Raw genomic sequence first — 57671 nt, 5'->3', positions numbered from 1 at the left:
CAGCGGTGTATTCTGTGGAGGGGATTTCCCCATACTTTTTGCTCTCAGTATTGAAAGCCAAGTTTCTTCGTTAATTCTATTTTCTTCAAGCGCGCGTTTTGCGGTATCCAGATTCGGGTAATTAAGACCATAAAAACGATAGTAGCGGCTTTTCTCATTGATCCAGCCAATCCTGAAACTGCCCAATGGCGTTTTGTCATCTTTTGTCACTTTTGACCAAGTGGTACCGTAACGCCCAATCGCCACATTTTTAAATACCGCTTGGACAGCTTCTCCCCGCATCACCAACAGCATATGCTCCGAAGTATCCACATCAATCCACACACCGTCTTCATAAGCCTGCGCAGAACGATGCATAACCGGGAAGCATGCTAATCCCATCAAAAAAATTACTAAGTTATGAATAAATGAGCTTCGCTTAATCACTTTTCAGGCTATTGATAATAAGGATAATTAATTATGTCATAATTTCCTTATCTGGAAACCCCTATTAAGTGGCTATGTGCCTTGCTATTCCTGCTTTTGTAGAACAATTGACCGCCGAAAATCACGCCATCGTCAATCTGAGCGGCATCCGCAAAGAAATTTCACTGGCTCTGGTTGAAGATATTGCTCCGGGAGATTACGTCATCGTACATGTTGGATTTGCGCTACAGAAGCTGGATCCACTGGAAGCGGAACGCACGCTGGCGATGTTTGCCGAAATTTCCTCACACGATCAAGAATGAACCCATCGTCATGAAGTACGTCGATGAATTTCGCGCAGGCGACCTAGCACGGCAAATTGCCACCAAGATCGCATGCGAAGCGGATCCTTTGCGTCACTACCATTTTATGGAGTTTTGCGGCGGACATACTCATGCCATCTCGCGTTTTGGCATCGTCGACCTGCTTCCAGCCAATGTGCACATGATTCACGGCCCCGGTTGTCCGGTATGCGTCTTGCCTATCGGCCGCGTGCAAAATGCGATTCAGTTGGCGCAAATACCGGGATTGATACTCTGCAGTTACGGCGACATGCTGCGCATTCCGGCCAGTAATGGCATGAGTTTGCTGAAAGCAAAAGCGCAGGGTGCGGACATCCGTATGGTATACAGTAGCGCGGATGCTCTGAGAATCGCGCAAGAAAACCCGCAACGCCAGGTGGTTTTCTTCGCTATCGGATTTGAAACCACAACACCGCCCACTGCTGTCGTAATCCAACAAGCGCTGGCGCTCGGTCTGAAAAATTTCACGGTGTTCTGCAACCACGTCCTGACACCCTCCGCAATCTCTCATATCCTACAATCGCCCGAAGTGCGCGCATTCGGCTTGGTTCCGCTAGATGGTTTTATTGGTCCGGCGCATGTTTCCGTTGTCATCGGCAGCCAGCCTTATGAATATTTTGCCGAAGAATTTCAGAAACCGGTGGTAATCGCTGGCTTTGAACCGCTCGACGTCATGCAAGCGATTTTGATGCTGATACGCCAAATCAATACCGGCCGGGCTGAAGTAGAAAACGAATTTACCCGCGCGGTTTTACCGGCTGGCAATATCAAAGCGCAAGCGCTGGTCGCCGAAGTTTTTGAATTACGCCGCACGTTTGAATGGCGTGGCCTGGGATGGGTACCTTATAGCGCACTCAAAATCAAATCACGCTACGCCGCTTTCGATGCCGAGCAACGCTTCCCAATCCCAGCGCTTTCCATTGCCGACAACAAAGCTTGCGAATGCGGTGCCATTTTACGCGGCGTCAAGCGGCCACAGGATTGCAAAATATTCGGCACCGTCTGCACTCCCGAAAATCCGATCGGCTCCTGTATGGTATCCGCGGAAGGCGCCTGCGCTGCGCATTACCGCTATGGCCGGTTCCGTGAAAAAAAAAATGATGTCGTGGCAAAGGAAAACTAATGGCGCAAAAAGGACTTGTGAAACCCGGATACTCACGCGCGCTCGATCTAAAAAACGGCTGCATCGAAATGGCGCACGGCAGCGGCGGACGCGCCATGGCGCAATTGATACAGCAATTGTTTGTAACCGCTTTTGATAATGAATTTTTGCGTCAGATGAATGATCAAGCGTGCTTTCCAAGCTCCAGTGGCCGCATGGTAATGTCTACCGACTGCCATGTCGTCACCCCCCTATTCTTCCCCGGCGGGGACATCGGCAGTTTGGCAGTGCACGGCACCATCAACGACATCGCCATGGCCGGCGCAAAACCCTGCTATCTGGCCGCCGGTTTCATTCTGGAAGAAGGATTTCCGCTATCCGACCTCAAACGCATTGTCGACTCCATGGCGCAAGCGGCGCGAACGGCGCAGGTACCGATCATTACCGGTGACACCAAAGTGGTGGAAAAAGGCAGCGGTGACGGCGTGTTTATCACCACGACCGGAGTCGGCATGGTACCGGAAGGCATTCACATTTCCGCGGAAAATGCGCGCCCGGGTGACAAGATACTGGTATCCGGCACGCTCGGAGATCATGGCGTTGCCGTCATGGCACAGCGCGAGAACTTGTCGTTCGAAACCAGCATCGAATCGGACACCACAGCCCTGCACGAACTGGTCGCTCACATGATTGCCGCCACTCCTAACATCCGCGTATTGCGCGACCCCACACGCGGTGGAATTGCCGCCGCCCTGAACGAGATCGCCCAGCAATCGTCAGTCGGCATGATGATTCACGAAAGCAGTCTACCGATTCAGGAACAAGTCCAAGCAGCGTGTGAGTTTCTCGGTTTGGATCCCTTGTATATCGCCAATGAAGGCAAACTCATTGCAATCTGCCCCGCACAAGATGCCGGGCACTTACTGCGCGCGATGCGCGTCCACCCATTAGGTAAAAATGCCGCGATCATCGGTGAAATCATCGAGGATTCGCATTGTTTCGTGCAAATGCAAACCGGCTTCGGTGGCGCACGCGTTGTCGACTGGCTCAGCGGCGAACAACTGCCGCGCATTTGTTAAGTTCCGCAAATTGAAAATCCTGTTTCTCACGCACAGCTTCAACTGCCTGACGCAACGATTGTTTGTTGAATTAACGCAGAGTGAACATGAATTATCCATCGAATTTGATATCAACGACTCCGTCACTTGCGAAGCCGTCGGATTGTTCCAACCCGACCTGATTATCGCGCCGTTCCTGAAACGTGCCATCCCGGAAACGGTTTGGCGCAACCATACCTGCTTGATCGTGCACCCTGGAATCATCGGAGATCGCGGCCCTTCTGCACTGGACTGGGCGATTATGAACGATCTGCCTGAATGGGGCGTAACAGTGCTGCAAGCCAATGCAGAAATGGACGCCGGTGACATCTGGGCAGCGGAAGTTTTTCCGATGCGATTTGCCAAAAAAAGCAGCCTGTACCGCCACGAAGTGGTCGAAGCGGCAACCCGCGCCGTTTTAGCAGCAGTCATACGCTTTGAATCAGGTGTTTATCAACCGGTGCCGCTGGATTATTCCCGCGCCGATGTTCGAGGGCGCTTGCATACCCCCATCCGGCAAAGCGACCGTAGCATCGATTGGCAACATGACAATACGCGTACGATTCTAAGAAAAATCCATGCCGCCGATGGATTTCCCGGTGTTCTCGATACCTTATTCGGTGAAACCTATTATCTGTTCGACGCCTGCTATGAAGAAAGCTTGAGGGGTAAACCCGGAACTATCATAGCCAAGCGCAACAATGCCATATGCCGCGCCACAACCGATAGCGCAGTCTGGCTTGGTCACTTGAAACACAAACAAGATGCCGAACCGGCTTTCAAGCTGGCGACCACGACCGCCTTACAAAACCATTTAGTCGATGTGCCGGAAATACTGGCCGATCCCTTCGCGCAATCAGGCACCGGTACTTACCGGGACATTTGGTTCGAGCAAAAAAAGGACATCGGCTATCTGTATTTTGATTTTTATAACGGCGCAATGGATACCGCACAATGCGAACGTTTGCGTGATGTTTATCTTGAAGCCGCCAGCCGTGATATTCGCGTTATTGTGCTGATGGGTGGCGCGGATTTCTGGAGCAACGGTATTCATTTGAATCACATCGAACACGCCGCCAGCCCTGCCGATGAATCGTGGCTTAACATCAACGCCATGAACGATCTGGTGCATGCCATCATCACCACTGACCGCCAACTCACGATTGCCGCGCTGCAAGGTAATGCCGGTGCGGGTGGTGTGTTCCTATCGCTGGCAACCGATTATATTTTTGCCCGCACCAGCGTAATTCTGAATCCGCATTACAAAAGCATGGGAAATCTCTACGGCTCGGAATATTGGACGTATCTGCTACCCCGGCGAGTCAACGCAGCGCAAGTAAATTCATTGATAGAGAACCGCTTGCCGGTCAGTGCGCAAAAAGCCCGGGAGATCGGATTGATCGATGATTGTTTTGCATTAAATCCAGAAGAATTCAAGAAAAAAATAGCTGGTATCGCTGAAGCTTTGGCTGCGGATTCCGGTCTTTTTTCGCTGTTGCAGCAAAAACAACAGCAACGCCTGTGCGATGAGCGGAAAAAACCTTTACAAAACTATAGAGACGAAGAGCTGCGTCACATGCAACTCAATTTCTACGGCTTTGACCCGAGTTATCATGTAGCGCGCTATCATTTCGTGCACAAAATACCGCATGGCTGGACACCGCGTTACCTAGCGCGGCATCGCCGCCTTTAAAGGAATTCGAGAAAGGTATAGTGAGAAGGCCCCGGCAAAGAGGAACCAGGCAAAAAATGCAATTTATGAGTGAGCAATGAGCATTTTGGACCTGATTTAAACGCAACATGACCAAGCACAGTAGTTTCTCAGGGTCCCCTCAAGGAAATCCCATCAATAACAAAAACATTATCACAGCTGGTTTGATATCTTATCCAGATTGTGAGTATCCACCAGATTGGGGTCAAATTCCGGCGGTTTTTCAGCTGGCGGAATCACGCCAGGACATTGTTTGATCGCCGCCCATTGCTGAATCGCATCATATTCACTCTTCAGCTGCGCGTACTCGGCTTCCTGCTCCTTGGTTCCTCCCAGCGCAAATAAAGTCGCCCAGGAAAGCGACAAATCCGTACCCAGAACCCATTTATCTTTAGCCTGTGTTTTATCGTCCGGTTTACCCGTCAATTGACTGACTCTGTTTTGGATCCGCACAATCTCCGCCAATAATTCATCGCAATTATAAGTTTGAAATTGCGCTGGTGAGATATAAGGCGCTTGATGATTTCCCGATGATGCCACGCAACCGGATAGCGAAATAGCAACAATAAAAAAAATAGTAGCAATGAGTCTCTTCATAACAACCGCTTTCCTCTTAAGTTATTTCACTGGCAGATACCTATTCATTTTGATGAATTGTACACCGTTATCCGCTTGCTCAAGATTGCATTATGAAATTGATTGAAGCAGCCCATATTTGATCGACTTCGCTCACAAAACCAAGCAGTCAATCAAATTGAAAAGTAAGTTTCCCATCCGAATAGATTATTGATTCCCTATGACATCGGTAGAGAAACCATTCATCGATAGCGCTCATCGTAACTGTTAACTGGAGTTTTTTCACTACCGCCGCGGGTATGAACATTGCCAGGCTATAAATGCAAAAAAGCCACAGAGAAAATTGCATCTCTGTGACTATTAACTAAAATTTGCTTCTAATTACACTGCTACACGGCGGCGTGCTGAGAAGCCGATCAGACCAAGACCTGCCAGCAACATAGCATAGGTTTCTGGTTCTGGAACGGCCATGATATATTCATAACCGATTTTAACTGAATCATTATTAGCGATAGTGCCGAGATTGTAAGCCAGGTTGATTGAATTATCGCCAAATCCGTAACTACCAGCTGCTTGCGCCGTAGCTAACATTAAACCAGGACTGACAGGGCTGCAGCAGCCAAGTGGATCAACGTAAGGCCGAATCTCAAATGCCCCTGCGCTTGTATTATTTGCTAATGTGATGATTGCTCCATCGGAAGTTGATGCCGAAACCGAGGAATCACTCGTGCCTGTCGCGTTAATGACATTGAACGTGCCATTTCCCAGACCAGCTCCCCTTCCTTGATCCGGATCAAAGCCAACGCCCCAATGCACGTCTGTAGCAACTGAACCGGTCAAGTTCGTCAACTGAACCATAACGGAAACATGGCCAGGCGCAGTAATGCTGACTGTTTCAAGAAAACCCCAACCGCCAACAACACCACCTAAATTCGTAGTGACTGATATCGGGCCGCCGATAGGCCCAAAGGTTGTTGAAGTAAATGGATTGCTGAGTGTTACTTCATCGCCTACTGCGACAGTTACTCCATTGGCCTCAAGCGTATAGTTGGAGGCTAAAGTATCCCAGTTAACGAATTCCCTTCCCAAGTAACTCAGACCGACACCACCTGGTTGAAAATAACCGGCATCAGCAATCGTAGTAGCGGTACCGGCGCCGTCTGAAAGAAAAGCTGGCGCAGCTTGCGCGCTCGTAACAAATGTACCGCATATGGCCAGCGCTACTACTGATGCAATGTGGCTTTTTTTCATTTCGAATTTCATAATTCACTCCTTGAATTTATAGTTGCAACACAAAATAGTTGTTAGAATCTTCGCTCTTTACAACCAACTTAAATTTCAAACTACCCATTAACCAATTAAACTTTGTATATTTCCAATGCAAAATTTATTTAACGAATACAGCGTGTTCCATTATAGGTTTGGAATTTCTTAAGTACATAGAACATTCCTCCTCTTTTGTTAGTACACTTGTACCGCAATTGTCCCGTCGCAATATTCATTACTTAGCGCTGTCCAACTTACGTTGCATTTAATTTCGTTTTAGCTGACACCGTGATAATCTCCGGTGTTGCTGTGATTTCTATTTCCGATGTTTTTAACCGTCACATATGATCAATACAAAAGAACAAACAACCGCCTTAACTCAGAAAAATGACGCACAAGCGGAGCCGATCAAAACAGTCAAAATCGATAGCAGCAGCATCACCTTACTGGGCACCGCGCATGTCTCAAAAGCCAGCGCAGACAAAGTTCAAGAGCTCATCGCCACCGGGCAGTACGATGCCGTGGCGGTGGAATTATGTCCAAGCCGACATAGAGCGATCGTGAATCCCGATGCCATGGCCAAGATGGATTTATTCCAGGTGATCAAAAACGGTCAAGCCAGCATGGTTGCCGCCAGTCTTGCGCTAGGCGCCTTTCAGCAACGCATGGCGGAACAATTCGGCATCGAACCGGGCGCAGAAATGCGCGTTGCCATCAAAGATGCGCAAGCGGTCCAGTTACCGGTGTTGTTGATCGATCGTGAAATTGGCACAACCATGAAACGGATTTATCACAGCGTGCCTTGGTGGAAACGCATCAACATTTTTGCCGGCCTGATCGCCAGCGTCATCAGTCAGGAAAAATTCAGCGCCGCGGAAATCGAAAGATTGAAGGAAGGCGATGTATTGGAAAGTTCTTTCTCACAATTTGCGGAAGATGAAAAAGACTTGTTCCGTCCGCTCATCAGTGAACGGGATGAATACATGACCGCGCGGCTCATCAAAGAATGCCGCGAGAGCAATTACCGGCATGTTTTGGCAGTAGTCGGCGCCGGTCACTTGAACGGCATGGCGCGGCAGTTCGAAGAACACGCCATCAACAATCCGGAGGAGCGCATTGCGCAATTGGATGCCATTCCGCCGCCGTCACCGTGGCTCAAGCTTATCCCTTGGCTGATCGTGGTGTTCGTTCTGGCCGGCTTCGGCATCGGCTTCATGCAAAGTCCGGAGATCGGCGTCAGCATGATTATGGATTGGGTGCTGATAACCGGTGGACTGTCGGCGGTGGGAACAGCAATCGCTTTCGCACACCCGCTGTCCATTCTGAGCGCTTTTCTGGCGGCTCCCATCACGACATTGCATCCCGCCATCGGCGCCGGGATGGTCGTGGCCGCGGTTGAAGCCTATTTGCGCAAGCCCAAGATCAGCGATTTCAACCGGCTCAGAACCGACACGACCAGCTTAAAAGGCTGGTGGAATAATCAAGTCACGCGTGTTTTATTGATTTTCATTTTATCGTCGCTCGGCGCCGCCATCGGCACTTACGTCGCCGGATTCCGGATTTTCGAGCAACTCAGCAGCAGTTGAACTTAGAACAGGGAGCATCCTGAAATATGTTTGGCTTCTTCGAACGCCTGATCGACCCGTATCCGCCGGAGCACCCGGTTGAACCGCCCAAGGGGCTGTATCAATTTTGCCGCCATTACATTCGCGGCATCGAGCGTTATCTTGCCATACTGGCGCTGCTGACCACGCTGTTGGCCATCAGCGAAGCGATGCTCTACAGCTTGGTCGGGCAAATGGTCGATTGGCTGGCGGAGCAAAAAACCGAACACTTCTTTGAGAGCGAATGGCCGACACTGCTGGGCATGTCGGTTTTCATTCTGTTCTGGATTCCCTTGCTGGTGCTGATGCACGCGATGGTGATCAACCAGATGCTGATGGGCAACTTCCCGATGCGGGTACGCTGGTTGTCGCACCGTTATCTGCTCAACCAAAGCTATGCGTTTTTTCAGTATGAATTCAGCGGACGGATCGCCACCAAAGTCATGCAAACCGCGCTGGCGGTGCGTGAAACAGTATTGAAGCTGCTCGACGTCATTTTGTTCGTCATCATTTATCTGACTACTACCCTGCTGCTGGTGCTCAACGCCGACCCTTATCTCTGTTTACCGCTACTGGTGTGGCTGATTTTTTACATTGGTATCCTGCGGTACTTCGTGCCGCGCTTAAAACGCATTTCCACGCTGCAAGCCGATGCGCGCGCCTTGATGACTGGCCGCATCGTCGACAGTTACACCAATATCCTGACGCTGAAATTGTTTTCCCGCAGTCAGCGGGAATCGGCTTACGCCCAAGCCGGCATGCAGGAATTCATGGCCACGGTCTATCCGCAAATGCGTCTGGCAACCGGTTTGAATTTCAGCGTCTGGACCATCAACATGCTGATGGTGTTCGCAACCGGCGCATTGGGGCTTGCGCTATGGCTGCAAGGCAATATCGGCCCCGGCGCGATCGCCATCGTCATGAGCCTGGCGATCCGCATGACCGGCATGTCGCATTGGATCATGTGGGAAGTCAATATGTTATTCGAAAATATGGGCACCGTGCAGGACGGCATCAACACCATTTCCAGCCCGCAACTCGTTACCGATGTTCCCGATGCCAAAGAACTGGTCGTGCAGCGAGGCGCGATTCACTTCAGTCACGTCGTTTTCTCCTACCACCCGGAACAACACGAGTCGCTGCGCATTTTTTCCGATCTCAATCTGCATATCGCCGCCGGTGAGAAAGTCGGCATCGTCGGCCGCTCGGGCGCGGGCAAATCGACTTTCGTCAACCTGTTGTTACGCTTTTACGACATTCAGCACGGCAGCATCACCATCGACGGGCAAGATATCCATAGGGTCACGCAAGACAGCCTGCGCGCCAATATCGCCATGGTGACGCAAGACACTTCATTGCTGCATCGCTCGGTGCGCGACAACATTCTGTTCGGCCGGCCGGATGCCACCGACGATCAAATGATCGCGGCCGCCAAACAAGCGCAAGCGCATGAATTCATCTTGGCGTTGCGCGACATCAAAGGCCGCACCGGTTATGATGCGCATGTCGGCGAGCGCGGTGTCACGCTCTCCGGCGGCCAGCGGCAACGCATCGCCATCGCGCGCGTGCTGCTCAAGAATGCGCCTATCTTGGTACTGGATGAAGCCACCTCGGCGCTGGATTCCGAAGTCGAAGCGGGCATTCAGCAAAGCCTGTATCAATTGATGCAAGGCAAAACGGTCATTGCCATCGCGCATCGCTTATCCACCATCGCGGCGATGGACCGGCTCATCGTATTCGATAAAGGCAAGATCGTCGAGCAGGGCAGCCACGCAAAACTCATCGCTAACAACCAGCTCTACGCGCAATTGTGGAACCATCAATCGGGCGGATTTCTGGGGTTACTGGATAATCCGTAAATCCGCTGCAACCGGCCATTTAACCGGCGTCATCCCTCCCGGAAAGACAAGCAGGCCTTAGCCGCAATCGGCGGCCCAGATTCTAAGGAAACGCTGATTAATTCGGCGAACGAGATGAAGCGATAAGCGCACGGAACGCAGCGACCGAGACATATCAACAAGATAGGCGAGGGAGTGAGTACCGCGCAACGAAGCGATTCGCTCGTGCAGTCAATTAATCAGCGTTTCCCTAAAGTTCAATTAAGATAGGAAAAATCCTACTTCTCGGCGCTTTGATCTTTTATCTTGCATGTTTAAATCGCAAAATTTAAGAAGCAAATTTGCCAATCGTGTCTGCACTACAAAGAAAATCACTCCCCGCTGCGGGAACTCTGAAAAAGGTAGCGAGCGACAGCCAGGCAAAGCGAAATCGGGTGCAAAAGCGCAGTTTACGAACAGGCAATGCGTATTCGGAACCTGATTGCCTTGTCGCATGGTCTGGCGCAGCCATTTTTACAGGCTTACTAAAGAGTTTTCCCGTAAGAAAAAACCTATGGTGTTGTTTGTTTTGCATGCAATCGCTGCTGGTTTTTGCCGCAGCGGATCTGGAACAGATGAGCTTAGAGCAACTGATGAATATCAACGTTGTCGGTGCATCAAAATATGAGCAGAAACAGCAGCAAGTAGCGGCTGCCGTCAGCGTCATTACGCGCAAGGACATCCGAACCTATGGCTGGCGCACGCTGAATCAAGCTTTAGCCAGCCTGCCGGGCATTCACCCCACCTACGATTATCAATACGAATACCTGGGAACGCGCGGTTTTGGATTGCCGGGGGATTTCAATACGCGCGTGCTGATCACTATCAACGGCAACCGCATCAACGATGCCACCTACGATCAAGGGCCGACTGGACGGGATTTTCCGCTCGACATCGATCTGATCGAGCGCATCGAATTTATCCCCGGCCCCGGCAGCGCGGTGTACGGCCAGAACGCCATGCTCGGCGTGGTCAATATCGTGACCCGCAAAGGCGCTGACATAAACGGCGCCGAGCTATCGGCGTCGTACCAGACGGCGGAAACCATGCCGCAAGAGCGTGTCACGCTGGGCAAGCAATTCGCCAACGGTACCGATGCGTTACTTTCCTTCTCTGGCTTACAGTCGCGCGGCGCCGATCATTTCCTTGAATTCGGCGATTCCGGTATTGCCGGTATCGCACACCGCATGGACGGTGAAAACGTCAAACAAATGTTCGCGCGCGCTTCGCACGGTCCGCTGTCGTTCGATTTCATCTACGGCAACCGGCGCAAGGATGATCCTACCGGCATGTTCTTCTCCGATCCGCTGGTAACCGGCCAGTTTCAGCGAGACCGCCGGTTGAATACACAAATTCAGTACAACGATTATTTTCTCAATGACACCCTCAATGTCATGGGACGGCTGTTTCTTGGTCAATACCGTTACGATAATCCGATGATATACGGCGGAGAAAAAACCCTTTCCACCGGCCCGAGTGACTGGCACGGCGCCGAATTGCGTTTGCTGTCGACTGCCCTAACCGATCACAAATTGATGTTGGGATTTGAGTATCAGAACAACACCAGCATCACGCAAACCTTCCAGAATTTCGCTAATCCCGATGAAAATGCGCGTGTCAAAAGCTCCGTGATGCGGCTGGGCGTATACCTGCAGGACGAATGGCGCATCACCGATACGCTGTCCGCCACCGTCGGTTTGCGTTATGACCACAACCACTGGATCGGCAGCCGTTTGAGTCCGCGCGGCGCATTGATCTGGCAAGCCACGCCCAAAACCACATTCAAGGCGCTCTACGGCCGCGCGCACCGTTCACCGAATTCGTACGAACGCGATTACACCGATGGCGTGGCGCAGATTGCCAACCCGGGATTACGCAGCGAATATATCGACACCGCCGAGCTGGTCGCGGATTATCTGGCGCAACCGACTTTGAACTTGCGCGCCAGCGTCTATGCCTGGGATATGTATAACCTGATCGCGCTCGGCGTCGATCCGCTGAGCGGGCTTTCCCAATATCAGCAAACATCGAAAAAAATACTGGCTCGGGGAGCGGAATTATCGCTGGATAAAACCTGGGATTGGGGCGCGCGGTTACGCGGCAGTTTCGGTATCCAAAATGCCGATCAGCATCACGACCATTTGCCCAATTCACCTTACTATCTCGGCAAACTGAACGCTTCCATGCCGATTCCATTGATTACCGGTTTGCGCGCCGGTTATGAGTTGCAATACTACGGCAAGCGCAAAACCCTGGATGGCTCCAACACCGACGATTCCGTCATTTCCAATCTCAATTTGGTCACCAACATTCCGCAAGTAAAAGAATTGGAAGCTTCACTCAGTATTTATAATCTGTTCGACGAACATTATCTGCATCCGGCCGCAGATACCAACTGGCAGAATACGTTCCTGCAACCTGGCCGTACCGTACGGTTCAGACTGGATTACCGTTTCTAAGCGCGTACTGCTATGATGATCTTGGCAAAGAATTTTCACCCGCTCGCACAATGCATGGCCAAAACTACAGCCATGCTTGGCCGCGTGCCAGGAATGCAGGGTTAGGAATGCCGGAGGCTGTCATTCACGGCAGGAATCGATCAATATTGCGCCATTTTGCGATTCGATTACTGTGTTGCGTTTCATTACTGATCCCTGCACCCTTGATACAAGCGGAACAACCGTCCGAATACCGACTGAAAGTCGCTTTCCTTTATAATTTCATTGCTTACACGGAGTGGCCGGAGCAGCATAGCGTTAATCTGAATTTTTGCATTTACGGCGACGATCCATTTGGTGAACATTTGCAACATTTACGCGGCAAAAAAACCAACGAGCGGGAAATCGTGATCCGGCACATAAAAAATATCGAAGATCTCACCGCTTGCCAGGTTGTTTTTATTTCCCGTTCCGTGGTTCACAATTTGCATGCCATCCTCAATCAATTGAACGATAAGCCGATACTAACCGTCAGTGATAGCCCGAATGCCAGCCAGCAGGGTGTCGTAATCAATATGTCTATCAAAGAAGGTAAGGTAGCCTTTGAAGCCAATATCGCCAGCGCCAAAAGAAATGGCTTAAAACTCAGCTCTCAATTACTACGTTTCGCCAGTGAGGTATATCAATAATGAAGAGTTCATCGTCGCCCGCCGTGACATTGCGCGCCAAATTGCAGCAAATCAGCTTTGCCACTCAGGGCACGGCGATGCTGCTGGTTGCCACTTTGGTCATTCTGAGCAGCTTCTTCATCAGTTTTTATTCTTTATTAAAAACCAGTCAATCAACCGCGAAACTGCTGGCTGAAAATGCCGTGGCGACCCTGATGTTTCAGGACACGAATACGGCTAAAACGCTGTTACATTCGCTGAACAATACCCGCGAAGTCCGAGCCGCGGCTATTTACACGGAAGAAAAAAAACAATTCGTGCAATATTCGGTAGAAGATAAATTACTCCCCGAAACCGTGCCGTCCCTGAGCGAAAGCTATACGACGAATATCGATTCGCTAACGATTACCCAGCCCATTTACTTCAATGATCAACTGCTGGGGAGTCTCTATCTGGAAATAACCTTATCGCCGCTTTACTGGCAGATATTGGGTTATGTCGTCATCACCCTCGCCGCTGCCGTGATCGCCTTATTTATCGCCAATCTGATGTTGCAGCGGCTGAACCGTTCCGTGCTTGATCCACTCAACGATCTCTCCACGGTCATGGAGCATGTCACAAGTAAGGCGGATTATACGAACCGGTTAAAGCGGGGTGCCATTGCCGAGTTGAATACCCTGTCAAAGGGATTCAATAGCATGCTGGAGATGATTCAAGAACGTGATGTAAAACTGGCGAACCATCTCGACCATCTTGAAGACGAAGTCACCAAAAGAACCGCAGAACTGGTGCTCGCCAAGGAGTCGGCTGAAGCCGCAAGTAAAGCCAAGAGTGAATTTCTGGCCACGATGAGTCACGAGATCCGCACCCCGATGAACGGTATTCTGGGTATGACCGAATTACTGCTGGACACGCACTTGGACAAGGATCAACGCCGTTTTGCGGAAACCGTGCAGAGTTCCGGCCAGCACCTTCTGGGTATCATCAATGACATTCTTGATTTTTCCAAGATCGAATCAGATCACATGGAGCTAGAGGTTATCGATTTCGACTTGGTCAAGATGATCGAAGATACATTGGTCATGTTCGCGCAGCCTGCCGATAAAAAAGGGCTGGAACTGGCGGCGCAATTTTCCCCTCCCAATATCGCTTTCATGGTGCGCGGCGATTCTTTCCGGTTGCGTCAAGTCATTGCAAATCTGCTTAATAATGCCATTAAATTCACCGCGGAAGGCGAAGTCGTGATTCGCACAAAACTGACCGATGAATCCGAAACTATGGCCGGTATCAGCATCTGCGTGGAAGATACCGGCATCGGTATCCCAGCGGAACATCACGAAAAGATTTTTCAGCATTTTTCTCAGGCGGACGGCTCAACGACCCGCCAATACGGCGGCACCGGACTTGGACTTACCATTTGCAAACGATTGCTGGAATTGATGGGAGGCAGCATTCATGTCGACAGCTCGCCGGGACAAGGCTCTAAATTCTGGGTTCACCTGCAGCTGGAAAAATCGAAACTGGAATACAGCCATTCTCCCTATATGGCCGATTTGGCAGGCATCCGGGTATTAATTGTCGACGACAATCAAACAAACCGGGAAATTCTTAAAATTCAATTGCAGAATCAGAAAATTAATGTTGTGTGCGCCAATGGCGCCGAGCAGGCGCTCATGTTCATGACGCAATCCCTGAATGACAATCAGCCCTTTCACTTGGCTATACTCGACATGCATATGCCGAAAATGAACGGATTGGAGCTGGCGGATAAAATCCACGCGCATCCCGGCATGCGCAAAACCCGCATGATGATGCTGACTTCAACGCATGGCGATGCCAGTCAACTGGAAAGGCAAAGTATCGGTATTCTGCGGTGCGTCAACAAACCCATCCGGCAAAGAGAACTTTTTGAAATTATCCATGAAGTCATGGAACGCAACCTTGCCGATACCGACATAGAACCGGCGCATACAGAAGGCCTGCCGTCTTTGTCCACAACCGTCATCAACGGTAAAATTCTGGTAGCCGAAGACAATCCGGTCAATCAGGAGGTGGCCAAAGCAATGCTGGCCCGGCTCGGCATGGAAACGACCATCGCGAACGACGGCAAGCACGCCATAGAACTCGTTTATAACAATCCGTACGATATCATCTTAATGGATTGTCAAATGCCGGTGATGGACGGTTTCGAAGCGACATCGCAAATCCGCAAGCAATTTGGCGATATTCCGATCATCGCGCTGACCGCGAATGCAACCGAAGAGGATCGCAATCATTGCTTAGGCGCCGGCATGAATGACTTCCTGTCGAAACCGTACTCGATTGAACAATTACAACAAAAAATCATGGATTGGTTATCGAAAGAAAAACGTAGCCAGCTGAATGCGGTAAAATCAGAAGCCATTGGAATAAAACACGAAACTATCGCTATGCCCGCACTGAATCCGTCACGACTTAATCAGATCCGCGAACTTGACACATCCGGCGGCGATGGTTTGCTGCATAAGATCCTGCAAGCTTTTCTCGAATCGGCTGAAACGAATGTACATCAGCTTGAGCAGGCCATCATCAATAGCGATGCCGATGGCCTGCGTCAAACGGCTCATGCATTAAAATCCAGTTCCGGAAATATCGGAGCCGAAAACCTATCCGCTATTTTCAAACAACTGGAAGCGGATGGACGATCGGGAGAATTCGCCCATGCTAAATCCCTGCAAGCTGACATGCAGCAGCAGTATCAAAGTGTAATCGCCGAGATTGGAAAAATACTCAACCCATCGTGACAACAGAATCTTTTAGAATTTTACTGGCTGATGACGACGCAACGGTCAGACTACTCATGCAAGCCGCTTTGGAAAAAGCAGGCTTCGATGTGATGGTGGCGTGCGATGGCAATGAAGCCGTCCGCCTGTTTGAAAATGCGCCCGCAGATATGGTCATGTTGGATGTTGAAATGCCCGGCATGGACGGTTACCAGGTTTGCTCGTACTTGCGAAAAAAAATCGGCGACGAGTTGCCCATCATGATGGTAACCGGCATGGATGATATGCAGTCGATCAACCATGCCTTCGAAGCCGGCGCAACCGACTTTATCGCCAAACCCATTAACTGGAATTTGATCGCTTACCGCATCTTGTATTTACGGCGCGGTTATTTGAACATGCTTGCGCTTAAAGTGGCCAACGCACGCAGCAAAGCGATTTTTAGCGCCATCCCGGATACGATGTTTATTCTGAACGATAAAGGCATGGTGATCGATATTTGCAGCCACCCGGATAACACCCCCTGGCTGACCACCGGTGCGGAGAACACCTTAAGCCGGAGTTTGCCGGAAGAAATCGTCAACCTTTATCAGGGCGCCGCCGATCGGGCACGCAGTCAAGGCACGGTGGAACTTTTCGAGTACCCGCTCAAACTGGCCGGTGAAAAAACCCGATACTACGAAAACCGCATTGTAGTGATCGATCCGCAGGAAACACTGTGTTTGGTTCGCGATATTACGGAACGCAAAGACTCCGAAAGCAAGATTTTTCACCTCGCTTATTTCGATAATCTGACCGGGTTGCCTAATCGTCAGTCTTTTATGGAACGTCTGGAAGGTGAAATCAAGCGCGCCAGATATACCGGCAACAAACTAGCGGTGCTTTTTCTGGATCTGGATGGATTCAAAAGCATCAACGACACTATGGGACACAATACCGGAGATATCGTTCTGCAATGGGCGGCTGAACGGTTGCAAAGCAGCACACGTCCTTCCGATTTTGTATCGCGCAACAATGCGGGCCAGTCGGAGGTTAAACTGGCTCGTCTTGGCGGTGACGAATTCACCGTCGTCATTCCTAATCTCTCCCGCACGGAAGATGCGCTGATTCTGGCGCACCGGATCCGCGAAGCCATGCGCCGTCCTTTTCATCTCGAAAGCCGCGATGTCGTTCTAACCGCAAGTATCGGCATCGCCCTCTACCCGGATGATGGCGCGGATGCGGAAACCTTACTCAAACATGCGGATACGGCCATGTATCACGCTAAAAACGAAGGCCGGGATAATTGCCAGTTCTATAACATCGACCTGACATCTCAAGCCGAGAAGCGCATGCACTTGGAAAATGATTTGCGCAATGCCTTGCAGCAAAATGAATTTTACCTCGTCTATCAGCCGCAGCTGGATGTCATCAAAGAAAGTTTTCTATCGGCGGAAGCGCTTATCCGCTGGCAGCATCCCAAACAAGGACTGATTGCCCCCGCCGATTTTATCCCGCTGGCGGAAGAAAACGGTTTAATCATCCCGATTGGCGAATGGGTGCTGCGCACGGCCTGCACCGAAGCCGCGCAGTGGCACCAGAACGGCCAACCCTTGCAGGTTGCCGTCAACCTTTCACCGTTGCAAATCAAAAACCCCTGCTTTGTTCAAAATGTGCTCGACATTCTGGATGAAACCGGTTTTCCACCCGATAAGCTGGTGCTGGAAATTACCGAAGGCGCCTTGATGGAGCATAGCGAAAATACGTTAGCCACACTGCTGGCACTGCGTGAACATCGCATTCAAATCGCACTGGATGATTTCGGCACAGGTTATTCGTCGATGAATTATCTAAAACGATTGCCCATCAATCACATCAAAGTGGATCAGAGCTTCGTGCGCGGCCTGCAGGACAATAAAGAAAATCTCGCGATTGTCCGCGCCATTATTTCCTTAGCGAAAAATCTGGGTTTCTCGGTTACCGCCGAAGGCATCGAATCATTGAATCAAGCCCAGATTCTGAAATATTTCGGCTGTGAAACCTTGCAGGGCTACTACTTCAGCGAACCGATCACGATGCCAGAAATGCTCGCGCTCACCGACAAGCAATGGTCCATCCAGGCGCTCAAGCCTCAGGGAGTCAATCATGAAAGTAGCTGACCTCAACCAGTTAAACATCACCACCGCGTTGCCAAGCCCCAAAGGCGTGGCGCTCGCACTGCTGGAAGCCTGCCGGCAGGAAGATGTCACCATCGCCGAAATCACCAAACTGATCCAGACCGACCCGGCGCTCTCAGGCCGCCTGATTCAACGCGCCAACGCCGCCAAACAAAACAGCCGCGCCGTTTCATCGATTTCCGACGCAGTTTCCCGTGTCGGTCTGACGGCCGTCAAGCAACTGGCCATGGGGTTCTCGTTGATCGATCAATATCAGCACGGCTCAAGCCCGGGATTCGACTACCAGCAGTTCTGGTCGCATTCACTGTTGATGGCGATCGCCATGCAGGAGCTGGGCAAAGTAACGCGGATAGGCGCTCCCGATGAGCTGTTTGCGTGTGGGTTGATGATGCGGATCGGTTGCTTGGCATTAGCCTCAATTTACCCGGAAAAGTATTCCGAGCTGCTGCAAAAACAATCGCCGGACATTACGCTGGATCAATTGGAACAACAGTATTTGCAGACCGATCATAACGAATTGACGGCCGCCATGCTAATCAACTTCGGCTTCCCTACTATTTTCGTTGAATCCATCTACTTTCACGAAACTCCGGAGGAATCCGGTTTTTCCGAAGGTTCGCGCCCTTATCAGATTGTGCACCTGCTGTATTTGGCAAAACAAATCGCCGATTTTGCTTTAACCGAGGAACGCGAGCGCAATCAGCATATCTCCCAGTTGATTTTGCTGGGCGGGAAAATTGGCTTGGATACCGAAACATTCGGCACTTTTATCGACCAAATCGTACAAGAATGGCATGCCTGGGGAAAAATACTCAAGATTCCGGTCATGGATTTCCCTCATCCATTCCAAAAAATGATGAATGCCGCCGCGCCGCGTCCGGAAAATGCAGCGAATGCCGCTTCGCTGCGCATCCTGTTGGTGGAAGACGATCCGTCGAGCCTGATTCTGACCAAGGAATTACTCTCCAACGTGCTCGGTCACACCGTGTTCACCACCAGCGACGGTCAGCAAGCCTTGGCGCTGGCTATGGAAGTTTTACCGCATATCGTCATCACCGACTGGATGATGCCGATCATGAACGGGCTTGAGTTAACCAAATCCCTGCGTACCACCGAGTGGGGACAAAATTTATATGTCATCATGCTGACTAGCATAGAAGATGAAGAAGAGGTCATCAAAGCGTTCGATGCCGGCGTGGATGATTACATCACCAAACCGATCAATATACGCGCCTTCCGCGCCCGCTTGCGGGCAGCCTGGCATTACCGGCAATTACAGGAATCCTGGGAACGGGACCGCGAGCAACTCAAGCGATTTGCCGCAGAACTGGCGGTCACCAATCGCAAGCTGGAATATTACGCGTTGACCGACATGCTGACGGAATTGCCCAATCGCCGCTCCGGCATGGAAACATTGGCGGAAACCTGGAGTGTCGCCAACCGGTCGGGGCAGTTGATGGCGGTAATGCTCCTCGACATCGACCATTTCAAGACGATCAACGATACCTACGGCCATGCGATCGGCGATAAAGTACTGAAGGAATTATCCGCAACCATCCGCAGAACCGCGCGTAAAGGCGATACTTTTTGCCGCATGGGGGGAGAGGAATTTCTGATCGTCTGCCAACTTGGAAATTCGGACGCCAAATCGGTCATCCTCTTTGCCGAAAGACTCCGTCAGCAAATCAGCCAGCAACAAATCAATATCGGCGAGAACCATATCCAAATCACCATCAGCATCGGTGTGGCGTTAAAAGAGCCCGGCATGAAAAGCGAGGATCATCTGGTCAATGCGGCTGACAAAGCGCTTTATGCCGCCAAAAATGCCGGAAGAAACCGCGCCTTTCTGACATTTAAAAACAGACTGCTGGCTGCATCGGCGATCATCGACAAACCGCCGATTAAAACGTAACTTGGCAGCTTTTCCCAATTTTTGAAAAACCAAGCGAAATTTGCTGTAATCAACGCTTCAAAGAATTATCTGACAAGTTATCATGCCGGTTTCTGACAAAAACACTGTCTGCTCATAACGGTAAACCCGGTATAACAGCGCTCACTGGAAATTAACCACTCGTGATCTTGATGTGTAATCCGGTAATATCATTCAAACTAAAATTGTCGATTTTCATTGTTTTCTGCTGTCTCGCCAATATAGTATCGGCGGAGAGCAAAGCAGTGTTGGGGAAAAAGCCGGTTGAGAATCAGTTCCTCGATCTGAGCATCGAAGAATTGATGAAAGTCGAGGTTACCTCGGCATCGCGCCATTCGCAAAAACTGTCAGAAGTTCCCTCCGCCATTTTCGTCATCACCCAGGACGACATCCGCCGCTCGGGCGCAACCAGCATACCGGAAGCCTTGCGCATGGCGCCCGGTGTCGAGGTTGCCCGCATCGGCACGGATAAATGGGCCATCAGCATACGCGGCTTCAACGGCCGTTTTGCCGACAAACTGCAAGTCATGATGGACGGCCGCAGTGTCTACAACCCGCTGTTCGCCGGCTTGCAATGGGAACAGCAGGACACGCTGATGGAAGACATCGAACGCATCGAAGTCATCCGCGGCCCTAATGCGGCGGTATGGGGCGCCAACGCGGTCAACGGCGTGATCAATATCATCACCAAAAAAGCAGCCGACACACAAGGTACGCTCATTTCCGGCGGCGGCGGCAGCTTTGAACAAGGCTTTGCCGGTGCGCGCTACGGCGCAAAAATCAATGAAGACACCCCATTCCGCATCTATGCCAAAGGATTCACCCGAAGTCACACACATTCCTTGACAGGAGAAAACATCAACGATCAGTGGCACTCCGCCCGCGGCGGATTCCGCCTCGATCATCATCGCGGTATCGATCAGTTTACCGTGCAGGGCGATATCTTCTTCAATTCGTATGGCGATCGGCTCGATAAATCGCAGTTAAGTGCGCCCATCATTCAAACCAATGCAGCCCGGGGACATAATGAAGGCGGCAATATCCGCTTGCGCTGGGATCGCACGCTATCGGAAAAGTCCGCCATCATGCTGCAAACCTATTATGACCGGGTTGATTATCGTTTATTAACCAGTTCGATTTTCAGCGCCGAGAGCTTCGACATCGACTTTCAGCATCGCTTTCCATTGTTTGACAGACACGATATCACATGGGGAGCGAATTACCGGCTTTACCATAACAAGGTGTCCGATACCGAATTAGTCACATTCAGTCCGCGTGTGCAAACCAATCACATGGCTAGCGCATTCATTCGCAACGAAATTACGTTGCTGCCCGAACGTTTGCGGCTCAATTTAGGTTCGCGTTTCGACCACAACGATTTCACCGGCATGGAAATCCAGCCCAACGCCCGCTTGATGTGGACGCCGGATAACCAAAACTCGATCTGGATGGCAGTTTCACGCGCGGTACGCATCCCTTCCCGGGCGGAAAACGATATTCTGCTCAATACCCGGACGCTCAACGCTCTTCCCGGTTTCTCGATATTGCCGCCGTTTCCGGTGCTAGCGCAATTGGCCGGTTCGTCTAACTTCAATTCCGAGAAATTAATCGCTTACGAAATGGGATACCGCCATCAGTTCTCACCGCAAGCATCCGTCGATATTGCAGGGTTCTATAACGATTACAGCCAATTGCGCGATCTTTCCGTCGGCTTCCCGTCATTCCACACGAGCTTCCCGCCGCACCTGATACTACCGATCGGATTGACCAACAAAGCTTCCGGTCAGACTTACGGCGTGGAAGCATCGGTCGAGTGGAGACCTAACGACAAATGGCGCCTGCAAGGCAATTACAGCTTTCTCAACATGCAAATTCACTCCGGTTCGGTGCTGAAACAAATCGATCCGACAACCGGCAGTGCGGACAAAGTCAGCCCGCACCATCAAGTTTCGGTTCGCTCCAATTACGACTTCTCGGAAAAACTACAACTCAATCTTTGGTTGCGTTATGTCAGCGGCGTGGATTTTTACCGCATTCCTGGCTACGTTACCATGGACGCCAAGCTGGTACATAGACCGGTAAAAAATGTCGAATTGTTTGTTGTCGGCCAGAACTTGTTCAGCCAGAATCACCGGGAATTCGTCTCCGATTTCCTCCCTTCATTACCGGTCGCAATACCGCGCGGCGTGTATGCCGGAGCGGAATGGCGCTTTTAAACATGAGAAACACTTTGCTCACACCGGACCCAATGATGCGGATGCGTTCCCTGCAAAGTATCTGGAAGCGAAGTTTGTTGCAGTTATTTATTCTGGAACTGTCAGCTTTAATCCTGCTGGCGGGATATTTTGCAAATCCGGCAATCGCACAAAATAAGCCCGCCGATAGCGAGCTTCTGAGCTTAAGCATCGAAGAGCTAATGAACGTCAAGGTAACCACGGTTTCCAGAAATCCGCAGAAACTGACTCAAGTTGCCTCCGCTGTTTTTGTCATCACCCAGGACGACATCCGCCGCTCCGGCGCCACGAGCATTCCGGATGCCTTAAGAATGGCGCCCGGCGTACAAGTAGAGCGTATCGATACGAATAAATGGGCAGTCAGTGTGCGCGGTTTTAACGGCCGCTTCGCCAATAAATTGCAAGTCCTGATGGATGGACGCAGCGTTTATTCACCCTTATTCTCAGGCACATTGTGGGAGCATCAGGATACGCTGATGGAAGATATCGAGCGTATCGAAGTGATCCGTGGACCCGCCGCTGCGGTATGGGGAGCGAATGCGGTGAATGGTGTAATTAACATCATCACCAAGAAAGCCGCCGATACTCAGGGAGTACTACTCAGCGCGGGGGGTGGAAGTTTCGAGCACGGTTTCGCCGGCGCTCGTTATGGCGGGAAAATCAATGAAGACACGCCTTTTCGCGTCTATGCCAAAGGCTTCACCCGAGACAATACCGCGTCGTTATCCGGAGAGAACAATCGCGACCAATGGCATTCGGCTCGAGGAGGATTCCGCGTAGACCATAGCCGCGGGATCGATCAGCTCACCCTGCAAGGCGATGTTTTCTTTAATTCCAATGGCGATAAAATCAATCAAGCAGTACTCGATTTGCCAACCCTTCCGGTCAACGGTTACCGTGGCTATGAGGAAGGGGGAAATATCCGTTTTCGCTGGGACAGGATAATCTCAGATCGTTCTTCCATCATGTTTCAAACGTACTATGACCGTGTCCGCCAAAAAATATTACCGGTTGTTGATTATGACGCTGAAAGCTTTGATGCTGATTTTCAGCATCGTTTTCCCTTGTTCGACCGGCATGATTTAACTTGGGGTGCCAACTACCGGCTTTATCATAATACGTTCTTCGATACTGACGTCATTACTTTCCATCCGCGCACTCGAACTAATCAGCTCTTCAGCGGTTTTATTCGCGACGAAATCACGCTGATACCCGATTACTTACGGTTTTCAATCGGTACTCGTTTGGATCACAATGATTTTACTGGATTGGAAATACAGCCCAATGCACGTCTCATATGGACTCCCGATGCCGAGAATTCGGTTTGGATGGCAGTTTCACGTGCCGTTCGCACGCCTTCCCGCGCTGAAAACGACATCCGCCTCAATGCAGCGCAAATACGTGATTTTCCGGGACTGTCTTTGTTACCTTTCCCGGTATTGTCGGTAATCCAGGGCTCACACAGCTTTAATTCCGAAAAGCTCATCGCTTACGAATTAGGCTATCGTCATCAATTCTCTCCGCGCGCATCCGTCGATATCGCCGGATTTGTTAATGATTATAGCCAGCTGCGCGATGCCAGTTTTGGCGCATTGTCGCTGAGTACAGGGGTACCTACTCAATTCTTGTTGCCGATCATGGGCAATAATCAAGCATCGGCATTAACTTATGGATTTGAGATTTCCGCTGATTGGAAGCCTACGGACAAATGGCGCTTGCAAGGCAACTACAGTTTTTTGCACATGGATATTTCCGCCAATTCACTGACAAAAAGGTTTGATCCCGTCACCAGCGGCGCCGACAAAGTAAATCCACAACATCAGTTGTCACTCCGTTCAAACTACGATTTATCGGATAAATTGGAAGCCAATTTCTGGTTGCGCTATACCAGCGATATCTCTTACTACAACATCCCCGGCTACGTCACGATGGATGCCAAAATGACGTATAAACCGGCCAAAAACCTCGAGCTGTTCGTTGTCGGACAAAATCTGTTCAACCAGAATCACCGGGAGTTCGTAGCTGATTTCCTGCCCTCGTCACTAGCCGTCATTCCACGAGGGGTTTATGCAGGGGCGCAATGGCGCTTTTGGTGAGAATATGAGTCTGCATATACTTCATCGACTCAGCAAATTGCCGGATGGCTTCGTGATACGAAGCATCCGCACCGGGCTATTGGCCATCCTGCTCGGCTATGGCCTGCCTGTAACTTACGCACAGGCAAAAGCGGACAGCATCTTGGAGTATCAAGTGAAGGCCGCTTTTATCTATAACTTCATCGCGTTCACACAATGGCCCGGAAATGCTGAACCGGCGTTCAATCTGTGTCTTTATGGCGAGGATTATTTCAGGCAAGAAATAGATAAATTACAAAATAAATCGATTGGCCCGCATCCAATCAAAGTTTTGCGCGTCAGCGATAGCAATCAATTGCCGCAATGCCAAGCGATCTTTTTCTCCAAATCTGTCAATAACACCATGACGGATATTATCAGCAGCCTGGAAGGCTATCCGATTTTGACGCTCGCCGACACCCCGAATGCAATTTCGCAAGGAATTACCATCAACATGAGTTTAGTGAACGAAAAAATCGTATTCGAAATTAATCTGAAAAACGCCAGAAAATCCGGTCTGAACATCAGTTCCAAGTTGCTGCAACTAGCGACCAAGGTCCATCAATAAAACTTCTCGGGCTTACCCATTTTCATCGGCCAAGTTCAATCTTCCTGCAACAGAATTTAAAAAAAAAGGAATTTATTGGTTCAACTCAGAACATTACATCTCCAAGCCGTCAATTATCATAATAAAGTAAGCTATATTATTCATTTTACTAACCTATGACACCTGCGGATGATTTGACTGCCTTCCTTAACAAAATTTGTTCAGCCAGTATCGTCGCGAATCACAATCTGTTTTTATTCCCTCCTTGGCCACCTATGTGCAAAGGAGTGTTTATGCCGGTGTTGAATGGCGCTACTGATACAAAATAAGATGAAGCTTATTAAGTACTTCACATCCCTGTCGGCCATGATAACGTGGATAAAGCCGCTTGCACTGGGAATGGCTTTTGCATGGCTATGGCTGCTAATAACCCCTGGCGGTTTGGCGGTTGCGCAAAACAAACCGGTTGACGATCAATTTCTCAGCCTGAGTATTGAAGAATTGATGAACGTCAAGGTAACCACCGTTTCCAGAAACCCGCAGAAACTGAACCAGGTCGCATCCGCAGTTTTTGTCATCACCCAGGACGACATCCGCCGTTCCGGTGCCACCAGCATTCCCGATGCATTGCGCATGGCGCCCGGGATGCAAGTGGAACGCGTCGGCACGGACAAATGGGCCATCAGCGTGCGCGGCTTTGACGGACTCTACTCCAACAAGCTGCAAGTGCTGATGGACGGGCGCAGCGTTTATCTGCCGATCTTCTCCGGCGTGTTGTGGGAACAGCAGGACACGTTGATGGAAGATATCGAGCGTATCGAAGTCATTCGCGGCCCGGCCGCATCGGTGTGGGGTGCCAACGCCGTCAACGGCGTCATCAATATCATCACTAAGAGAGCAGCGGATACGCAGGGCGCGCTGTTCTCCGCCGGCGGCGGCACCTTCGAGCATGGCTTCGCAGGGGCGCGTTACGGCGGCAAGCTCAACGAAGATACGCCGTTCCGTGTGTATGCCAAAGGATTTACCCGCGGGCAAACGCACGCGTTATCCGGCGAGCATGCCAACGACCAATGGCACTCGGCCAGAGGCGGATTCCGTTTCGATCATAACCGCGGCATCGATCAATTTACCCTGCAAGGCGATTATTTCTCCAACTTCGACGGCAGCACGCTCGATAAAAGCGCCCTCAATCTATCAACGAATCCGCTCGGCCAAATGCGCGGACATAACGAAGGCGGAAATATCCGCTTCCGTTGGGACCGGAATTTCTCCGAGCACTCCGCTTTCATGTTGCAGGCATACTACGATCGCACTCAGTCGCAATTATTGCCGGTAGGAAAATTCAATGCCGAAAGCTTCGATATCGATATGCAATACCGGTTCCCGTTGGCCGATCGTCATAAGGTGACTGTGGGGGCCAATTACCGGCTGTATCACAATAAGGTTTTCGATACCAGTCTGTTGACACTCACGCCGCGCGAACAAACGAATCATTTAGGCGCCACCTTCATCCGCGACGACATCACACTGATACCGGACCGCTTGATGTTCACGGTGGGCAGCCGGTTCGAGCACAACGACTTCAGCGGATGGGAAATTCAACCCAGCGCGCGCCTGATGTGGACGCCCAATCCGGAGAACTCGCTGTGGATGGCGGTTTCGCGCGCGGTCAGAACACCGTCGCGCGCTGAAAACGATGCCATTATCAATATAACGCCGCAAGTGCAAAGCGCTTTCGGATCATCGCTCGCCAGGCTGCCGATCACAGCGCTGTTAAACGGCAGCCACCATTACAACTCGGAAAAACTCATCGCTTATGAGTTAGGCTACCGCCATCAATTTTCGCCCCAGGCATCCATCGACCTGGCAGGCTTTGTAAACGATTACAGCCAAATGCGCGATTCAAGCGCTGGCGCATTTTCGTTCAATCCGTTATTGCCCGGGCAGCTGCTATTGCCTTTGACGATCAATAACCAAGGTTCCGCGCTCACGTACGGCTTTGAAGCATCGGCGGATTGGAAGCCACGGAAAAACTGGCGACTGCAAGGCAATTACAGTTTCATACATATCGACTTTTTCTCCAATAATTTACTGGCAAAATCAGATCCGTCCGGAGGAGGGGCAGAAAAAACGGCACCGCAACATCAGGTATCGGTGCGCTCAAACTACGATTTTTCGGAAAGATTGCAACTCAATCTATGGCTGCGCTATCGCAGCGATATCGGGTTTTACAATATCCCGGGCTATGTCACGATGGATGCCAAACTGGTCTACAGACCGGCAAAAAATATCGAACTGTTCGTCGCCGGTCAGAATTTGTTCAGCCAGCATCATCGGGAATTCGTCTCCGAGTTTATTCCGATCGTGCCCGTGACCATTCCGCGAGGCGTTTACGCAGGAGCGCAGTGGCGCTTTTGGTGAGCCTATGATCCTGCATACACTTCGTCGACTAATTGAATTACCGGCTACCTTGATAACCCGGAGCGTTTGCACCGGGCTGCTGGCTTTGGTGCTGGGCTATGGTTTGCCGGTTGCTCATACACCGGCACAGGCAAACAATACGCTGGAATACAAAGTCAAAGCCGCTTTTATCTATAACTTCATTGCCTTCACGCAATGGCCCGAGGGCATCGCGGATCACACGATCAATCTCTGCCTTTACGGCGAGGATTATTTCGGGAAGGAAATCGACAAGCTGCAAGAAAAATCGGTCGGCGCGCGCTCGATCAAGGTATTGCGCGTGCAGGACGCCGGTCAACTCAAGCAATGCCAGGCGGTTTTCTTCTCCCGGTCGGCCGGTGACACCCTACCCGCCATTCTGAGCAGTTTATCCGCCTCGCCGGTGCTGACGCTGGCGGACAATCCCAATGCCATGACACAAGGCATCGCGATCAATATGAACTTGGTCAACGATAAAATCGTGTTCGAGATCAATCTGGGCATTGCCCGCAAGAATGGTTTGGACATCAGCTCCAAGTTACTGCAACTGGCAACCAAAGTTCATCAATAAAACCATGCTGCGAATACCGTTTCGCCGCCCCGGGCGGGTAGCGCATGATTTCACTTGGATCTTTGTCCTCTGAAATTTAATAGCGTAGAAAAACAGTTCAAATCAGGAAATTGAACTTCCCGGCCGCGGCTTATCATGACGAGGAATAGTGTACGCTCCGAATCAATCACGCTTATAAAATCCGGATTATTGCAATGGTGTGTTCCGCTACGGCTTTACCCGCCCGGTTTATACCAGCGACAAACCTTGCAACAAAAATCGTTGCAACGGCTTGATCGATCCGGGCCGCTCCCGCCGCCCCTGGTTGTAATTCGTCACCCCCCGCGCACCTTTAATAGCACTAGTAATACATGAGGCAAAATGAAAATTTCTGGATATTTCACTTGGTTATTCTTCAGAATACGACTTGTTAAGCTGATTGGATTAAGAGCTTTTGCCGTGAAGCTCTTGGTAATCGCCGTGCTGACCGATTTAACCGGCATGGCCGCGGCGCAAGGCAACTCCGCCACCGGCAATCAACTGCTCGGTTTGAGCCTGGAAGAACTGATGGATATCAAAGTCACCACCGTATCGCGGCGTCCGCAAAAACTGAGCGAGGTTGCATCCGCGGTTTTCGTGATTACGCAGGACGATATCCGCCGTTCCGGTGTCACCAATATACCGGATGCATTGAGAATGGCGCCCGGCGTGCAAGTGGATCGCCTCGGCACGGACAAATGGGCGGTCAGCATCCGCGGTTTTACCGGCCGTTTCGCCAATAAGCTGCAAGTGTTGATCGACGGCCGCAGTGTTTACAATCCGATATTCTCCGGCACGCTGTGGGAACAGCAGGACACGTTGATGGAGGACATCGAACGGATCGAGGTAATCCGCGGCCCTGCCGCCACGGTATGGGGAATCAATGCCGTCAACGGCGTCATCAACATCATCACCAAGAAAGCGGCGGATACCCAAGGGACTTTGCTGACCGCCGGCGGAGGCAGTTTCGAGCAAGGCTTCGTGAGCGCACGCTACGGCGGCAAGATGAATGAAGATACCCCCTTCCGGGTGTACGCCAAGGGCTTCGCCCGGCATCATACCGACGCCCCGTCGGGTGCCAGCAATCGTGATCAGTGGCAGTCCGGCCGGGGCGGATTCCGTATCGATCATCACCGTGGCAACGATCAGTTCACGCTGCAAGGCGACATTTTCGCCAACGCTATCGGCGACACTTACGATAAATCCGTCATTAGCTTGCAATCATCCCCCACCAACAATGTCCGGGGACAGAATGAGGGCGGCAATATCCGTTTCCGCTGGGATCGCACACTGTCCGAACAATCGTCGATTCTGTTGCAAACCTATTACGATCGCGTGCGTTATCAGATGTCGCCCCTTTTCAGCTTCGATACGGAAAGCTTCGATGTCGACGCGCAGCATCGCTTCTCGTTGTGGGACCGGCACGATATCACCTGGGGCGGCAATTACCGGCTATATCACAGTAAAGTATTCGAAAATGGTTTCATAAAGCTGACACCGCAAGATCGCACAAACCATGTTTACAGCGGATTTATCCGCGATGATATAACCCTCATCCCCAACCGTTTGTATTTCAATCTGGGAACGCGGCTCGATCATAACGATTTCACCGGCCTGGAAATTCAACCGAGCGCCCGTCTGGCATGGACGCCGGATACGGAAAACACGCTCTGGCTATCGGTTTCCCGCGCAGTCCGCACCCCCGCCCGGGCGGAGAACGATGCCACACTCGACTTCTTGCAGTTCGGCAATGCTCCCGGATTGCCGCCGTTACCCTTTCCGCTCAAGGCGGTATTTCAAGGCTCCCATTCATTCCAATCGGAAAAGCTGCTGGCTTACGAAGCGGGTTACCGGCACCGTTTCTCGCCGCAAGCATCCGTCGACATTTCCGGTTTCGTGAATGACTACAGCGAATTGAGAGACTTCAGCCTGGGTGGATTCACGCTCAACACCGGATTACCGCGGCAGATTATCACCTCGGTGTTGACCGATAACAGTGCTGCGGCGCTAACCTACGGCTTCGAATTGTCAGGCGATTGGAAGCCAACGCAGAATTGGCGTTTGCAAGGTAACTACAGTTTTATCGACATGCGGATTTCATCCAACCCGTTGACGAAGGATTTCGATCCCAGTGTAAGCGGAGCGGACAAAGTAACGCCGCAACACCGGATTTCACTGCGCTCCAACTACGATTTATCGGACAAACTGGACATCAATCTCTGGTTGCGCTACATCAGCAACATTGCCTATTACAATCTGCCCGGCTATGTCACCGCGGACGCAAAAGTATCGTACAGACCGGCCAAGAACATCGAGTTATACGTCGTGGGACAAAATTTGTTCAGCCGGAACCATCAGGAACTGGCGCCCGATTTTATTCCTTCCATCCCAGCCGTAATTCCACGCGGCGTCTATGGCGGCATTCAGATCCGCTTCTAAGCCGATGCCATCGCCTTTGATCGATCGATCATCCGGAAAAATGCTGCCGCGAAGCCTCGCGCGCTTGTTGCTGGTATTCCTTCTGGGCTACGGCTTAGTCATGCCGCAGCGTAGCGCTTTGGCGCAACCGGCGCTGGAATATCAAGTCAAGGCCGCTTTCATTTACAACTTCCTGGCCTTCACGCATTGGCCCGGGAATGGTGCTCAGGTCATCAATCTCTGCTTGTACGGCGAGGATCATTTCGGCCAGGAAATCGACAAGCTGCAAAATAAATCGGTCGGCGCACGCCCGATCAAGGTTCTGCGCAGCAACGATCCCGAGCAATTGAAACAGTGCCAGGCTGTTTTCTTCTCGCAACCGGTCAACGATAATCTGACCGGCATTATGCGCAGCTTATCCGGCAAACCGATACTGACATTGACGGATCATGCGAACGCCATTTCAAAAGGCGCCATCATCAATATGAATCTGATCGACGAAAAAATCGTATTTGAAATCAATTTAGGAAGCGCGCGTAAATCAGGATTGGACATCAGCTCAAAACTGCTGCAACTCGCGGTAAAAGTACATCAATAGAAACGATTCAAAAGAAATAGCCGGTTTTCCGCCGTTATATCCCGTTTCAGACGTAATTCATAAAATATACAATGTGGGTCATCTTTTTCGCTTATGCCGGAAAAGTCCATACAATCGAATACTCGTTCATCCCAATCCATTTAGCGGAGATCTCAATCATGAAACGGTTCATCCTATCGGCTTGTGCAATTATTCTAATCGCTCACTTGAAGCTCGCCTTTGCCACCCCGGCCAGCGACACGGACAAGTTACTCAATTGGGCCGAGAAAAATTTCCCGCAATACTTTTCGAGCCACCAAGCCACGCAAAACATCGAGCCCTGGCTCTTCCGTTACTATCCGGAAACTAACATTTATGCGGGTGTCAACAAAAGCGACCAGGATGTTTATGTGCTTGGCGGACCTTGGGGAAACAATCCGACGCGGATCGATTCCCTCGTCAATCTGATCAATCAAGTCGACAATTCCGGCAGCAACGGCGGGATCGCCGCTTGCGACACAAGCGAAGCGATCAGCGGTGTGTTTTATAGCCAAAGCGGCAATGTCGTGACGGTAACGAGCAATGGTCAATGCGTGCTCGCACCCGATCTGTCCAAGACCAATCTCTGCCAGACACCTCCGCAAACGGCGGCAAGCGGTATTTCCGTGCTCGGCAGCAACACCGTCACCTCATCCAATATCACAGGCTTGGAAGTTCCGGGGTTTAGTCTGCTCAGTCTTGTTGACGCTGCCGCAAACGTTAAGCATTGCACCAAGAATGCGCCCGCCGCGACAGCCAACTTGGTGGTCAATTCCGATCTTTGTCTCGACATTACCGCGCCGATCACCGAAACGTTGTCAGGTCTAGCCATTCCAGGAATTGCGCTGAATCCGCCAGTGAAATATTTCACAACCGGAACGTATACCAGCAAAAATGTGGATGATTGTTTTGCTACCGACGCCGCCACCATCAGCGATGCGTTTACGGGCGAAGTTTGGGTCAATCAGGGCGGCAATTTCGTTAAGGTGAAATAACCGTTACGGATCGCGGATCGGCTTTCAGCGGATAGCGAAAGCATCCGCGCGGGTTATCGCAAAGCGGTGAGTTCGTTCAGTGCAGCAGTCAAACGAATAAAACGCGGCTCGCCGGGCGACAACTCATTGGCTGTCTGTAGACTATGGCGGGCCTCGTCGATCAGTTCGGAGGTTGCGCCATTTTTTTGCATATAGGTAATGATCACATGAGCCAGATTGAGCAGCACGCGAATATTTGCCGGCATTACCGCATACGCATCGCGCATGGCGCTGAGAGCTTCTTCATATTGCCCCTTACTGATCAGCAATACCCCGCGGTTCATAATTAGCATGGCTTCTTGGCGCGAAGTTTCGATCAACCGGCTGCCTTCTTCGCCCATGCCGGCTTGGTCGAATATTTCCGCAACATCGCGCAGTAAAGCAGCGCTTTCGGGATTGTTTTTGATTTCCCTCTGCAATAGTTGAATGGCTTTTTCTTTATCACCGGTAATCATGAGCAAACGAGCAATTTCCAGAGCACCTTCGCTATCGGGATGCACGTTGCTGTCCCCGATGGATTGACCGATTTCACCGGCAATCTGTTTGGCCTTTTCGCTATTGCCGCTTTGCTGATGAATCATTCCCTCAACCGCTAATGCTTTCACGCGCACTTCGTCCGTCGCAAAGTTCTTTTTGAGCTGCCCCAGCACTTTCAGCGCTTGTTCGGAATTTTTATTGGCACTGCATGCTTTGGCTAACCCGAGATAAGCATCTGCTGTCCGCAGCGCGGAATTCTCTCCGAGCGACACACTCTTGCGGAAAGCACGTTCGGCATCCTCCATCTTGCCCAATTTCATCGAAACCTGTCCGAGATTTTTCTGCCGTATGACCGAGTTTGGCGATAATTTTACTGCGCGCTCCAGAACATTTCCCGCTCCTGCAAGATCGCCCATGACTTGCAAGGTTTGCGCCAGCAGATCTTGCACCTCAAGATAAGCCGGATTCGCTTCCGCCGTTTCTTCCAGCAAACATTTGGCCGCGTCCAAATCATTCTTCTTCAGTAATATTTTGGCTAACGCCGCTTTGGCCCAGGGAAAATCGCGCTCAGCCAGAATTCCCTCCAATACCTGTTTGGCGCGGTCATATTCACCGGTCACCAGCAACAAGTCACATTTAGTCCGCAGCAAGTCGGCTGCATGCGCTTTATCGCAAGCCAAGCGCTGATCGCATAAACTCATCGCTTTTGCATAGTCCTGCTGCTTCATGGCCTTGTGAATTTCCGCAAAAGCCTCCTTTTTTGCCCAGGTCTTCGCCAGACGGGAACGCAAGCTTGCTTCCGTGACCGGTTTCAGCAAATACGCATCCGGCTGATATTCCGCGGCGCCGGTAACCGCTTCCGTGGTTTTTTCCGCGGTGATCATGATCCATAAACAAGCAGGTCCGATCAGCGATTGATGTTTGGCTTCTTCAAGTACTTGCTGGCCGTTTTTTCCATTCCCCAAAATGAGATCGCACAGCACAATGTCAAACGCTACCTTTTTTAACCAAGCTATGGCTTCATTACCATTTGTCGCCATATGAATCTTCTTGACCTCGGCACCGCAACTGCTGAGAATGTCGCGAAAAATACTGCGCATTTCCATGTAATTGTCGACGATCAATACATTTTTCCCTGAAAAATTCAACTCAGCGGCAGGCGTTGAGGTATCGAGCGGGTTAATATTCATGATTGCAAAAACCGGAATGAATGACCGTTACGGAAGATGTAATACGAAACAGGCGCCTTGCAGTGAGCCGCCGTTTTCCAGGTGGAGCTCACCGCGTGAACCGTGATTGCGGTGCATATGCGCCACCATAGCCGAGAAATAAAGTCCCAGACCTGTGCTGCCACCGTGGAAATTCACGCTTTGCATGACGTTGCCATTGCCTTCCAGCAGTTCAACCGGATAACCATCACCATCATCCTCGACACGCAACGTCAATTTACCTTCGCATTCGGAGGCACTGATCACGATGTGATGATGCGCGTGGCGCACGGCGTTATTTAAAGCATTGCCGATCACGCCGCTGATCAGATCTTCATCAAAATACCAGTACAGATCGGGATGGACATGGACTTCCAGGTGTATCCCGTGAAATTTAAGCAACTGTGCATATTGCGCAACGGTCGTGCGCAAAAAATCATCCAAGCAAATGGATTGCGGATCAAAGGGATATATTTTTTGACCCAGCTTATAGAGCGTCAGCAATTGAATCAGGCGATTATTGATCCGCTTCGCTTCATGATTCATCTGCACCAGTTCGGCGTGCGTGGAAAGGTGCACCGCCTCGGCCGAAGTCAGTACTTTGTCCAGGCCGCAAATGAGCATGCTGACTGAGTTCTTCATGTCGTGCACAGAAGAAACCAGAAAGTTTGCCATATTGAATACAACCGGGATGTTGGTCGCATTGGTCTGCTGCTTATTCGATACCCCTAGCATGTGATTCCCCGCATAGCGTGCATTTTCCATTCGTTATCAATGGGCAATCTAACGGCAAATCACTTTCAACCTGTAGCGTTACGCCGCAATCGGCAAGTTAGACGTAAGTCCCCAGAATCACAAGCCGCCGCTGCAAATCGTTTAATATTTCCATGCCGCCCCGAATGACGGTATCGGGTTGGGGGTGATTCAGCTCGGCGGCGACTTGTTGCAGCGCCGCTTGCCCCGATACAGCATCCTCACCGGAAAACAATTGCAGCAGCCGCGCAGTCACCGGATTGATTTCGATAAAGCGCACGTCAAAGTCGGCATCGCGATAAACAATCAGATGCGTTTGCGTTTTACCGGCTTCCTTGGGTTGGAAAGCCGGGCTGATTTTGTGGACGGGAAAACGGTAGCTCAAGGCCCAAGCCAACGGCGAAATCGCGGGGATTCCCGTCAGCAGATCACCATGCGCATCGATTTTCGTTGCGTCGATTTTTTCATCCAACAGCGACAGCGCCAGTTCAACCCACTCATAGTGCGCCAATTCCAGCAAAAAAGGCGGATCGTCCGGTTGCGGCTCGCGTTCATGCTCCAGATATTTCAAAAACTCGCGCGGCATTTCCGGAAATAGCGGCGTATGCGCTACGTGATGGGCAAAATAATCCCGGATCATGGTGTGCCAGCGGTCATCCGGCAGAATCCGGCGCAACACCGGATAGGTGTTGGCGATAAAACCCTCCACATTGTTATAAAACAATTCGCGGTAGATTTTCATGCGCCGCTCCTCGATTCCTTCCGGACTGGGGTTTCTCTCCGGATCGCGGATATGCGCTGCAAAGGCATACTGCTGGCACACAAAAGCGGGGCGGTCAGGCGTGTTGTGCGTAGTCACCGCTTTGATTCCGCCATTTGGATTGCAGAGTGTGAATAATTTCCACTTCTTGCAGCAGCTCCGCCAACGGCGGGAGATTGAAATCGCGTTCCAGCAGCGTCGGAATAACGCCAAAATGCTGATACGTTTTCTCCAGCAATTGCCACACCGGATCGATAACATCCGCGCCGTGCGTATCGACGATTAAATCGTCCGCTTCTTGGTAGTGCCCGGCAATATGAAGATAACGAATGCGCGCCGCGGGCAGTTGTTTAAGAAATGCCTCGGCATCGTAATGATGATTGACGCTATTGACATAAATATTATTGACATCCAGCAGCAAGTCGCAGTCCGCTTCCTGCAGCACGGCGTTGAGAAAATCGATTTCCGCCATCTGCTGACCGGGCGCCGCATAGTAGGAAACGTTCTCCAGTGCGATGCGCCGCTCCAGAATATCCTGCACCCGCCGGATACGCTTCGCCACATAATGCACCGCTTCAGCGGTAAACGGGATCGGCAGCAGATCGTACAAATGCCCGTCGTCGCTGCAATAACTCAGATGTTCACTGTAATAACGGATCTGATGTTCGTGCAGAAAACGCTTCAGCCGCTGCAGAAAGGCTTCGTCCAGCGGCGACGGCCCGCCGATCGACAGCGATAGTCCATGACAAATAAAAGGAAACTTCTCGGTCAGCTCGCGCAACTGTTTTCCGTAGCGTCCGCCGACCCCGATCCAGTTTTCCGGGGCTACTTCCCAGAAACTCACCGGTTGCGTGGTTTGATCCGCCAGCGCACTCATGTGTGAACGCCGCAGACCCAAACCAGCGCCATGAACAGGATACTGTTGGCTGCTCATGGTTTGCGCGGATTACTTCTTATTGGAACCGCACTTACCTTCACCGCATTTACCTTCTTGCTCGGCTTTCTTGCCACCGCATTTACCTTCCATGTTTTGTTTCATTTCTTTTTTACCGCCACACTTGCCTTCGCCACATTTGCCTTCCATATTCGGCTTGGAATCCTTGCCGCTGTCTTGCGCCGGTTTATTGGCATCGCTGGCATCGGCCAGTTGCATGTAACCGCCGGATAATTCATTCAACGCGAAAGGATTGCCAACATTGTCAGCTACGAGATTGCCGGCAGCCAAAGTGGTTACTAATGCAGTGCCTAGCGCCAGTGAAACCGGCTTCATTGATTTTTTCGACATCTATTTTCTCCATAAAAAATTGATCATGACTGCAACCGCGAATGATAGCGCCAAATCGGAGCGAAGTCGTTTGTTTCTTGCTGTTCAGCCCAACCGGCACTCGCTGCGCAGCGGCAAAACACCCGATAATGTCCGCAACTGGCATTTTTCACCAGCCAACATCAATCTTCCCAGGTTGCTTTTGTTGCATGCGCCTCTCTGATAAACTCAGCGCTTCAAAAATATTATAAAAAATGCCTGCTAATTAAGGAGCTCCGAATGTTTGACAAATCCAACCAGCTTATTTTTTACATCAATGCCGCGATCCTCGTCTTTGGTATTTTGGTCGCACTGCTGACGAATTTCGTTGCTCATGGACTGATATTCGTTGTCTGTGCCGCGCTGCTGATTTTCGATCAAATCCGGCAAAACAAATCCGCGTTCTCCATCGCGGATTTAAGAAAAATACTGACCGTGCACGACACCTGCGGAAAAAAAGCGACCTTGACGCAAACGCAAATGACCACCGCTTGTCATGTCGATAATTCGGAATACTGGTTCAGAAATATCCGCGCCATCGGCAGCATCAGCAATTTCCGCGTCAATAACGGCAACCCGGCTGATCAAAGAAAAGACGACGACAGCTACCAAGTCTGCATGACGCTCCCGCCGGAATTGAAAGTCATCAATGGATCCGATTTAACTTTGACGTATCAATGCGAAGGCGCTTTCACGCAGAACGAAGGCATACTGTCGCATGTCGTCGACGACGATACGCAACGCTTGCATATGACCGTCGAGCTGCCTTCGGGACGCGCCGTTGCAACTGCCCGCTTCTTCTGCATCCAGAACGGCAAAGAAGAAGCGCTGCTGCCGCCCGTGGTTACCGGGGAAACGAAAATCGATGCGGAGGTAAAAAACCCGAAACGCGGCGCGGAATACTGCCTGCAATGGAATTGGGAAGAAGAAGGTCTGCTCAAGAAAGTCACTTGCATGTTCTAAGCTGCGCCTGCGCCTGCCCCTGCCCATTTGTTGGGATGGATTTAAATTTTCCAATCAACCGGACTGGATCGAGAAATCCAGTCCGTGCGGCTCCTCACCACCGCCATCAGATAGCGTTAAAATCTCAAACCATTGAACCTACTTAAAGCGCTCGCTGCGGTCAGCAGCATGACTTTCATATCGCGCATACTCGGTTTCCTGCGCGACATCATCATTGCGCGGATTTTCGGCGCAGGCATGGAAACCGATGCGTTCTTTGTCGCCTTCCGCATTCCGAACCTGCTACGGCGGATGTTTGCCGAAGGTGCATTTTCACAAGCATTTGTGCCGATTCTCGCAGAATATAAAAACAACCGCACTCCCGAAGAAACCCGCAGCCTGATCGATCACATCACGATGCTGCTCGGTGTCACGCTGTTCTTTATTTCACTGGCAGGTATTTTCGCGGCGCCGCTGATCATTTATGTAAGCGCGCCCGGTTTCTCCGCCGATCCGAACAAATTCCAGCTCACCGTTCAGCTGCTGCAAATCACCTTTCCGTATATTTTATTTATCTCGTTGGTGGCATTGGCCGGAGGGATTCTCAACACCTACGGCAAATTCAACGTGCCCGCCGTGACCCCGGCGCTGCTGAATATCGCATTCATCGGTTGCGCGCTATGGTTGACGCCACTCATCGATCCGCCGGTTCTGGCGCTGGCCTGGGCGGTTTTTATCGGCGGCATTTTGCAACTGGCGTTTCAAATACCCTATCTGTTGCGGCTAAAACTCATGCCGCGCATCCGTTTCAAAAATCCTGACACCGGCGCGTGGCGCGTGATCAAGCAGATGGGCCCGGCCATTTTCGGCGTCTCGGTCAGCCAGCTCAGCCTGTTGATCAATACCATTTTCGCTTCCTTACTGGTAACCGGCAGCGTCTCCTGGCTGTATTACGCCGACCGGCTGATGGAATTCCCCGCCGGTCTGCTCGGCGTCGCACTCGGCACCATCCTGCTGCCGTCGCTGGCAAAGCATTACAGCAACAACAGCAACGACGAATATTCCCGCCTGCTCGATTGGGGGCTGCGCATGACCATGCTGCTGACGCTACCGGCCGCACTGGCGCTGGCGTTACTATCCGTGCCGCTGATCACCACGCTGTTTCACCACGGCGCATTCAGCGAACACGACGTATGGATGACGCGCGAAGCGCTGGTCGCGTACAGCGTCGGCTTGCTCGGCATCATCCTGGTAAAAGTGCTCGCGCCCGGATTCTACGCCCGCCAGAACATCAAAACGCCGGTCAAAATTGCCGTCATCACGCTGCTCGCCACGCAACTGATGAACCTCGCTTTCATCACCCCGTTCCAGCACACCGGATTGGCGCTGGCGATCGGTTTGGGTGCATGCCTGAACGCTGGATTACTGTTTTACCAATTGCGCAGCCAGAAAATCTATCAACCGCAACCCGGCTGGCTGGTTTTCTTCGGCAAAATACTGCTGGCGCTGGCGGTCATGGGCATCGTACTGTGGTTCGCCACCGGCAGCAGCACATCGTGGCTCAACGAACCGGCACTGACCCGCGCCCTGCGGTTAAGCGGCGTAGTCGCCGCCGGTGCCGCCAGCTATTTCGCCGCACTCTGGCTGCTCGGATTCCGCTTGAAAGACTTCACGAACCGGCAAACGTTGTAGTCCGCTCGACCGGTATAGCCAGCACATGTGCGGGTGATGCCTATGACGCAATGGCCGAGAGCTTTTTTGCTTCACTTGAATGTGAATTGATCGATAGGCGCTCCTGGAAAAACAAAACTGAAGCAAGGCTGGCCATATTCTCCTGGATCAAAGCCCGGTATAACTCCACCCGCAGGCATTCCGGGTTAGGATATTTATCACCCAACAATTTTGAGAAAAAAATGAATGAGAAAAATCAAACCGCGATAAAGTGCAATCCTCTTTCACAGGTCGAGACTCTCTCGATCCCATGAAAAAACTGTCCGTCAAAATGGACAACTCCAACTCCAGTATCGCTAGTCAGCTTGTCCAATGCATTAGTGATTGTGTAGGTATTTTGGCGAGTTAACTTTGTGAATTATCTTCGAGTTAAAATGCTCTGCGGTTGCTTGTTGCTTGCCAGACCCAGCATTAGTTTGGCGAATCTTACCCGTGTATCCACCCCGAGCTTGGCGTAAATCTGCTTAAGATGGGTGCGCACTGTATGAGGGCTGATGTTGAAATAATCGGCAACTTCCTGCACCGAACTACACTCCAGCAATGCGATCGCCACACGAGCTTCAGCAGGCGTCAAGTTATAAGCGTTCTCTAGTAGAATTGGATCTACCTCTGCCTGCTGGGCACTATCAGTTACAAAGATAATGGCTGCAAAAGTGCTGCATGTACCAAATTCACTCTGTCCCCCCAAAGCAGAAAATTGAAGTGCAAAAGCTGTTTTTCCCGATGAACGGGGAATGATCACTGAATCGGAGAAATGTTCTGTACCGTATGGGTCTCGGGTTAAAGTTGCGTTAAGTGCTACGGATAAAGCCCGTTGAGCCAGTGGATTATCAGCAACAAGTTGACCTAGTCCAGGCGTGCGCGAGCGCTTCTTTAGCTTTAATCCATCGTTGCTATCCAGTATGCGCTTGGCAGCTTGACTGATAAAGGTTACTTCACCTGCAGAATCGCTTAGCAATACGCCTGTAGATAAGCGATCAAATGCGGCTAAGGTAGTAGTCACGGTCAATTCAGATGAGCGAAGACGTTGCATTACTCCCAGCGAGCGAGACAGATGCGGTAGAATCAGCCGTAAACGTTCGCGATCCGCCTCATCGAATGCCGGATGGTGAAAACCACGGAAAAATGAGCAGACCGTTGGCATGGAACTCGTGGACTCTGCTCCAAAAATCACGCTACTCAACAATTGAGCCATGTTTTCATCGCGACTGAGATATTCCTTGTAAATTTTTGATTGCAGCAACTGCTCGCGTGGAACCAGTTCTTCCCCGATGGTAATATTGCCATCAAAGAATAGATTTCTCTCAGCTCCAGCGCGCAACCAGACATCTGTGTGGACGTATTTGCTTAGGTAAAGATCGATATGATCCTGGGCGATGCCATGAATAAAAAAATACCCTCCATTTTGCGGTGTATGCGAAGTCGTGAATAAAATACATTCTGGCGCCTGAATGTAGTCAGCTATTGCTGGCAAGATGTCGCTGGTCCAGCGGTTCGGGTCAGTTGCGCCTTCATAGATCAAGCCGATCAAGTTGCTAAGGCGAGTCAATTCATTCTGTGTGCTTCCCATTCTTTCTTTGGTATCTCAATGAGCTAACTAAATACGATTACGGGTAATCTTACTTAGATACTGGATGCATCAATGGTATACGCAAATTTGAACTAATTAAACTGAAGAAAACCATGAGCAATAGATATTAGGGCCTGTTAACACAATCTGAGTGCTTCGACGATGAAGGCGAAGCGGATGAAGGAGATGAAGTCGGCATCAAGCTTATCGAACCTGGAGAAGATGCGACGAAATCCCTTGAGCCTCTGAATAATCGTTCGATCTCGTTGCGCTTTTTGTACATGGCACGGCTGTATTGCCAAGGCGGCAAACGATTTGCTTCGGTCGGAACAGCCGGGATGTAACCTAAATCTAGCGCCAGTTGGCGGGTTTGGCCGCCTTCATAAACGCGATCCATCGGCAGGCAGGTGGACGTATTGACGGGGCCGGGGGAAAGCAAAAGTTGTCTGCCTTCCGGTGCATCATGGGAGTGACCGGGTGAGAGGGCGAAGCTTGTGGTTGTTCTGGAATCTGCGGCAACCAGATAAATTTTTGGTGGTCCATCCACCTCGGGATTTTCCGATGGATTGCGGGCCGTTTTTTTAACACGCCCGTACCGCCGGGATGGACTTTGATGCTGGTACTGTCCGGCGAAACAGCTTCAATACGGATACGGATGATTTGCTGATGCTGGAGTTGCCCAAAAACATGGCTCAAGACACCACTCTTTGCCCAGCGATTCATGCGGGTATAGATGGTATGCCAGTTGCCAAAGCGTTTGGGCAGTCCTCGCCACTTGCAGCCATGCCCGGCTACGCAAAGAATGGCATTGAGAACTTGCAAGTTTGAATGCTTGACGCTGCCACGCTGACGCGGCAGGCAGCATTCGATCCGTTGGTATTGAGTTTCGGTGATTTCCATCACTGAATTATATTGAATAGCGTTAACAGGCTATAGTATCTATTCGCTTTGCTCAGTCCTTAAATGGAATCGTCAATTCGGTCTCGTTCGTATCCACTACGAATACTGCGAGGAGCCTTGCTGACTTCGTCTCGCTGGCATTAGCGCTGACACTATGACGATCACCGGGCAATTCGGAGAAGCTCTGTCCAGCCTCGTAGGTTACCACCGGTCCATCATTGATTTGGTTGCGGACCGCCCCTTCAAGCACAGTCGCGTAGATGAAGGCTGATTTGGCATGTGTGTGACCAGGTGAATAACCGCCTGGGCCATATTCGACGAGCACGCCCTTGATGCTCTTGCCAGGGATGTTCGGTAACTCATGCTGATAGACGACGGTCACCTTGGCATTCTTCGACTTTGGTGCATCGGCCAGGGCGACACCAAACGGCAGAAGGGTGAGAAGAAGCAAATAGAGTATGTATTTCATGGAATTTCTCCTCTGATTGGTTGATGAAGAATCAGAATCATGCCTGAGAGCGGCGAAACCATTCGTCGAAACTGATGCAGCCGAGGCGCGCTTCACCCAACGGCACAAGTGAGTGCTCTTCGACCCGGCCACCGAAGTATCGGGCCTCGGGATCACTCACAACTTCGCGCGTGTCACCGATCGTCTTCAGATAGCGGGCGATGATCTCGTTGAATGGGGCTCGTTCCGGACCAGCGATCTCGACAATGCCATTTCGTGGAGCAGCAAGTGCCACATCAGCGACGATGGCAGCAACATCGTCAGCTGCGATAGGTTGAAACAAGCCAGGCGAAAGCCTGACCACGTTTCCGACTATACTTGAAGCGGCGATGGCACCAAGGAATTCCAGGAACTGAGTCGAACGAATAATGGTGTAGGGGATGTTGGAAGCTTGGATTAATTTCTCTTGTGCGACTTTGGCCTGAAAATAACCATTATCAGGCATCCGATCGGTTCCAACGATGGATAATGCTACATGGTGTCGGACACCGGCCGTGGTCTCCGCTGCGAGAAGATTACGACCGGAAGTCTCGAAAAATTCCAGCACCGCCCTTTCTTCAAATGAGGGTGAATTGGCCAGATCGATCACCACCTGCGTGTCGACCATTGCTTCTTTGAGACCTTCACCAGTGATGGTGTTGATGCCGGTTTTGGGTGAGGCGGAAACAACCTCGTGCCCACCCTGACGCAAAATGGCGGAAGTCTTCGAACCGATAAGTCCGGTACCGCCGATGACGACGATTTTCATGTTTATCCTCCCTTGCCGATGAATATAGGGATTTCTGTCGCTATTTTACTAATGACTGCTGTTGCTAGCATACCTCCCTTTATGCTACGGGAGCGGATGCCTGGCATGAGGCTCAATGGCAACCGAAGGCTGTCAGTTTGAGCAAAATGATAAAAGGGATAACATACTCGCTTGTACACCACTCCGGCACCAAGCGCTATGCCGCCGAATACAACTATGCATTTTTAAGATCAATTGGTACAAAGAAAGGTTCCGAGAATGCGAGAAGCTCTTTTAAACATCAGTTAGTGTTTGCTGCATTAGTAATAAAACTTACTCATCTTCTTAATTTGTGATTCCCCTAGTCCAGCCACGGGGGTTGTTTATTACTTGAAATCCCCCCTTGTTTCGTTTAACGTCTCAATTCATCGTCAATCGATAAGCTAGGTTTGTCATCAAGGGCTAACGCTATGTTCAATTTAGGTTCCATGCTCAATCTGGGTTCGACTGATCCGGTTATCGGACGGGCTAATACGATCGTATCCTGTCCGGCGGCTGAGTTATTCCGCTTTCTCGGTGACGGTCTGTTTGACAATTACCCGAAATGGTCGCCGGAAGTCAAAGAGCTGGAGCAGTTGACGCCGGGGCCGATCCGGCTCGGCACCGAAGGCCGTCAGGTTCGCGTCGATCAGGGGCGGCGTTCGGAATCGAAGTTTAAAATTTCAACCTTCGAGCCGGGGCAGCGCATTACACTGGTTGGCGTGTCCGATCCGTTCCGCTGCACTTACGAGTTGCAGGAAATCAATCCGGCGCAATCCACCAAGCTGACATTTACTTTCGAATTGCTGGAAATTCTGGCGATTATGCGGCCTTTCGAAGGATTGGTTCGCGTCGCCATTAAAGACGGCGCGGGACGGACGGTGCAGAATATCAAACGCTTGGTCGAGGCGGAAAAATCATGAGAATCCCGGTCGTTCCCAAGCATTCTTTCAACAATGCGTGCTGCGATGACTGTTTCATAAACCGGTCAGGGTCAAAGGAGAACTAATGACACAAAATGCCTTTTCCAACGTTCCGATGCCGAGAACCGATGATCGTCCGCTATGGGATGTGGTGTTCGCGGTTTATGGTTATCCGGCGTTATTGCTGGCGCACCGGTTGAAGGTTTTCGCTCTGCTGGCGGATAATCCGCGCACGTTGACGGAGATTTGCGATGCGCTCAATATCAAGCCGCGCCCGGCCGAAGCGATTCTGACCGTAGCTTGCGCGCTGGGTTTTTTGTCGCTACAACAAGAGCGTTATGCCCTCACCGCGGTATCGGAAGAATATTTGCTGCAGAAGAGTCCGAATTACTTCGGTTTTCTCTGGGATCTGATGATCGATAATTATCAGGTCTGTTCCTTCGCAAGCCTGGAAAAAGCCATCCTGACCGATTCGCCGCAAACTTACGGCGGCGGCAGCATTTATCAGTCGCACGAAGAACAGATTGAATTGCTGCACCGTTTCACCAGCGGCATGCACAGCATGAGCATGGCGTCGGCGCTGGTTTGGCCGGGGATTCTGGATCTCTCGCAGCATCGTATCATGCTGGATATCGGCGGCAGCTCCGGCGCACATTCGATCGGCGCGGCTTTGCGTTTGCCAAATCTGCAAGCGATTGTCATGGATTTTCCTCAGGTATGCGAAGTGGCGCAGGGCTATATTGCTGAATATGGCTTACAAGATCGCATCACAACCTGCGGCACCAATTTGTGGTCCGATCACTGGCCGTCCGCCGATCTGCATTTCTTTTCCAATGTATTTCATGACTGGCCGCCGGAGAAATGTCACTTTTTGACGGCAAAAAGCTTTGACTCGCTGGCATGCGGCGGGCGCATCGTCATCCATGAGATGCTGTGCAACGACGATAAAACCGGCCCGTTCGCACCGGCTGCGTTCGGTATGATGATGATGGGGTGGACGGAAGGGAAGCAATACTCCGGTTTGGAGTTATCCACCATGTTGCAGGAAATTGGCTTTATCGATGTGCAAATTCACAAAGCTTCCGGTTATTACAGCATCGTGACCGGGCGCAAACCTTAGCCCCGGCTATTTTCAATCTCAACTGGCTTCGCTGCGTCCGCAACCTGAGCAGCAAGGCCTTTAGCCAGATTCATGAGGGTTTCCGCATCTTCCAGCCCGTCGAGAAAGTGTTGCGGGATGTTGGATAACCCTACTTGAGCGCCAACCAGCGCGCCAGTCAGAATGGCGCGCGCCAGGTTCTGCCCGCCACCGTTGACGGCATGCAACACGGCGGATTCAAAATCGTTGCGAAAGCGGGCGGCGAGATAGTAAGCAGCGGGAAGTTGGTGATAAATAGCGCAGGGCATGCCGTACACTATCGACACCTTCCACGCCGGTTCGATACGGATAGCCGCATCCGTAACCGCTTGCGCCATGTAAGACGGGGTCAGCAATGCATCCGGCGATGCAAATCTTCCGGCACGGGGCGGATCGGGATCGCCCGGACGCGGCGGTTGCAAATCGTCGAAGGTGACGGCGTGAAAAGGCAGTTTTCCAGTTTTCACCAGTTTCATCAATTTTCCGGATAGCGCAGCGTCCAGCGCATGTCCCTGCACCAGCATGCTCAATACGGCGGCATAGGCCACTGTCATGGAAATCACCGTATCGTCGATTTGCGTCAGGCGGGTATTGTTTGCCACTGCGGTTGCGAGTTCCGCCGGTTGAAATGCATAGCGGACTGCTATCGCCAGCGTGCGTTCAATCGCTTCAGTGGTATCGGCATGACCACCCGTTTGACCCCACGGCAATTTTTGTTCTACCCGGCAGCGCCACGCATGACGAATCGATTGACTGGTATAGCCGCCCGGCCCGCTCATGGGCGTGCCATTGAGCAGTGGAAAAAGTTCTTCGTCCAGCCGGCGGCAGAAATCGGCTTCGTCGTATTGACCTCGTTCGACCAGGGAACGCAGCATCAAAGTCAGAATGATGCCAGCTTGCGAGAGTTGTCCGGCCTTGCGTCCGCTGTGATAGCGCCCCGATTTGGGGTCGGTGTAGGTAGTAATCCAATCGCCGTAATCGCGCCGCAGTTCGGCAAGATCGTAATACCAATGGGGACCGAGCGCCAAAGCATCGCCGATGGAAGCACCCATGATGGCGCCTGCGGCGCGGTCTTGAATGATCATGTGTGACATGACATACCTCCTGAGTTAATCGAGTGTTAGCCAGGACGTTGCCGGAAGTGAGCTTAAGTGGTTTTCCCGGTTACCCGAGGCGGTAACCGGGAAAAAAATTTTAAAAGTTTTGATCTACTCCAGCGGCATTCCAGAGGATCGGGTTTTATCATTTTTTATCAGCGCGTAAGCCGAATGGTTATGGATCGATTCGAAGTTTTCCGACTCGACCACGTAGGCGTCGATGCGGTCATCGTGATTAAGCGTCTCGGCGATGTCCCGGACGATGTCTTCAACAAATTTGGGGTTGTCGTAAGCGCGCTCGGTGACATATTTTTCGTCGGGCCGCTTCAGCAAACCGTAAAGTTCGCAGGAAGCATTTGTTTCAGCAATCCGGATAACATCCTCGATCCACACAAAACTGTTGGTGCGCACGGAAATCGTCACATGCGAACGCTGGTTGTGCGCACCGTAATCGGAAATCTTCTTGGAGCAAGGGCACAGGCTGGTGACCGGAACGACGACTTTCATCGTGAACAGATATTCGCCGTTCTTGATTTCACCGACGAAGGTCACTTCATAGTCGAGCAAACTTTTGACTTGGGAAACAGGTGCGGACTTATTGATGAAATAAGGAAAAGTCATTTCGATATGACCGGAATCCGTTTCCAGTTTCTGGATCATTTCCCGCAGGATGATCTGGAACGATTCGACGGAAATTTCGCGTTCATGGCTGTTAAGGATTTCCACGAAGCGCGACATGTGTGTGCCTTTGAAGTTGTGTGGCAAATTCACGTACATGTTAAAAACCGCGATGGTGTGCTGCACGCCGTCACTTTTGTCCGCCACGACCACCGGATGGCGAATGGCTTTGATTCCCACCCGGTCGATGGCAATATGCCGGGTATCGAGTGAGCTTTGTACATCGGCAATGGGTAAATCTACCTGTTTATTCATATTTGTCTCCTGTGCGATGAGGCATCCGTTGCTGGCAACTTCGAATCAAATGATAGATAGATCAATTAATTCCGGAAAAGTTACACCGGTAAAATCGCCCGTACTGATTTAATAATACCGTCTTTGTCCAGCCCGCAATCCGCCAGCATTTGCGCATGATCGCCTTGATCGATGAACACATCTGGCAAACCGAGTTGCAGCACTTTGACACCTATCCGCTGACTGTTGAGCGACTCGGTTACCGCACCGCCCGCGCCGCCCAATACGGTGTTTTCTTCCACCGTCACCAGTAGATCGTGACTGGCGGCCAGAGATGCCACCAGATCGTCATCCAGCGGTTTGACAAAGCGCATATTGGCGACCGTCGCATTCAATTCCTCCGCGGCGCTCAAACACGGCGCCAGCATGCTGCCGAACGCCAGCAAAGCAATCTTTTCTCCTTGCCGCCGGATTTCGCCGCGGCCTACCGGCAATGCTTGCATTTCCTTCTGCACCTTCACACCCGGGCCGGTTCCGCGTGGATAACGCACCGCCGCTGGTGTATCGAGCTTAAAGGCGGTATACAGCATCTGCCGGCACTCATTTTCATCTGCCGGCGCCATGACAGTCATATTGGGGATACAGCGCAAGTACGACAAATCGAAACTACCCGCGTGCGTCGGACCATCCGCACCAACCAGACCGGCCCGGTCGATCGCGAACACTACCGGCAGATTCTGGATGGCGACATCGTGAATCAGCTGATCGTAGGCACGCTGCAGAAAGGTGGAGTAAATCGCCACGACCGGTTTTAATCCATCGCAGGCCGCACCGGCTGCAAAAGTGACCGCATGCTGTTCGGCGATGCCAACGTCAAAATAGCGTTCGGGATATTCTTGAGAAAAACGCACCAGCCCGGAGCCTTCGCGCATCGCCGGGGTGACGCCGATCAAACGGGAATCCTGCGATGCCATATCGCACAGCCAGTCGCCGAATATTTGCGTATAAGCGGGCTTTCCGTTCGGCTTGGCAACAATCCCTTTCTTCGGGTCGAATTTGCTCACGCCGTGGTACAAAATCGGATCTTCCTCGGCCACCTTGTAACCGGCGCCTTTGCGGGTTACCACGTGGAGAAATTGCGGGCCATCCAGCTGTTTGATGTTGTTTAGCGTGGTAACCAGAACATCCAGATCGTGACCGTCAATCGGGCCGATATAATTAAATCCGAATTCCTCAAATAAAGTACCGGGAGTCACCATTCCTTTGACATGTTCTTCGGCGCGCTTGGCCAATTCCAGCACCGGTGGAACGACGCCCAGTACTTTTTCGCCAGCACGGCGCGCCGTCGCGTAGAACCGTCCAGACATCAATTTGGCCAGATAATTATTCAGCGCGCCGACTGGCGGGGATATCGACATATCGTTATCGTTTAAGATGACCAGCAAGTTAGCATCCATCACACCGGCGTTGTTCAGCGCTTCAAACGCCATCCCGGCGCTCATGGCGCCGTCGCCGATGATGGCGATGGCGCGCCGGTCGGTATGATTCAAACGTGCTGCAACCGCCATACCCAATGCGGCGCTGATCGAGGTGCTGGAATGCGCGGTGCCGAAGGCATCGTATTCGCTCTCGTCGCGGCGCGGAAATCCGGCAATGCCGCCATGCATACGCAGCTTGCTCATACCCTCGCGCCGTCCGGTCAGAATCTTATGGGCATACGTTTGGTGCCCAACATCCCAGACCAGCTGGTCGTGCGGCGTATTGAATACGTAATGCAGCGCGATCGTCAGCTCGACCGTGCCCAGGTTGGAAGACAAATGCCCACCGGTTTTTGCTACCGATTCAACGAGAAAATCACGTAATTCCTTGGCAAATTGCGGTAGTTTCTTTTGTTCCAGTTCGCGTAACTGAGCGGGTGAATTGATGGTATCTAACAGTGGATACATTCAGAACCTGAAAATAAAAAATAAAGAAGAAAAACTTAGAATTTACGTTTAATTATAAAATCGGTCACTTGACGCAATCTTGCTGCAGCTTCGCCAAAACCGTCCAGCGCCTGATCGGCGTCGTGCTGCAATTTTTCCGCCAGCTCGCGCGCCTGGCTAATACCCAGAATGCTGACATACGTCGGTTTATTGTTTTCCGCATCCTTACCGGCGGTTTTGCCCAATGTAGCCGTGGTCGCTTCGGTATCCAGCAGATCGTCGACCACCTGAAACGCTAGACCGACACATTTGGCGAAGTGATCCAGCTTATCCAATTGCGCTTTATCCAACTGGCTGCTGCAACGAGCGCCCAGCATTACGGCGGCGCGAATCAATGCGCCGGTTTTGTGGATATGCATGAATTCCAGTTCCGGCAGACTCAATGTTTTACCGACGCTGTCCAAATCGAATGCCTGGCCACCAGCCATACCGCGCGAACCGGACGCCAGCGCCAAATGCGCGATCATCTCCAATTGGGTTTCCGGCGTATCCGCCAAGCGCTTTTCCGCCAATAATTCAAACGCTAGTGTTTGCAAGCTGTCGCCGGTCAACAGGGCGGTCGCTTCGTCAAACTCGATATGGCACGTCGGTTTGCCGCGCCGCAAAATATCGTCGTCCATGCACGGCAAATCATCGTGCACCAGCGAATAGGCATGAATCAGTTCCACCGCCGCCGCGGCAACGGTCACGCGTTCGACATCCGCGCCTGCAAGCTCGCCGGCCGCAAACGATAACAGCGGACGCACCCGCTTGCCGCCGCCCAGCACGGAATAGCGCATGGCTTTATGCAACCGTACCGGAACGCAATCGCTTGCGGGTAAGCGCGCATCCAGAAACGTTTCAATACGCGCCTGACAACCGCTTGCCCAACTTTGAAAATCAACGCTCATCACTATCCGATCTTGTGAAGTTTTTTAACATCCCGGCTTCCAGCACACGTACCTGCTGCTGCGCGCCCTGCAATTTATTCTGACAATATTGCAACAACTCCGCTCCACGTTGATAAGCCGCAAGAGAAGCTTCCAATGACATCTGTCCAGCTTCCATGGCGGCCACAATTTTCTCCAGTTCCGCTGACGCCGCTTCAAAACTCTCCGGTTGCGGCGACGCAGCCTGTTTAGATGATTTGGTCATAAGACGCTCATGCCGGCAAGAAACTAATTGGAATAATAAGTGGTTCTGTCACAAAAAAACAGACAAAAATAACGCAATTAGCAGTATCAGGTCAATGCAAATTTAGTAATGACAGTGATCACTCCTATTGAAAACCGGAAGCAAGTACTTAAAAACCCGCTCTGATGATCGATTGCATACGATTGATTGCATTTTTCCCGGAAAAATTGCCGCGCTTTCCCGGTGGCTGATTTCCGATGCCAGCGGCGCTGGGCAATCATATTGATCCATGCATATTACTATGGCAAGATACGAGCCTTGGATGGCGTCATCAGAAGCAGGTAAGCATGTGATAATGACGGAATAAATCACAAGAAAAATGACCATTTACCCGCTCTGACGGCCGTGCCCGCTTATTTCAGCAGAATTCTTGGTAAAGGTTCTTAGTATTGAAACTACTGGAGCCTATCTATTTTTCTAACACACATTAATTGAGAACATCTTGGACGAAAGCTTAGATCAAATCGCGTCATATTTTGGAACCGTGCCATTATGGCCGTTCGTTTTATTCGGTCTGCTTGGCGTGGTGGCCATTATGGTCGATATCGTCAACCGCAAGCGCCGCGCCATGGCTATCGAAAATTTCCGCTACACCATCGAAACGGAATTGGCCGATATGTATCCGCAGCATAAACGCTGGCCCGCAAACATTAACCATTACCTCACCGCCCGGTTACCGGAAATGTATCAAAATTTTGAAGTGCTGCGTGTTTTCATTCCGCAAAAAAATTTGCTCCAGTACAATACCGACTGGAACAATTTCCGCGATTTCTGCCGCACCCTTACCGAGGAAAAGATCGCCGCAGCTGAGCAAAATACTGCCAACGAGCAAGATCCCAAGGTAGTTTTTCAACAATTGGTCGCAAATTTAATGAAGCATACCGAATTCTAGGAAGTTCTCCGTAGCAATGGTCAAAACCGTCATCAAAATCAATTTATAACTCTTTTTCATACGCTTATCATTAAACCGATATCGTTTACCTGCCATGACTCAACACGATAAGCCGGTTAATTCCAGAGTAACGGTGCGCCCGGTCATGTCGTATCGTGACATGGGCAAGTTTATCGATGTACCGTGGCGCGTGTATGCGAACGACCCGATGTGGGTGCCGCCGTTACGGTTGGAGCGGCGTTTCCATTTTTCCCGCTTCAATCCCTATTTCAAGCACGGCGAATGGCAAGCCTGGGTCGCATTTCGAGACGGTCAAGCGGTGGGACGAATCAGCGCGCAAGTCGATTCCTTACACCAGCAGCATCACGGCGCCGACAGCGGACACTTCGGCCTGCTGGAATGCATCGACGATGCGGAAGTATTTGCCGCGCTGCTGTTGCACGCGGAAGCCTGGCTCGCTGCACGGGGAATCAGCCGCGTCAGCGGCCCGTTCAATCTGTCGATCAATCAGGAATGCGGTATTCTGGTTGAAGGTTTCGACACGCCGCCGGTGGTCATGATGCCGCATTCGGCGCCCTGGTACAGCCGTTTACTCGAAGAACACGGCTATCATCCAGCAAAGGATCTGCTGGCGTATAAAATCGGCGTCGATTTCGAAATACCGCGTGTCATGCAGACCGTGATCAAGCGATTTTCACCGCAAATCACCATGCGCACCCTGAAGCGCGATCAATTCGACCAGGAAATGGAAACCTTGCGCGATATTTTTAACGACGCCTGGTCGGAAAATTGGGGATTCATTCCGTTTACGCGGGAAGAATTCGCCGAGCTGGGCAGCAGTCTGCGCCTGCTCCTGCCCGACGAATATATCCAAATCGCGGAAGTCAACGGTGAGCCGGCGGCCTTCATGGTCGGACTGCCCAACCTCAACGAAATCCTGATCGAACTCAACGGCAGCCTGTTTCCGTTTGGTTGGCTCAAACTGATCAAAAAAGTCAGAAACCGTGAAATCCGCACCGGCCGCATCCCGCTGATGGGCGTGCGTAAACAATATCACAGTACGCCGATCGGCCTGGCTTTGGCCTGCCTGGTTATCGACACCCCGCGCCAGATCGGTATCCGGCACGGCGTCAAGGAAGTCGAATTGTCCTGGATACTGGAAGATAACGTTGCGATGCGCGGCATCCTCGACAGCATCGGCAGCGAACAATACAAACGCTACCGCATTTATGGGAAAACGTTATGAGCGGTGAACTCAATCCGGCAGCACAGCAATTCGCCGCGGTGGTTCTGGCCGCCGACCGTACCGGCAAGGATCCGATCACGCAACATACCGGCGCCGCCTGCAAGGCTTTCGCTCCCGTTGCCGGTGTTCCGATGATCATCCGTGTGCTGGATACCTTGCAGGCCTGCGATCTGATCTCCACCATTATCCTGTGCGGCCCGCCCGAATCGTTGCACGATCGTTGCCCGGAATTAAAACAGCGCATCGCATCCGGTCAAGTCACCTGGCTGCCGAATCTGGATTCGCCCAGCCGTAGCGCGGAGAGCGGCCTCAATCACATCCCGCTCGATACACCGGTGCTTTTAACGACCGCCGATCACGCTTTACTCACACCCGTCATCGTGCGCGATTTTTTACAACGCGCCGCGGCAACATCGTGCGACGCCGCGGTGGGTGTTGTTAGCGAACAAGCGATTGGCGCTGCGTTTCCCGGCTGCAAACGCACTATTATCCGGTTGCGCGACGGCGGATTCCGCGGCTGCAATTTGTATGCGTTTAATCCACGTGGGCGCGCCTTGGTCGGATTCTGGCGGCAGGCGGAAGATTTGCGCAAGCGCCCTTGGCGGTTAGTCAGCAAAGTGCTTGGATTCAAAGCGGTATTTTTATACTTGTTGGGGCTGCTGACATCGCAACAAGGTTTGGCCGCAGTATCTGAGAAATCCGGCGTCAACATCGGGCTGGTCATGCTGGACGATGCCCGCGCCGGGATTGATGTCGACAAAGTGCAAGATCTCATGCTGGCCGAATCAGTACTCAGCCGAAATGCAAATTCCGCTGACAGCACGCAGCTCTCGTGATCGATCTTATCCGTACCGCTCATGATATTCGTCCTATTTATCAGTAACAGCCTGATTTAGCCGGTCTATGAAATTAATCGAACGGTATATCGCACGCGAAATCCTGCTGCCCTTCACGGTAGTGCTCTTCATTCTGGTCGGTCTGTACGCCAGCTTCGTCAGTGCCCGGCTTTTGACCGGCGCCGTCACAGAAACCCTGGGCGTCGCCGCGCTGCTCAAGCTGGTATTCTTAAAAACGCTGATCGCGCTGGAAGTATTGATCCCGGTTGCACTCTATATTTCGGTCATCATCGGTCTGGACAGGCTCAACAAAGACCAGGAATTGAATATTATCCGTTCCGTCGGCGTCAGCGGTGCGCGCATCGTGCTGACGATACTGACGGTAGCCATACCGGTCGGCATCCTCAGCGGCACGCTGTCATCGTATGTGCGCCCGTGGGCCTATTCGGAGAGCTACATCCTGGATGCGCAGGCGGAAGCCGAACTCAATACCAACCGTTTTCAGGCCGGACGCTTCTACGGCAGCGAAAAATCCGGCAGGGTTGTCTATGTGCGCAGCAAAAATGACGCCACCAAGGAAATGGAGGGTATTTTTCATTACATCAAGAAAAAAGAAGGCAGCGAAATCGTCATTGCCCAGCTCGCCCGCCAGGTTCAGCCTACAACTCAGGAAGAAAGGCTGCATATCCTGCTGTCCGACGGCATCGTCTACGAATTCAGCAAAACCGCCAGCGTCGATGACATGATCCGGTTCCAGGACATGACCTATTTCATCGACAAGGATTTTGTGCTGAACTACCGGCGCAAAGCGGCCGCCACCAGAACTTTGTGGGAATCCAGCCAGCCGCGCGACATTGCCGAGCTGCAATGGCGTATCTCCCGTCCGCTTTCAACGATCCTGATGGCCCTGCTTGCGGTAACTTATATCCGCATCTCACCACGCCAGGAAAAAACAGAGCGGACTTACATCATCGCCGCACTGGTTTTCGCCGCGTATTATAATTTGAGCGGACTGGCCAAAAGCTGGGTAGAGCTAGGCGTCGTCGGCAGCATCCCGGGCGTGTGGTGGCTGGATTTGCTCATTCTGGCATTCCTGGTCGGTTATGCGGCATTCTCCAACCGCAAATCTCTTCTCTTACGCCGGCCATGATCATCTATCGTTACATCGCTTATCAAGTCCTGATCGGCTTCGTTATTTCCACCGCTATCCTGCTGCCGTTATTCAGTTTCTTCGATCTGCTGGATCAGCTGGATGATGTAGGCAAAGGCACTTATCGCGTTATTGATGCCTTCTTCTACACCACCATGCTATTGCCGCGCCGTTTTATTCAAGTCGCGCCATTTGTCGCCTTGCTCGGCACCGTCATCGCCTTGGGCAAGCTGGCGGTCAATTCCGAACTGATTGCTTTGCGCGTTGCCGGACTCTCGCCGCAGCGCATCAGCTTCGCGCCTTTAAGTATGGGCATTTTACTGTTGCTGGTGGTCGCTATTCTGGAGCAATTCGCCGCCCCGCAATTGCAACAGAAAGCAATCACCTACCGCGCCATCGCATTGGAACAGAGCGCCGAGTTAGGTAGAAACCTGGGAATCTGGACGCGTAACGAACATAACATTCTGCGCATCGGTCAGATCATGAATAACAAAAGAGCCGCCGATATCGAGCTGCTGCAACTGGATAACGAAGGCTTCATCATCAAGCATACGCTCGCCGAATTTGCCGACATCGTCGAGGAAGACATCTGGGAACTCAGCAGCGCCGTCGTCCGGACATTCCAGGACGACGGACGGATCTCGGTAAGCCGGACGGACAACGTGCGATGGCCCTCTTTTGTCAATCCGGAAGATATTGCGACATTGACCAAGCCGCCGGAAAGCCTATCGCCGCTCGAATTGTTCCGGCATGTGGAATTTCTGCGCAGCACCGGACAAGATGCCGATTCCTACGCGTTGGCGTTATGGCGCAAAGCAGGCAGTGCGCTGATGACAATCGCCATGCTGCTGCTGTCGATTCCATTTGTATTCGGTTCAATCCGCTCCGGCCTCAGCAACAAGCTCATATTCGCCACGCTGATCGGCATGGCGGTTTACCTGCTCGATCAAATTATCGCCAATGCCGGTCTGATTCTGCATTTAAACCCCGCGCTCGTTGCCTTAGGTCCGGGATTTGCTATCACCATTTTGGCCAATCTCTGGCTGCGCCGGACTTTTTAGCGGCACGCCGCGATCTCTGTTATAGTTGCTGCAAAACATCTAAAATCGCATAACCGGACGCATGCATCGCACCGGAATCATTCATTCAGAAAAAAATTTCCATCACCCATGTCGACATCAACCTATATTTATTTTTTCGGTGACAACGCAATCACCGTTTGGGGATTGACCGGCCGTGAACGGTTGCGGCGCATGCTGCAAGCACAGCAGAACATCATCCTGACCGATGACGTTGAAAAAATCCCGGTCACTGCCACCGCCTTATTTCTGAATTGCAATTTTCTGTTCGATGCGCGCGTGCTCACCGCCTTGCTCGGAATGGACAAAAAAGTCGCCTTATACAGCAGCGAAGGTTGTCCGGCGGGAATTCGCACCGACGGCAACTACGCACCGCAATTGCTGCGCAATCTCAACAACAACCAGGATCAGAACTATAAATTCGCGCTGCTGACCATCCCGCGCATCGGTTTAAACGATTTGAAAATCGATTACCAGCACAATCTGAAAAAGAAAGATCCGCCGTACATCCTGCCGGTCAGCGAAGCCAATCGCCCGTTGCTGGAACAAGAACTGTTTTCCGGTTCGTATAAAGGTGTCACCGACCTAGTCACCAAATGGGTCTGGCCGGTACCGGCATTCTGGGCCACGCATTTTTGCGTGCGCCACGGCTGGCTGCCGAATCATGTGACCTATCTCAGCGTAGTGTTTGCCGTGCTGGCGGGATTGGCGTTCTGGGGTGGATTTTTCGGTCTGGGATTGCTGATGGGCTGGTTCATGACCTTTCTCGACACAGTGGACGGAAAACTGGCGCGCGTCACGGTCACATCCAGCCGCTTCGGCGATGTCATGGATCACGGTTTGGATATTATTCACCCGCCGCTGTGGTATCTGGCCTGGGGGCTTGGTCTGGAAGGCACGGCGACACCGCTGACCGGATTGAGCGTCATGATGTTCTTGATGTTCCTGGGGTATATCGGCGGGCGTTTGTGTGAGGGCGCATTCCAGTTCTGGCTGGCGCACTTCGATATGTTCATCTGGCGCAAGCTGGATTCGTTCAACCGCCTGATCACCGCCCGGCGCAATCCGAATTTGCTGTTACTCACGTGCGGATGGTTCAATGGCCACCCGGATACCGGGTTGCTGATGGTCGTGCTGTGGCATCTCGTTTCCACCGGCATCCTCGTCTGGCGCTTGGCCGATGGCTGGAGAATCAAGCAAAAAGAAGGTGCATTGCGATCCTGGTTGCAGGATATCGACCCGGCACGCGATCGCGAACAATGGGCGGTGAAAATATTCACGCGCGCCCCGATTGATCTTAGAAAGCCGCTGCCGCTTTCGTAAACACCCCGGCGCCAGTCGATAGACCCGATGACGTTGCAAGCGCGGATCGACCGTCTGAAAACCGGGACAGCCAAAACCGGTTGCCTGCTCAATCCCAAGGGAGGGCAGGTGCGTAAACGCGCCGGAGCTATCCGTCAGGCGTTGCAGCAAATACCCGGCATGCTGGTATGCGAAGGCAGCGATGCGGATACCTTTAAAAAAGCAATCGATGCACTGCTGCAAGCGGATATCGACTTGCTGGTGATCGTCGCCGGTGACGGCACGACGCATGCGATTTTCGGCCACTTATTCGCAGCACGCGCACCTGCCGACTGGCCGCTCATTCTGATCATACCCGGCGGCACCACCAATATGACGCCGCTAGATTTGGGCATGCAGGGGAAACCCGAGTCCATCATTCAACGCCTGCACGCCCATTTGCGCAAACCATCCGTTCCCAAGCTGGTACAACGTCCGGTATTGCGTATCGAACAGGCTGGCGTGAGCCCGATTTACGGCATGTTCTTTGCCGTTGGCTTAGTCGCGCGCGGAGTGAAATTCTCGCGCAGCCCAATCAAGCAAATCGGTATCACCGGCGGCATTTTCACTTTCCTGATCATGTTGCGCTCGTTCATCGGCATGTTCGCGAATATGATCCTCGGCCGTCAGCAAAGCGAGTGGGCACCGGTCAGCATGATCCTGACGGAAGCCAGCGGCCGGATTCACCGGGGAACCTATTTATTTGCATTGGTCAGCGCGCTGGATTGCTTGTTATTGAACATTCGCCCGTACTGGGGAAAAGAACCGCAACCGCTGCATGTCACGCTGGTCGATCAGCAACCTGAGCGTCTGTGGCGTTCGCTCTGGCCGTTACTGTCCGGCAGCGGTGAGATATTGCAGGAAAAGGACGGTTACTATAGCCATAACACCGCTTCGTTAACCTTACACATGGACGACGAATATATTGTCGATGGCGAGTTGTACCGCTCGCTCGATCCGCGAACTCCAATCACAATCACCGCAACCGATGCCGTGACATTTCTCGTGTTATAGGATATTGCCATGACCAACCCGC

At 51.6% G+C, this 57671-nt stretch carries 46 protein-coding genes and 3 pseudogenes (2 of these 49 only partly in view); 31 read left to right on the top strand and 18 right to left on the bottom strand.

The window, feature by feature from the left end:
- A protein-coding gene (locus HRU77_10475; GenBank protein ID QOJ22139.1) for a L,D-transpeptidase crosses the window boundary here: on the bottom strand, positions 1-381 show its 5' portion. Its footprint begins 153 nt before the window's first position; only the first 381 of its 534 coding nucleotides appear in the window; it begins with the start codon at positions 379-381; its stop codon lies off the left edge, out of view.
- A gap of 119 nt (positions 382-500) precedes the next feature.
- Here HRU77_10475 and HRU77_10470 point away from each other — a divergent pair, with 119 nt between their 5' ends.
- Genes HRU77_10470 through HRU77_10455 form a run of 4 tightly spaced genes read left to right on the top strand, consistent with a single transcriptional unit; the run spans position 501 to position 4659 of the window.
- Positions 501-728: a HypC/HybG/HupF family hydrogenase formation chaperone gene (locus HRU77_10470; GenBank protein ID QOJ22138.1), complete on the top strand. Its 228-nt coding sequence runs from the start codon at positions 501-503 to the stop codon at positions 726-728.
- A 10-nt stretch (positions 729-738) separates the two neighbouring features.
- Entirely contained in the window at positions 739-1890 is a 1152-nt protein-coding gene (gene hypD, locus HRU77_10465) for a hydrogenase formation protein HypD (GenBank protein QOJ22137.1), read from the top strand.
- The gene (gene hypE / locus HRU77_10460) at positions 1890-2948 is read left to right on the top strand and encodes a hydrogenase expression/formation protein HypE (protein QOJ21076.1); all 1059 of its coding nucleotides are present in this window, start codon (positions 1890-1892) and stop codon (positions 2946-2948) included. Before hypD ends, hypE begins: the two co-directional genes overlap by 1 nt.
- Before the next feature lie 10 nt (positions 2949-2958).
- Positions 2959-4659 carry a hydrogenase maturation protein gene (locus HRU77_10455; protein QOJ22136.1) on the top strand — a complete coding sequence of 567 codons (1701 nt, stop codon included), beginning with the start codon at positions 2959-2961 and terminating at the stop codon, positions 4657-4659.
- A 171-nt stretch (positions 4660-4830) separates the two neighbouring features.
- On the opposite strand, the gene HRU77_10450 is transcribed toward HRU77_10455, so the two are convergent.
- Positions 4831-5274 (bottom strand): hypothetical protein, encoded by a 444-nt coding sequence (locus HRU77_10450; protein ID QOJ21075.1) that lies wholly within the window; start codon positions 5272-5274, stop codon positions 4831-4833.
- Positions 5275-5634: 360 nt separating this feature from the next.
- A pseudogene (locus HRU77_10445) lies at positions 5635-5727 on the bottom strand (PEP-CTERM sorting domain-containing protein).
- Between the two features lie 1136 nt (positions 5728-6863).
- Here HRU77_10445 and HRU77_10440 point away from each other — a divergent pair.
- Together HRU77_10440 and HRU77_10435 are read left to right on the top strand one after the other, a co-directional pair.
- Positions 6864-8105 (top strand): TraB/GumN family protein, encoded by a 1242-nt coding sequence (locus HRU77_10440; GenBank protein QOJ21074.1) that lies wholly within the window; start codon positions 6864-6866, stop codon positions 8103-8105.
- 26 nt (positions 8106-8131) lie between these two features.
- Entirely contained in the window at positions 8132-9982 is a 1851-nt protein-coding gene (locus tag HRU77_10435) for an ABC transporter ATP-binding protein (GenBank protein QOJ21073.1), read from the top strand.
- Positions 9983-10289: 307 nt separating this feature from the next.
- On the opposite strand, the gene HRU77_10430 is transcribed toward HRU77_10435, so the two are convergent.
- On the bottom strand, positions 10290-10535 hold the full coding sequence (locus tag HRU77_10430; protein ID QOJ21072.1) for a hypothetical protein: 246 nt from the start codon (positions 10533-10535) through the stop codon (positions 10290-10292).
- Here HRU77_10430 and HRU77_10425 point away from each other — a divergent pair.
- The 13 genes from HRU77_10425 to HRU77_10365 all read left to right on the top strand — a co-directional run bounded on the left by HRU77_10425 (position 10534) and on the right by HRU77_10365 (position 31906).
- Positions 10534-12459, top strand: a complete 1926-nt coding sequence (locus HRU77_10425; protein ID QOJ21071.1) for a TonB-dependent receptor — start codon at positions 10534-10536, stop codon at positions 12457-12459. The two genes, HRU77_10430 and HRU77_10425, sit on opposite strands and share 2 nt — an antisense overlap.
- A gap of 107 nt (positions 12460-12566) precedes the next feature.
- Positions 12567-13127 (top strand): YfiR family protein, encoded by a 561-nt coding sequence (locus HRU77_10420; GenBank protein ID QOJ21070.1) that lies wholly within the window; start codon positions 12567-12569, stop codon positions 13125-13127.
- A complete protein-coding gene (locus tag HRU77_10415; protein ID QOJ21069.1) occupies positions 13127-15889 on the top strand; it encodes a response regulator in 2763 nt (920 codons plus the stop codon). Before HRU77_10420 ends, HRU77_10415 begins: the two co-directional genes overlap by 1 nt.
- Positions 15886-18006: an EAL domain-containing protein gene (locus HRU77_10410; protein ID QOJ21068.1), complete on the top strand. Its 2121-nt coding sequence runs from the start codon at positions 15886-15888 to the stop codon at positions 18004-18006. The genes HRU77_10415 and HRU77_10410 overlap by 4 nt, the downstream gene beginning before the upstream one ends.
- Positions 17993-19936, top strand: a complete 1944-nt coding sequence (locus tag HRU77_10405; GenBank protein QOJ21067.1) for a diguanylate cyclase — start codon at positions 17993-17995, stop codon at positions 19934-19936. The genes HRU77_10410 and HRU77_10405 overlap by 14 nt, the downstream gene beginning before the upstream one ends.
- Positions 19937-20106: 170 nt before the next feature.
- Positions 20107-22170 (top strand): TonB-dependent receptor, encoded by a 2064-nt coding sequence (locus HRU77_10400; GenBank protein QOJ21066.1) that lies wholly within the window; start codon positions 20107-20109, stop codon positions 22168-22170.
- A 35-nt stretch (positions 22171-22205) separates the two neighbouring features.
- Entirely contained in the window at positions 22206-24284 is a 2079-nt protein-coding gene (locus tag HRU77_10395; protein QOJ22135.1) for a TonB-dependent receptor, read from the top strand.
- Positions 24256-24870, top strand: coding sequence for a YfiR family protein (locus tag HRU77_10390; protein ID QOJ21065.1), 615 nt, complete (start codon positions 24256-24258; stop codon positions 24868-24870). The genes HRU77_10395 and HRU77_10390 overlap by 29 nt, the downstream gene beginning before the upstream one ends.
- A gap of 285 nt (positions 24871-25155) precedes the next feature.
- On the top strand, positions 25156-27270 hold the full coding sequence (locus tag HRU77_10385) for a TonB-dependent receptor (GenBank protein ID QOJ21064.1): 2115 nt from the start codon (positions 25156-25158) through the stop codon (positions 27268-27270).
- A gap of 4 nt (positions 27271-27274) precedes the next feature.
- Positions 27275-27859: a YfiR family protein gene (locus HRU77_10380; GenBank protein ID QOJ21063.1), complete on the top strand. Its 585-nt coding sequence runs from the start codon at positions 27275-27277 to the stop codon at positions 27857-27859.
- Positions 27860-28219: 360 nt separating this feature from the next.
- Positions 28220-30316 (top strand): TonB-dependent receptor, encoded by a 2097-nt coding sequence (locus HRU77_10375; GenBank protein QOJ21062.1) that lies wholly within the window; start codon positions 28220-28222, stop codon positions 30314-30316.
- A 4-nt stretch (positions 30317-30320) separates the two neighbouring features.
- A complete protein-coding gene (locus HRU77_10370) occupies positions 30321-30893 on the top strand; it encodes a YfiR family protein (protein ID QOJ22134.1) in 573 nt (190 codons plus the stop codon).
- Between the two features lie 158 nt (positions 30894-31051).
- The gene (locus HRU77_10365; GenBank protein ID QOJ21061.1) at positions 31052-31906 is read left to right on the top strand and encodes a hypothetical protein; all 855 of its coding nucleotides are present in this window, start codon (positions 31052-31054) and stop codon (positions 31904-31906) included.
- A 53-nt stretch (positions 31907-31959) separates the two neighbouring features.
- Here the strand turns inward: HRU77_10365 and HRU77_10360 are convergent, their stop codons facing one another.
- The 5 genes from HRU77_10360 to HRU77_10340 all read right to left on the bottom strand — a co-directional run bounded on the left by HRU77_10360 (position 31960) and on the right by HRU77_10340 (position 36428).
- Positions 31960-33612: a tetratricopeptide repeat protein gene (locus HRU77_10360; GenBank protein QOJ21060.1), complete on the bottom strand. Its 1653-nt coding sequence runs from the start codon at positions 33610-33612 to the stop codon at positions 31960-31962.
- Positions 33613-33639: 27 nt separating this feature from the next.
- Positions 33640-34365, bottom strand: a complete 726-nt coding sequence (locus HRU77_10355) for a HAMP domain-containing histidine kinase (GenBank protein ID QOJ22133.1) — start codon at positions 34363-34365, stop codon at positions 33640-33642.
- A gap of 97 nt (positions 34366-34462) precedes the next feature.
- Positions 34463-35242: a putative DNA-binding domain-containing protein gene (locus tag HRU77_10350; protein ID QOJ21059.1), complete on the bottom strand. Its 780-nt coding sequence runs from the start codon at positions 35240-35242 to the stop codon at positions 34463-34465.
- Positions 35220-36077, bottom strand: a complete 858-nt coding sequence (locus tag HRU77_10345) for a DUF692 domain-containing protein (protein QOJ21058.1) — start codon at positions 36075-36077, stop codon at positions 35220-35222. The genes HRU77_10350 and HRU77_10345 overlap by 23 nt, the downstream gene beginning before the upstream one ends.
- A 12-nt stretch (positions 36078-36089) precedes the next feature.
- Positions 36090-36428, bottom strand: a complete 339-nt coding sequence (locus HRU77_10340) for a hypothetical protein (GenBank protein ID QOJ21057.1) — start codon at positions 36426-36428, stop codon at positions 36090-36092.
- Between the two features lie 258 nt (positions 36429-36686).
- Between HRU77_10340 and HRU77_10335 the strand changes: the two genes are divergently transcribed.
- The 3 genes from HRU77_10335 to HRU77_10325 all read left to right on the top strand — a co-directional run bounded on the left by HRU77_10335 (position 36687) and on the right by HRU77_10325 (position 39373).
- Positions 36687-37409, top strand: a complete 723-nt coding sequence (locus HRU77_10335; GenBank protein ID QOJ21056.1) for a hypothetical protein — start codon at positions 36687-36689, stop codon at positions 37407-37409.
- A 132-nt stretch (positions 37410-37541) separates the two neighbouring features.
- Positions 37542-39080, top strand: a complete 1539-nt coding sequence (gene murJ, locus HRU77_10330; protein ID QOJ21055.1) for a murein biosynthesis integral membrane protein MurJ — start codon at positions 37542-37544, stop codon at positions 39078-39080.
- A gap of 50 nt (positions 39081-39130) precedes the next feature.
- Positions 39131-39373, top strand: coding sequence for an IS3 family transposase (locus HRU77_10325; GenBank protein ID QOJ21054.1), 243 nt, complete (start codon positions 39131-39133; stop codon positions 39371-39373).
- Between the two features lie 104 nt (positions 39374-39477).
- Here the strand turns inward: HRU77_10325 and HRU77_10320 are convergent, their stop codons facing one another.
- The 4 genes and pseudogenes from HRU77_10320 to HRU77_10305 form a co-directional block, all read right to left on the bottom strand.
- Positions 39478-40689, bottom strand: coding sequence for a helix-turn-helix transcriptional regulator (locus tag HRU77_10320; GenBank protein QOJ21053.1), 1212 nt, complete (start codon positions 40687-40689; stop codon positions 39478-39480).
- A 137-nt stretch (positions 40690-40826) separates the two neighbouring features.
- A pseudogene (locus HRU77_10315) lies at positions 40827-41589 on the bottom strand (IS5 family transposase).
- Between the two features lie 52 nt (positions 41590-41641).
- Complete coding sequence (locus tag HRU77_10310) at positions 41642-42058, bottom strand: cupin domain-containing protein (GenBank protein ID QOJ21052.1); 417 nt, start codon at positions 42056-42058, stop codon at positions 41642-41644.
- A 37-nt stretch (positions 42059-42095) separates the two neighbouring features.
- Entirely contained in the window at positions 42096-42845 is a 750-nt protein-coding gene (locus HRU77_10305; GenBank protein QOJ21051.1) for an SDR family oxidoreductase, read from the bottom strand.
- A gap of 449 nt (positions 42846-43294) precedes the next feature.
- On the opposite strand from HRU77_10305, the gene HRU77_10300 reads away from it, so the two are divergent.
- Both HRU77_10300 and HRU77_10295 read left to right on the top strand, forming a co-directional pair.
- On the top strand, positions 43295-43786 hold the full coding sequence (locus tag HRU77_10300) for an SRPBCC family protein (protein ID QOJ21050.1): 492 nt from the start codon (positions 43295-43297) through the stop codon (positions 43784-43786).
- Positions 43787-43871: 85 nt separating this feature from the next.
- Positions 43872-44906, top strand: coding sequence for a methyltransferase (locus HRU77_10295; GenBank protein ID QOJ21049.1), 1035 nt, complete (start codon positions 43872-43874; stop codon positions 44904-44906).
- Here the strand turns inward: HRU77_10295 and HRU77_10290 are convergent.
- The 5 genes from HRU77_10290 to HRU77_10270 form a co-directional block, all read right to left on the bottom strand.
- Complete coding sequence (locus HRU77_10290; GenBank protein QOJ21048.1) at positions 44903-46018, bottom strand: ADP-ribosylglycohydrolase family protein; 1116 nt, start codon at positions 46016-46018, stop codon at positions 44903-44905. The genes HRU77_10295 and HRU77_10290 overlap by 4 nt on opposite strands.
- A gap of 114 nt (positions 46019-46132) precedes the next feature.
- Positions 46133-46954, bottom strand: a complete 822-nt coding sequence (locus HRU77_10285) for a GTP cyclohydrolase I FolE2 (protein ID QOJ21047.1) — start codon at positions 46952-46954, stop codon at positions 46133-46135.
- A gap of 80 nt (positions 46955-47034) precedes the next feature.
- Positions 47035-48879, bottom strand: a complete 1845-nt coding sequence (dxs, locus tag HRU77_10280) for a 1-deoxy-D-xylulose-5-phosphate synthase (GenBank protein ID QOJ21046.1) — start codon at positions 48877-48879, stop codon at positions 47035-47037.
- Positions 48880-48914: 35 nt separating this feature from the next.
- On the bottom strand, positions 48915-49808 hold the full coding sequence (locus HRU77_10275; protein QOJ21045.1) for a polyprenyl synthetase family protein: 894 nt from the start codon (positions 49806-49808) through the stop codon (positions 48915-48917).
- Complete coding sequence (locus HRU77_10270) at positions 49798-50052, bottom strand: exodeoxyribonuclease VII small subunit (protein ID QOJ21044.1); 255 nt, start codon at positions 50050-50052, stop codon at positions 49798-49800. The genes HRU77_10275 and HRU77_10270 overlap by 11 nt, the downstream gene beginning before the upstream one ends.
- A 478-nt stretch (positions 50053-50530) precedes the next feature.
- Here HRU77_10270 and HRU77_10265 point away from each other — a divergent pair, with 478 nt between their 5' ends.
- From HRU77_10265 to HRU77_10235, 7 genes and pseudogenes are all read left to right on the top strand, one after another.
- On the top strand, positions 50531-50983 hold the full coding sequence (locus HRU77_10265) for a hypothetical protein (GenBank protein ID QOJ22132.1): 453 nt from the start codon (positions 50531-50533) through the stop codon (positions 50981-50983).
- A gap of 94 nt (positions 50984-51077) precedes the next feature.
- A complete protein-coding gene (locus tag HRU77_10260) occupies positions 51078-52229 on the top strand; it encodes an N-acetyltransferase (protein ID QOJ21043.1) in 1152 nt (383 codons plus the stop codon).
- Positions 52226-53065, top strand: coding sequence for an NTP transferase domain-containing protein (locus tag HRU77_10255; protein QOJ21042.1), 840 nt, complete (start codon positions 52226-52228; stop codon positions 53063-53065). Before HRU77_10260 ends, HRU77_10255 begins: the two co-directional genes overlap by 4 nt.
- A 67-nt stretch (positions 53066-53132) precedes the next feature.
- Positions 53133-54215, top strand: a complete 1083-nt coding sequence (gene lptF, locus HRU77_10250; GenBank protein ID QOJ21041.1) for an LPS export ABC transporter permease LptF — start codon at positions 53133-53135, stop codon at positions 54213-54215.
- Positions 54212-55276, top strand: coding sequence for an LPS export ABC transporter permease LptG (gene lptG, locus HRU77_10245; protein ID QOJ21040.1), 1065 nt, complete (start codon positions 54212-54214; stop codon positions 55274-55276). Before lptF ends, lptG begins: the two co-directional genes overlap by 4 nt.
- Positions 55277-55384: 108 nt before the next feature.
- A complete protein-coding gene (locus tag HRU77_10240; protein ID QOJ21039.1) occupies positions 55385-56617 on the top strand; it encodes a CDP-alcohol phosphatidyltransferase family protein in 1233 nt (410 codons plus the stop codon).
- Between the two features lie 27 nt (positions 56618-56644).
- Positions 56645-57671 (top strand): annotated as a pseudogene (locus HRU77_10235) (acylglycerol kinase family protein); it runs 962 nt beyond the window's last position.

It is taken from the genome of Gammaproteobacteria bacterium (assembly GCA_015709615.1).
In the GTDB taxonomy this organism is placed as follows: domain Bacteria; phylum Pseudomonadota; class Gammaproteobacteria; order Burkholderiales; family Nitrosomonadaceae; genus Nitrosomonas.
The sequence above is the reverse complement of the archived record's forward strand: the minus strand, read 5'-3'. Positions and strand labels throughout refer to the sequence as shown.

Excerpts from the sequence above, each read along its gene's own strand:
- HRU77_10305 (QOJ21051.1), bottom strand. The coding sequence starts at position 42,845 with ATGAAAATCGTCGTCATCGGCGGTACCGGACTTATCGGTTCGAAGACT.
- HRU77_10255 (QOJ21042.1), top strand. The coding sequence starts at position 52,226 with ATGAGCGGTGAACTCAATCCGGCAGCACAGCAATTCGCCGCGGTGGTT.
- HRU77_10335 (QOJ21056.1), top strand. The coding sequence starts at position 36,687 with ATGTTTGACAAATCCAACCAGCTTATTTTTTACATCAATGCCGCGATC.
- HRU77_10260 (QOJ21043.1), top strand. The coding sequence starts at position 51,078 with ATGACTCAACACGATAAGCCGGTTAATTCCAGAGTAACGGTGCGCCCG.
- HRU77_10395 (QOJ22135.1), top strand. The coding sequence starts at position 22,206 with ATGCGGATGCGTTCCCTGCAAAGTATCTGGAAGCGAAGTTTGTTGCAG.
- HRU77_10370 (QOJ22134.1), top strand. The coding sequence starts at position 30,321 with ATGCCATCGCCTTTGATCGATCGATCATCCGGAAAAATGCTGCCGCGA.
- HRU77_10380 (QOJ21063.1), top strand. The coding sequence starts at position 27,275 with ATGATCCTGCATACACTTCGTCGACTAATTGAATTACCGGCTACCTTG.
- HRU77_10345 (QOJ21058.1), bottom strand. The coding sequence starts at position 36,077 with ATGAGCAGCCAACAGTATCCTGTTCATGGCGCTGGTTTGGGTCTGCGG.
- HRU77_10375 (QOJ21062.1), top strand. The coding sequence starts at position 28,220 with ATGAAAATTTCTGGATATTTCACTTGGTTATTCTTCAGAATACGACTT.
- HRU77_10360 (QOJ21060.1), bottom strand. The coding sequence starts at position 33,612 with ATGAATATTAACCCGCTCGATACCTCAACGCCTGCCGCTGAGTTGAAT.
- HRU77_10310 (QOJ21052.1), bottom strand. The coding sequence starts at position 42,058 with ATGAAATACATACTCTATTTGCTTCTTCTCACCCTTCTGCCGTTTGGT.
- HRU77_10440 (QOJ21074.1), top strand. The coding sequence starts at position 6,864 with ATGATCAATACAAAAGAACAAACAACCGCCTTAACTCAGAAAAATGAC.
- dxs (QOJ21046.1), bottom strand. The coding sequence starts at position 48,879 with ATGTATCCACTGTTAGATACCATCAATTCACCCGCTCAGTTACGCGAA.
- lptG (QOJ21040.1), top strand. The coding sequence starts at position 54,212 with ATGATCATCTATCGTTACATCGCTTATCAAGTCCTGATCGGCTTCGTT.
- HRU77_10450 (QOJ21075.1), bottom strand. The coding sequence starts at position 5,274 with ATGAAGAGACTCATTGCTACTATTTTTTTTATTGTTGCTATTTCGCTA.
- HRU77_10400 (QOJ21066.1), top strand. The coding sequence starts at position 20,107 with ATGTGTAATCCGGTAATATCATTCAAACTAAAATTGTCGATTTTCATT.
- HRU77_10385 (QOJ21064.1), top strand. The coding sequence starts at position 25,156 with ATGGCGCTACTGATACAAAATAAGATGAAGCTTATTAAGTACTTCACA.
- hypD (QOJ22137.1), top strand. The coding sequence starts at position 739 with ATGAAGTACGTCGATGAATTTCGCGCAGGCGACCTAGCACGGCAAATT.
- HRU77_10430 (QOJ21072.1), bottom strand. The coding sequence starts at position 10,535 with ATGCAAAACAAACAACACCATAGGTTTTTTCTTACGGGAAAACTCTTT.
- HRU77_10405 (QOJ21067.1), top strand. The coding sequence starts at position 17,993 with ATGAAAGTAGCTGACCTCAACCAGTTAAACATCACCACCGCGTTGCCA.
- HRU77_10425 (QOJ21071.1), top strand. The coding sequence starts at position 10,534 with ATGCAATCGCTGCTGGTTTTTGCCGCAGCGGATCTGGAACAGATGAGC.
- HRU77_10290 (QOJ21048.1), bottom strand. The coding sequence starts at position 46,018 with ATGTCACACATGATCATTCAAGACCGCGCCGCAGGCGCCATCATGGGT.
- HRU77_10240 (QOJ21039.1), top strand. The coding sequence starts at position 55,385 with ATGTCGACATCAACCTATATTTATTTTTTCGGTGACAACGCAATCACC.
- HRU77_10415 (QOJ21069.1), top strand. The coding sequence starts at position 13,127 with ATGAAGAGTTCATCGTCGCCCGCCGTGACATTGCGCGCCAAATTGCAG.
- HRU77_10285 (QOJ21047.1), bottom strand. The coding sequence starts at position 46,954 with ATGAATAAACAGGTAGATTTACCCATTGCCGATGTACAAAGCTCACTC.
- HRU77_10420 (QOJ21070.1), top strand. The coding sequence starts at position 12,567 with ATGCCGGAGGCTGTCATTCACGGCAGGAATCGATCAATATTGCGCCAT.
- HRU77_10355 (QOJ22133.1), bottom strand. The coding sequence starts at position 34,365 with ATGCTAGGGGTATCGAATAAGCAGCAGACCAATGCGACCAACATCCCG.
- HRU77_10275 (QOJ21045.1), bottom strand. The coding sequence starts at position 49,808 with ATGAGCGTTGATTTTCAAAGTTGGGCAAGCGGTTGTCAGGCGCGTATT.
- HRU77_10325 (QOJ21054.1), top strand. The coding sequence starts at position 39,131 with ATGGCCGAGAGCTTTTTTGCTTCACTTGAATGTGAATTGATCGATAGG.
- HRU77_10320 (QOJ21053.1), bottom strand. The coding sequence starts at position 40,689 with ATGGGAAGCACACAGAATGAATTGACTCGCCTTAGCAACTTGATCGGC.
- HRU77_10435 (QOJ21073.1), top strand. The coding sequence starts at position 8,132 with ATGTTTGGCTTCTTCGAACGCCTGATCGACCCGTATCCGCCGGAGCAC.
- hypE (QOJ21076.1), top strand. The coding sequence starts at position 1,890 with ATGGCGCAAAAAGGACTTGTGAAACCCGGATACTCACGCGCGCTCGAT.
- HRU77_10300 (QOJ21050.1), top strand. The coding sequence starts at position 43,295 with ATGTTCAATTTAGGTTCCATGCTCAATCTGGGTTCGACTGATCCGGTT.
- HRU77_10295 (QOJ21049.1), top strand. The coding sequence starts at position 43,872 with ATGACACAAAATGCCTTTTCCAACGTTCCGATGCCGAGAACCGATGAT.
- HRU77_10470 (QOJ22138.1), top strand. The coding sequence starts at position 501 with ATGTGCCTTGCTATTCCTGCTTTTGTAGAACAATTGACCGCCGAAAAT.
- lptF (QOJ21041.1), top strand. The coding sequence starts at position 53,133 with ATGAAATTAATCGAACGGTATATCGCACGCGAAATCCTGCTGCCCTTC.
- HRU77_10390 (QOJ21065.1), top strand. The coding sequence starts at position 24,256 with ATGCAGGGGCGCAATGGCGCTTTTGGTGAGAATATGAGTCTGCATATA.
- HRU77_10270 (QOJ21044.1), bottom strand. The coding sequence starts at position 50,052 with ATGACCAAATCATCTAAACAGGCTGCGTCGCCGCAACCGGAGAGTTTT.
- HRU77_10340 (QOJ21057.1), bottom strand. The coding sequence starts at position 36,428 with ATGTCGAAAAAATCAATGAAGCCGGTTTCACTGGCGCTAGGCACTGCA.
- HRU77_10365 (QOJ21061.1), top strand. The coding sequence starts at position 31,052 with ATGAAACGGTTCATCCTATCGGCTTGTGCAATTATTCTAATCGCTCAC.